The 57,268-nt window shown below is 63.6% G+C and carries 52 protein-coding genes and 2 tRNA genes; 34 read left to right on the top strand and 20 right to left on the bottom strand.

Annotation, left to right across the window (positions count from 1 at the left end):
* Positions 1-47: 47 nt before the first annotated feature.
* The 5 genes from ABWO90_RS09655 to ABWO90_RS09635 form a co-directional block, all read right to left on the bottom strand.
* On the bottom strand, positions 48-875 hold the full coding sequence (locus ABWO90_RS09655; protein WP_353191000.1) for a dioxygenase family protein: 828 nt from the start codon (positions 873-875) through the stop codon (positions 48-50).
* Between the two features lie 109 nt (positions 876-984).
* The gene (locus ABWO90_RS09650; protein ID WP_353190999.1) at positions 985-1,389 is read right to left on the bottom strand and encodes a DoxX family protein; all 405 of its coding nucleotides are present in this window, start codon (positions 1,387-1,389) and stop codon (positions 985-987) included.
* 216 nt (positions 1,390-1,605) lie between these two features.
* Positions 1,606-2,856 carry a glycolate oxidase subunit GlcF gene (gene glcF, locus ABWO90_RS09645; protein WP_353190998.1) on the bottom strand — a complete coding sequence of 417 codons (1,251 nt, stop codon included), beginning with the start codon at positions 2,854-2,856 and terminating at the stop codon, positions 1,606-1,608.
* 8 nt (positions 2,857-2,864) lie between these two features.
* Positions 2,865-3,959, bottom strand: coding sequence for a glycolate oxidase subunit GlcE (glcE, locus tag ABWO90_RS09640; protein ID WP_353191152.1), 1,095 nt, complete (start codon positions 3,957-3,959; stop codon positions 2,865-2,867).
* A 20-nt stretch (positions 3,960-3,979) separates the two neighbouring features.
* On the bottom strand, positions 3,980-5,476 hold the full coding sequence (locus tag ABWO90_RS09635) for an FAD-linked oxidase C-terminal domain-containing protein (protein WP_353191151.1): 1,497 nt from the start codon (positions 5,474-5,476) through the stop codon (positions 3,980-3,982).
* Between the two features lie 353 nt (positions 5,477-5,829).
* On the opposite strand from ABWO90_RS09635, the gene ABWO90_RS09630 reads away from it, so the two are divergent.
* Both ABWO90_RS09630 and oxlT read left to right on the top strand, forming a co-directional pair.
* Positions 5,830-6,621: a FadR/GntR family transcriptional regulator gene (locus ABWO90_RS09630; protein ID WP_353190997.1), complete on the top strand. Its 792-nt coding sequence runs from the start codon at positions 5,830-5,832 to the stop codon at positions 6,619-6,621.
* Positions 6,622-7,717: 1,096 nt separating this feature from the next.
* A complete protein-coding gene (oxlT, locus tag ABWO90_RS09625; protein WP_353190996.1) occupies positions 7,718-9,043 on the top strand; it encodes an oxalate/formate MFS antiporter in 1,326 nt (441 codons plus the stop codon).
* Between the two features lie 179 nt (positions 9,044-9,222).
* Here oxlT and ABWO90_RS09620 read toward each other — a convergent pair.
* From ABWO90_RS09620 to fdxA, 3 genes are all read right to left on the bottom strand, one after another.
* Positions 9,223-9,298 (bottom strand) — tRNA-Asn (locus ABWO90_RS09620).
* A gap of 86 nt (positions 9,299-9,384) precedes the next feature.
* Positions 9,385-9,460, bottom strand: a tRNA-Asn gene (locus tag ABWO90_RS09615).
* A 107-nt stretch (positions 9,461-9,567) separates the two neighbouring features.
* Positions 9,568-9,891 (bottom strand): ferredoxin FdxA, encoded by a 324-nt coding sequence (gene fdxA / locus ABWO90_RS09610; protein ID WP_353190995.1) that lies wholly within the window; start codon positions 9,889-9,891, stop codon positions 9,568-9,570.
* Between the two features lie 263 nt (positions 9,892-10,154).
* Here fdxA and pncB point away from each other — a divergent pair, with 263 nt between their 5' ends.
* From pncB to ABWO90_RS09585, 5 genes are all read left to right on the top strand, one after another.
* Complete coding sequence (pncB, locus tag ABWO90_RS09605) at positions 10,155-11,348, top strand: nicotinate phosphoribosyltransferase (RefSeq protein WP_353190994.1); 1,194 nt, start codon at positions 10,155-10,157, stop codon at positions 11,346-11,348.
* A gap of 241 nt (positions 11,349-11,589) precedes the next feature.
* Entirely contained in the window at positions 11,590-12,252 is a 663-nt protein-coding gene (locus ABWO90_RS09600; RefSeq protein ID WP_353190993.1) for a LutC/YkgG family protein, read from the top strand.
* 316 nt (positions 12,253-12,568) lie between these two features.
* On the top strand, positions 12,569-13,987 hold the full coding sequence (locus ABWO90_RS09595; protein ID WP_353190992.1) for a sodium:proton antiporter: 1,419 nt from the start codon (positions 12,569-12,571) through the stop codon (positions 13,985-13,987).
* A 38-nt stretch (positions 13,988-14,025) separates the two neighbouring features.
* The gene (locus ABWO90_RS09590; RefSeq protein ID WP_353191150.1) at positions 14,026-15,018 is read left to right on the top strand and encodes a 2-hydroxyacid dehydrogenase; all 993 of its coding nucleotides are present in this window, start codon (positions 14,026-14,028) and stop codon (positions 15,016-15,018) included.
* Positions 15,019-15,075: 57 nt separating this feature from the next.
* The gene (locus ABWO90_RS09585; protein ID WP_502922584.1) at positions 15,076-16,539 is read left to right on the top strand and encodes a DNA recombination protein RmuC; all 1,464 of its coding nucleotides are present in this window, start codon (positions 15,076-15,078) and stop codon (positions 16,537-16,539) included.
* A 98-nt stretch (positions 16,540-16,637) separates the two neighbouring features.
* Here ABWO90_RS09585 and ABWO90_RS09580 read toward each other — a convergent pair whose 3' ends face one another.
* The 7 genes from ABWO90_RS09580 to ABWO90_RS09550 form a co-directional block, all read right to left on the bottom strand.
* Positions 16,638-17,135 (bottom strand): GNAT family N-acetyltransferase, encoded by a 498-nt coding sequence (locus ABWO90_RS09580; RefSeq protein WP_353190991.1) that lies wholly within the window; start codon positions 17,133-17,135, stop codon positions 16,638-16,640.
* A gap of 101 nt (positions 17,136-17,236) precedes the next feature.
* Entirely contained in the window at positions 17,237-17,533 is a 297-nt protein-coding gene (locus ABWO90_RS09575; protein WP_353190990.1) for a hypothetical protein, read from the bottom strand.
* A 113-nt stretch (positions 17,534-17,646) separates the two neighbouring features.
* Positions 17,647-18,930, bottom strand: coding sequence for a molybdopterin molybdotransferase MoeA (gene moeA, locus ABWO90_RS09570; RefSeq protein WP_353190989.1), 1,284 nt, complete (start codon positions 18,928-18,930; stop codon positions 17,647-17,649).
* 98 nt (positions 18,931-19,028) lie between these two features.
* Positions 19,029-19,655, bottom strand: coding sequence for a molybdenum cofactor guanylyltransferase MobA (mobA, locus tag ABWO90_RS09565; RefSeq protein ID WP_353190988.1), 627 nt, complete (start codon positions 19,653-19,655; stop codon positions 19,029-19,031).
* Between the two features lie 28 nt (positions 19,656-19,683).
* Entirely contained in the window at positions 19,684-20,565 is an 882-nt protein-coding gene (locus ABWO90_RS09560) for a hypothetical protein (protein ID WP_353190987.1), read from the bottom strand.
* 67 nt (positions 20,566-20,632) lie between these two features.
* Positions 20,633-21,760, bottom strand: coding sequence for a GTP 3',8-cyclase MoaA (gene moaA / locus ABWO90_RS09555; protein WP_353190986.1), 1,128 nt, complete (start codon positions 21,758-21,760; stop codon positions 20,633-20,635).
* A 302-nt stretch (positions 21,761-22,062) separates the two neighbouring features.
* Positions 22,063-25,374 carry an Rne/Rng family ribonuclease gene (locus ABWO90_RS09550; RefSeq protein ID WP_353190985.1) on the bottom strand — a complete coding sequence of 1,104 codons (3,312 nt, stop codon included), beginning with the start codon at positions 25,372-25,374 and terminating at the stop codon, positions 22,063-22,065.
* A 623-nt stretch (positions 25,375-25,997) separates the two neighbouring features.
* Between ABWO90_RS09550 and ABWO90_RS09545 the strand changes: the two genes are divergently transcribed.
* From ABWO90_RS09545 to ABWO90_RS09530, 4 genes are all read left to right on the top strand, one after another.
* The gene (locus ABWO90_RS09545) at positions 25,998-27,002 is read left to right on the top strand and encodes an RluA family pseudouridine synthase (RefSeq protein WP_353191148.1); all 1,005 of its coding nucleotides are present in this window, start codon (positions 25,998-26,000) and stop codon (positions 27,000-27,002) included.
* Entirely contained in the window at positions 26,989-27,651 is a 663-nt protein-coding gene (locus ABWO90_RS09540; protein ID WP_353190984.1) for an HAD family hydrolase, read from the top strand. Before ABWO90_RS09545 ends, ABWO90_RS09540 begins: the two co-directional genes overlap by 14 nt.
* The gene (locus ABWO90_RS09535) at positions 27,648-28,109 is read left to right on the top strand and encodes a Rieske (2Fe-2S) protein (RefSeq protein WP_353190983.1); all 462 of its coding nucleotides are present in this window, start codon (positions 27,648-27,650) and stop codon (positions 28,107-28,109) included. The genes ABWO90_RS09540 and ABWO90_RS09535 overlap by 4 nt, the downstream gene beginning before the upstream one ends.
* Positions 28,110-28,205: 96 nt before the next feature.
* Positions 28,206-29,255, top strand: a complete 1,050-nt coding sequence (locus ABWO90_RS09530; RefSeq protein ID WP_353190982.1) for a S49 family peptidase — start codon at positions 28,206-28,208, stop codon at positions 29,253-29,255.
* An 83-nt stretch (positions 29,256-29,338) separates the two neighbouring features.
* On the opposite strand, the gene ABWO90_RS09525 is transcribed toward ABWO90_RS09530, so the two are convergent.
* Together ABWO90_RS09525 and ABWO90_RS09520 are read right to left on the bottom strand one after the other, a co-directional pair.
* Positions 29,339-30,055 carry an SAM-dependent methyltransferase gene (locus ABWO90_RS09525; protein ID WP_353190981.1) on the bottom strand — a complete coding sequence of 239 codons (717 nt, stop codon included), beginning with the start codon at positions 30,053-30,055 and terminating at the stop codon, positions 29,339-29,341.
* On the bottom strand, positions 30,052-30,681 hold the full coding sequence (locus ABWO90_RS09520) for a Maf-like protein (protein ID WP_353190980.1): 630 nt from the start codon (positions 30,679-30,681) through the stop codon (positions 30,052-30,054). The genes ABWO90_RS09525 and ABWO90_RS09520 overlap by 4 nt, the downstream gene beginning before the upstream one ends.
* Before the next feature lie 178 nt (positions 30,682-30,859).
* On the opposite strand from ABWO90_RS09520, the gene ABWO90_RS09515 reads away from it, so the two are divergent.
* The 21 genes from ABWO90_RS09515 to nagZ all read left to right on the top strand — a co-directional run bounded on the left by ABWO90_RS09515 (position 30,860) and on the right by nagZ (position 50,533).
* Positions 30,860-31,465, top strand: coding sequence for a YceD family protein (locus tag ABWO90_RS09515; protein WP_353190979.1), 606 nt, complete (start codon positions 30,860-30,862; stop codon positions 31,463-31,465).
* Between the two features lie 128 nt (positions 31,466-31,593).
* Entirely contained in the window at positions 31,594-31,773 is a 180-nt protein-coding gene (gene rpmF, locus ABWO90_RS09510) for a 50S ribosomal protein L32 (RefSeq protein WP_353190978.1), read from the top strand.
* Positions 31,774-31,891: 118 nt separating this feature from the next.
* Positions 31,892-32,944, top strand: a complete 1,053-nt coding sequence (gene plsX / locus ABWO90_RS09505) for a phosphate acyltransferase PlsX (protein WP_353190977.1) — start codon at positions 31,892-31,894, stop codon at positions 32,942-32,944.
* A gap of 39 nt (positions 32,945-32,983) precedes the next feature.
* Complete coding sequence (locus ABWO90_RS09500) at positions 32,984-33,973, top strand: beta-ketoacyl-ACP synthase III (RefSeq protein ID WP_353190976.1); 990 nt, start codon at positions 32,984-32,986, stop codon at positions 33,971-33,973.
* 148 nt (positions 33,974-34,121) lie between these two features.
* Positions 34,122-35,051, top strand: coding sequence for an ACP S-malonyltransferase (gene fabD, locus ABWO90_RS09495; RefSeq protein ID WP_353190975.1), 930 nt, complete (start codon positions 34,122-34,124; stop codon positions 35,049-35,051).
* 24 nt (positions 35,052-35,075) lie between these two features.
* Positions 35,076-35,825 (top strand): 3-oxoacyl-ACP reductase FabG, encoded by a 750-nt coding sequence (gene fabG, locus ABWO90_RS09490; protein ID WP_353190974.1) that lies wholly within the window; start codon positions 35,076-35,078, stop codon positions 35,823-35,825.
* 136 nt (positions 35,826-35,961) lie between these two features.
* Positions 35,962-36,201: an acyl carrier protein gene (gene acpP, locus ABWO90_RS09485; RefSeq protein WP_353190973.1), complete on the top strand. Its 240-nt coding sequence runs from the start codon at positions 35,962-35,964 to the stop codon at positions 36,199-36,201.
* A 144-nt stretch (positions 36,202-36,345) separates the two neighbouring features.
* Positions 36,346-37,584, top strand: coding sequence for a beta-ketoacyl-ACP synthase II (gene fabF, locus ABWO90_RS09480; protein ID WP_353190972.1), 1,239 nt, complete (start codon positions 36,346-36,348; stop codon positions 37,582-37,584).
* A 168-nt stretch (positions 37,585-37,752) separates the two neighbouring features.
* Positions 37,753-38,352 carry an RNA polymerase sigma factor RpoE gene (gene rpoE, locus ABWO90_RS09475; RefSeq protein ID WP_353190971.1) on the top strand — a complete coding sequence of 200 codons (600 nt, stop codon included), beginning with the start codon at positions 37,753-37,755 and terminating at the stop codon, positions 38,350-38,352.
* Positions 38,353-38,390: 38 nt separating this feature from the next.
* Positions 38,391-39,086: a sigma-E factor negative regulatory protein gene (locus tag ABWO90_RS09470; protein WP_353190970.1), complete on the top strand. Its 696-nt coding sequence runs from the start codon at positions 38,391-38,393 to the stop codon at positions 39,084-39,086.
* Positions 39,087-40,145, top strand: coding sequence for a MucB/RseB C-terminal domain-containing protein (locus tag ABWO90_RS09465; protein ID WP_353190969.1), 1,059 nt, complete (start codon positions 39,087-39,089; stop codon positions 40,143-40,145).
* 130 nt (positions 40,146-40,275) lie between these two features.
* Entirely contained in the window at positions 40,276-41,775 is a 1,500-nt protein-coding gene (locus ABWO90_RS09460) for a DegQ family serine endoprotease (RefSeq protein ID WP_353190968.1), read from the top strand.
* A gap of 16 nt (positions 41,776-41,791) precedes the next feature.
* Positions 41,792-42,037 carry a glutaredoxin family protein gene (locus ABWO90_RS09455; RefSeq protein ID WP_353190967.1) on the top strand — a complete coding sequence of 82 codons (246 nt, stop codon included), beginning with the start codon at positions 41,792-41,794 and terminating at the stop codon, positions 42,035-42,037.
* A 194-nt stretch (positions 42,038-42,231) separates the two neighbouring features.
* Positions 42,232-44,037, top strand: coding sequence for a translation elongation factor 4 (gene lepA / locus ABWO90_RS09450; protein ID WP_353190966.1), 1,806 nt, complete (start codon positions 42,232-42,234; stop codon positions 44,035-44,037).
* A gap of 18 nt (positions 44,038-44,055) precedes the next feature.
* Entirely contained in the window at positions 44,056-44,970 is a 915-nt protein-coding gene (gene lepB / locus ABWO90_RS09445) for a signal peptidase I (RefSeq protein ID WP_353190965.1), read from the top strand.
* 275 nt (positions 44,971-45,245) lie between these two features.
* On the top strand, positions 45,246-46,256 hold the full coding sequence (gene rnc, locus ABWO90_RS09440) for a ribonuclease III (protein ID WP_502922583.1): 1,011 nt from the start codon (positions 45,246-45,248) through the stop codon (positions 46,254-46,256).
* A gap of 57 nt (positions 46,257-46,313) precedes the next feature.
* A complete protein-coding gene (gene era, locus ABWO90_RS09435) occupies positions 46,314-47,207 on the top strand; it encodes a GTPase Era (RefSeq protein WP_353190964.1) in 894 nt (297 codons plus the stop codon).
* Complete coding sequence (recO, locus tag ABWO90_RS09430; protein WP_353190963.1) at positions 47,194-48,189, top strand: DNA repair protein RecO; 996 nt, start codon at positions 47,194-47,196, stop codon at positions 48,187-48,189. Before era ends, recO begins: the two co-directional genes overlap by 14 nt.
* A complete protein-coding gene (gene pdxJ / locus ABWO90_RS09425; protein WP_353190962.1) occupies positions 48,186-48,947 on the top strand; it encodes a pyridoxine 5'-phosphate synthase in 762 nt (253 codons plus the stop codon). Before recO ends, pdxJ begins: the two co-directional genes overlap by 4 nt.
* 18 nt (positions 48,948-48,965) lie before the next feature.
* Complete coding sequence (gene acpS, locus ABWO90_RS09420; RefSeq protein ID WP_353190961.1) at positions 48,966-49,502, top strand: holo-ACP synthase; 537 nt, start codon at positions 48,966-48,968, stop codon at positions 49,500-49,502.
* Complete coding sequence (gene nagZ, locus ABWO90_RS09415) at positions 49,499-50,533, top strand: beta-N-acetylhexosaminidase (RefSeq protein WP_353190960.1); 1,035 nt, start codon at positions 49,499-49,501, stop codon at positions 50,531-50,533. The genes acpS and nagZ overlap by 4 nt, the downstream gene beginning before the upstream one ends.
* Positions 50,534-50,657: 124 nt before the next feature.
* Here nagZ and efp read toward each other — a convergent pair whose 3' ends face one another.
* Positions 50,658-51,215 (bottom strand): elongation factor P, encoded by a 558-nt coding sequence (efp, locus tag ABWO90_RS09410; RefSeq protein ID WP_353190959.1) that lies wholly within the window; start codon positions 51,213-51,215, stop codon positions 50,658-50,660.
* Between the two features lie 137 nt (positions 51,216-51,352).
* Positions 51,353-52,579, bottom strand: coding sequence for an elongation factor P maturation arginine rhamnosyltransferase EarP (earP, locus tag ABWO90_RS09405; protein WP_502922591.1), 1,227 nt, complete (start codon positions 52,577-52,579; stop codon positions 51,353-51,355).
* A gap of 133 nt (positions 52,580-52,712) precedes the next feature.
* Here earP and uvrC point away from each other — a divergent pair, with 133 nt between their 5' ends.
* On the top strand, positions 52,713-54,956 hold the full coding sequence (gene uvrC / locus ABWO90_RS09400; protein ID WP_353190957.1) for an excinuclease ABC subunit UvrC: 2,244 nt from the start codon (positions 52,713-52,715) through the stop codon (positions 54,954-54,956).
* Positions 54,957-55,044: 88 nt separating this feature from the next.
* On the opposite strand, the gene kch is transcribed toward uvrC, so the two are convergent.
* Positions 55,045-56,271 carry a voltage-gated potassium channel protein gene (gene kch / locus ABWO90_RS09395; protein ID WP_353190956.1) on the bottom strand — a complete coding sequence of 409 codons (1,227 nt, stop codon included), beginning with the start codon at positions 56,269-56,271 and terminating at the stop codon, positions 55,045-55,047.
* 176 nt (positions 56,272-56,447) lie between these two features.
* Here kch and pgsA point away from each other — a divergent pair, with 176 nt between their 5' ends.
* Positions 56,448-57,041 (top strand): CDP-diacylglycerol--glycerol-3-phosphate 3-phosphatidyltransferase, encoded by a 594-nt coding sequence (gene pgsA, locus ABWO90_RS09390; protein ID WP_353190955.1) that lies wholly within the window; start codon positions 56,448-56,450, stop codon positions 57,039-57,041.
* Positions 57,042-57,268: the final 227 nt, after the last annotated feature.

The following is a 57,268-nucleotide window of genomic DNA, read 5'->3' as shown; positions in this document are numbered from 1 at the left end:
GATGGCGCAATGCGCGTTCCGTTACCCCGCCATCGGTGTCGATGCCGTTATTGTGCCAGCGCGCTCACCTCGGCGAGCGACGGGGCGGCGCTGCCGAATGCGAACGCGTCCATGCGCAGCGCGCCGTAGGTCGAGCCGGTGTCGAAGTGCGTCTGATGCGCCGCGTTGTCGGCCGCCCCCATCGCGACGTAGAGCGGCAACAGATGCTCGTCGGTCGGATGGGCGCGCACGGCGTGCGGGGCGCGGGCGCGGTAGTCGAACAGGGCGTCCAGATCCATTGCCGCCATGTGCTCGGTGAACCAGGCGACGAATTCCGCCAGATACGGTGCCTCGGCGCGATCTTCGGCCGGGGCACGGAACACTTCATGCAGGTTGTGCGTGAAGCTGCCCGACGCGATCACGAGTACGCCTTCCTGTGCGAGCGGCGCGAGGCATTGGCCGATCCGGTATTGGAATTCGGGACCCATTTGCCGTTGCAGCGACAACTGCGTGACTGGCACGTCCGCCCCCGGATACAGATAGCGCAGCGGCACCCAAGCGCCGTGATCGAGTCCCCACTGGTCATCGGTCGCGGCAGTCAGGCCGGCGTCCTTGAGCAATTGCACGGTGCGCTCGGCCAGCGCGGGCGCGCCGGGAGCCGGGTATTCCAGCGAATAGAGTTCGCGCGGAAAGCCGCCGAAGTCGTGAATCGTGCGCTGCTGCGCCAGACTGCCGGTGCGCGGCGTGGGCGTCGACCAGTGCGGGGAGATCACGAGAATCTCCTTCGGACGCGGCACCGCACGCCCCAGCGCCGTCAGCAACGGACCGGTGCGGCCCGGTTCCACCGCGAGCAGCGGCGAGCCGTGGGAGACGAAGAGGGTGGGTAGGGCAGACATGGCAATGACTCCGGCAGTGACAGCAATCTCGACAATGGACAACCGATGCACGCTCGCCGCGACGGAAACGGCCAGGCCGTTCCTGTCACGCGCTTACGTGCTCAATACCTCAGGCCGTTCGGGCGCGGCGCAGGGCAAACGCGCCGTCGCCCAGCAGCGCGACGACGAGCAGCGCCACGAGCCAGAACGCCGGAAATTCCCAGCCGCCGCCCTTGTTGGCGAACATCCAGCCGTTGTGGCCGTGCACCGAAACGATGGTGCCGAGCATCAGCGCGGCCAGCGGAAGCGCAGCCCAACGTGCGTAAAAACCGGTGATCAGCATCAGGCCGCCGACGAGTTCCACCGCCATCGTGACATAGGCCACGACCGGCGGCAGGCCAAGCGAGCCCATGAAGCCGACGAAGCCGGGAATCGTGAACACGAACACTTTGAGCGACAAGTGGGCGAGAAAGAGAATGCCCAGCGAGACGCGCAGCAGTAGCGCGGCGTACGGGGCGGTTTTGGTATCGATCATGACAGGCTCCGGTGAGGGAATCGGGGAAGGTCGGCACAGCGGTCCGCAAACGCGCTGACTCAACACCGATTCTAGGGAGTGCCATCGTTCTGATAAACGGGCTTACCGGGGATTGATTGTCCCTTCAGTGGGGATAATCCTGTGGAAAGCAAAAGCGGATGCCACCGGGGCATCCGCTTTTGTCCCTCGTCGACCGATTGACAGGTCGACGGCCGCCTACGCCGTGGCAATCATGCGGTCGATCAGCTCGATCCAGTGCTGGACCGGCGCGTGGTCACGGGCGTGCTCGCCCTTGGCCGTGGCCTGCAAATGGCAGATACAGCCGACGTTTGCCGAGACGACCAGCTCTGGCGCCAGCGCGTCGAGCGACTTCCACTTGGCGTCGCGCAACTGATGCGAGAGTTCCGGTTGCGTCACTGAATATGTGCCCGCCGAACCGCAGCAGATATGGCTGTCCTGCGGCAGCATCACGTTCACGCCAACGCCTGCGAGCACCTTCTCCACCACGCCCTTGAGTTGCTGGCCGTGTTGCAGCGTGCATGGCGGGTGGTAGGCGATCTTCCCCGTCTTGCGATTCGGCACGCGGCGCTGAAGGGCTTCGAGGTTATCGAGCATCACTTCCGACAGGTCGCGCGCGAGTTCGGACACGCGTTGCGCCTTACCGGCGTACTGCGGATCGTGACGCAGCAAGTGACCGTACTCCTTCACCGTCGCGCCGCAGCCGGACGCGTTGATCACGATCGCCTCGGTCCCCGCTTCGATCTCGGGCCACCACGCGTCGATATTGCGACGCGCGTCGTCGAGTCCGTCGTCGTGATAGTTCAGGTGCAAACGGATGGCCCCGCAGCAACCGGCGGCGGCCGGGCGGACCATCTCGATGCCGAGCGCGTCCATCACCCGTGCGGTGGCCTTGTTGACGTTGGGCAGCATGGCCGGTTGCACGCAGCCTTCGAGCATCAGCATGCGGCGTGCGTGCTTGCCCTGCGGCCAGCTACCGGAGCGCTGACGGTGCGGCACCTTCTCGCGCAGCGCGCGCGGGAGCAGCGTGCGGAATTGCTGCCCCAGGCGCAGCGCCGGCGAGAACAGCGTGCGATTGGGCAGCACGTGGGCGAGTGTCCAGCGCAGGGCGCGTTCGCCTGCGGGGCGTCCGACCTTGGCGTCGACGTGACGGCGGCCGATCTCGGCGAGACGGCCGTACTGCACGCCCGAGGGGCATGTCGTCTCACAGCTGCGGCATGTCAGGCAACGATCGAGGTGACGCTGCGTTTCGCGCGTCACGCTCTGGCCTTCGACCATCTGCTTGATGAGATAGATGCGCCCGCGCGGGCCGTCGAGTTCGTCGCCCAGCAACTGGTACGTCGGACACGTCGCGGTACAGAATCCGCAATGCACGCATTTGCGGAGAATGGCTTCGGCTTCGTCGCCGTCCGGGGTATGACGGAGGAATTCTGCGAGGTTCGTTTGCATCGTCTTTTTTAGCAGTACAGCCGATGGCGGTTGAAGATGCGGCTCGGGTCGAAAGCGTGCTGCAGTCGCTCGCCGATAGCGTGCAGCGCGGCCGGTTGCGGGGTGAAAACCCCGGCCGACTTATCGCCGTGGCGAAACAGCGTAGCATGACCGCCCACCGCTGCGGCAATCGCGCGCACTTCGGCGGTGCTGCGCGGCGTGATCCACCAGCGTTGCGCGCCGCCCCATTCGATCAGGTGATCGTCGCCGTGCGAGAGCGGCGGCGTGGTCGGCGGCACCGACAGACGCCACAGCGGCTGGCCGTCGCCGACGACCGGTGCGGCGGCGAAAAACGGGTGCGTCTGCTCGCGCAATGCCTGCCAGAAGGCATGCGCTTCGATGGCGTCGACGAGGTCGCCGCCCATTGTCTTGCGTGCCGCGTCGATGGCGGCAGCCGCACCGCCGAGACGCACGTGCAGCACGCCGTCATGCCATGCCGAGCCCATGAGCGGCAGCGGCTGTCCGCCCCATCGATTGAGTTGTTCGATGGCCTGGGCCTGCGACATGGGGAAGCGAAGCGTGGCCTCGGCGACGGCGCACGGCAGTACCTTGATCGAGAGCTCAAGCAGCAGCCCGAGCGTGCCAAGCGATCCCGCGAGGACGCGCGAGACGTCGTAACCGGCGACGTTCTTCATCACCTGTCCGCCGAAGTGCAGCACCTGCCCCTGACCGTTCATCACCACGGCGCCGAGCACGAAGTCGCGCGGTGCGCCGACATGCGGGCGGCGAGGGCCGGCCAGACCGGCGGCGATGCAGCCGCCGAGCGTGGCATCGGGGCCGAAGTGCGGCGGCTCGAACGGCAGCACCTGACCGCGCTCGGCAAGCGCCGCTTCGATCTCGGTGAGCGGAGTGCCCGCGCGTGCGGTAATCACGAGTTCGGCCGGATCGTAGGACACGATGCCGCGATAAGCGCGCATGTCGAGCGGCTCGCCGGCCGGGGCCTGACCGTACCAGCGCTTGGTATTGCCGCCGTGAACGTCGAGCGGCGTGCCGCTGGCGGTGGCGGCGAGCACGCGCTCGCGAATGGTGGCCAGCGCTTGCGCCGCCGCTTGCGCGTCGTGCATGTCGTGGGGGGCTTGCGACATCAGAACCTCGGCAAATCGGGATGGGGCAACAGACCGCCGCGCACGTGCAGCTTGCCGTACTCGGCGCAGCGTGCGCGCGTCGGGATGGCCTTGTCCGCGTTGAGCAGACCGGCCGGATCGAAGGCGCGCTTGACGCCGAAGAAGGCGTCGCGTTCCTCGGGCGAGAATTGCACGCACATGGAGTTGATCTTCTCGATGCCCACGCCGTGCTCGCCCGTCACCGTGCCGCCCAGTTCCACGCAAGCTTCGAGAATGTCGCTGCCGAACGCTTCGGCGCGGTGCCATTCGTCGAGATCGTTGCCGTTGAAGAGGATCAGCGGGTGCATGTTGCCGTCGCCCGCGTGGAAGACGTTGATGCAGCGCAGACCGTATTGCACTTCCATCGCTTCGATGCGCTTGAGCAGCGTGCCGATGGTCCGGCGCGGAATGGTGCCGTCCATGCAGTAGTAGTCCGGCGAGATGCGCCCGGCGGCAGGGAACGCGTTCTTGCGTCCCGACCAGAAACGCAGGCGCTCGGCTTCGGAAGTGGACACCTGGATGCGCGTGGCGCCCGAGGCGCGCAGCACGGCCGAGACGCGTGCGATTTCTTCGGCGACTTCCTCGGGCGTGCCGTCCGATTCGCACAGCAGGATGGCGGCAGCCTCGAGGTCGTAACCGGCGTGCACGAATTCCTCGACAGCCTGCGTCGCGGGTTTGTCCATCATCTCCAGTCCGGCCGGGATGATGCCCGCCGCGATGATCGCCGCAACGGCGTTGCCGCCGGCTTCCACGTCGTCGAAGCTCGCCATGATGACCTGCTGCACCTGCGGCTTCGGCACGAGTTTGACGGTGACTTCCGTGACGACACAGAACATCCCCTCGCTGCCGATGAAGACGGACAGCAGGTCGAGGCCCGGGGCGTCGAGCGCGTGTGAACCGAACTCGACGACGTCGCCGTCCATCGTGACCGCGCGCACGCGCAAGACGTTATGGACCGTCAGTCCGTACTTCAGGCAGTGCACGCCGCCGGAGTTCTCCGAGACGTTGCCCCCGATGGTGCAGGCGATTTGCGACGATGGATCGGGCGCGTAGTAGAGGCCGAACGGCGCCGCCGCTTCGGAAACGGCGAGATTGCGCACGCCTGGCTGCACGGTCGCCGTGCGCGCGTAGGCGTCGACGTTGAGAATGCGCTTGAACTTTGCCAGCGAGAGCACGATGCCGTCGGTGATCGGCATGGCGCCACCGGATAGCCCCGTGCCGGCACCGCGCGGGACGACCGGCACTTGGTGCGCGCGGCAGGCACGCAGAATGCGGCTTACCTGATCCTCGTCGGCGGGCAGTACTACGGCCAGCGGCAGTTTGCGGTAGGCCGCCAGCCCGTCGCACTCATACGGCGTGATCTGTTCGCGATCGGTCAGCCATTGTGCGTCGGGCACGGCCGCGCGCAGCGCCGCGAGGCGTGCGGCGCGCGTGCCGGCATCGAGCGATTCGAAGACGGGTTCGTCGGCCAGCGGCATCTGTGGCGGCTGGGCCAACGGCAGGGGCTGTGACAGACCCGGCGACGGCATGGGGGGCGGCGCATTCAATGCCATCAGGCTTGCTCCCGGACAATCGTTGACGTGTAATGTGCGTGATCGGATCGATGGTCTACTGGTAGACTGGTCGACCACCAATCGAGTGACGCCATCGTAAAGGGAATGATCCGATTTCGACTAGCGGGTTAACCCTTGGTTTGAGCGCAAACCTCTAGTCGTCCCCGGGTTGCGCCCCGGCCGTGGCCCTCAGCGAGGCCGCATCCTGTATCGTGGCGTCTGTGATTTTTCTGACGAGAGTCGAAGCCGACATGCCGTCCAACGAGTCTTCTCTGCCTATGTCATCTCTTCCCGCCAGCGACGCGTCAGGGCCTGTCGCGAGTTTTGCGCCGGTCACGCCGCCGCCGCGTCTGCGTCTGTCCGACATGGTCTACGAGCAATTGGAGACGATGGTCGTCGAGGGGCGCCTCGCGCCTGGTTCGGCGCTGCCGTCCGAGCGCGATCTGGCGCAACAGATGGGAGTGTCGCGCCCGTCGCTGCGCGAAGCCCTGCTGCGGCTGGAGTCGCGAGGCCTGATCGTCGGACGTGCCGGTGGTGGCTATCTGGTGGCAAATGCCAGCCAGCCGCTGCTCGCGGAGCCGTTGTCGCAACTGATGTCGCGCCACAGCAAGACGGTCGACGATGTGCTCGAGATGCGCGAGGTGCTCGAAGCCAAGGCCGTGGAGCTCGCGGCCGAACGCGCGACGCCCGAGGACCTCGCCCGGCTGGCGCAGGCGTTGGACGCGCTCGAGCAGGCCTTCGCCGTCGGACGCGACGGTCGGGATGGCGAGGGCGCTCTGCTTACCCGCGTGCCCGAGCTCGACGCCCACTTCCATCTGGCGCTCGCCGAAGCGACGCATAACCTCGTGCTGGTCCACCTGATGCATGCCATCTTCGAGTTGCTGCGCGGCTCGGTGGTCGACAACTATCGTGCGATCGTCGGTCACGGCGCCGATCTGGAAGAGCTGATCCGCCAACATCGCCGGATCTTCAATGCGGTGGCGTCGCATGACGCCGCCAACGCCCAACGTACGCTGCGCGAGCATCTGGCGTTCATTCGCAGCAACTCCGGTGACGCCGAACCGGCCTGATGGCTGCAGTGGGCAGTGGGCAGTGGGCGGTGAAAGGGGGGCTGCGCCCTGACGCGCCCGAAGGGCCCCCGAGCGATCCCGTGCGAGCCCATGTCTCGCAGGCGATCTTTACCATCGACAGTACCCTCGCGAGAGGGCGCATCAACCCGTCAAAAACCTCATCGTTTTCCCTGACCCTGTCCGGTGATCCATTGCGCCGGGCAGGGCATTGTGTCGTCGCTTCCGACGACACAATGCCGCGAAACGGCGCGAATTCCCTACATTTTCCGGTTATCGGGCGCTCACTTCCGAAGCGTCGGCATGCCAGCGTTCGACCGTCCGCTTCACCCGGGTCAGGGCGCTTTCGGGTTGACAGTCATTCGGGCATCGACTAATTTTGGAACCATAAAAAATACTTAATTCGATATATTGAATCTTGTATATCAGATTCAAAGTGTGGATCCGGCCCGATGAGACCTGTGCGTTTTCCAGGCGGGCGCCGAATCGACATGCGAGTCATCGGAGGCAACAGTTGGGCAAGCCACCCTATTCCTTCGGGCAGTTGTCATGCGACGCCGTATTCGCACTGACTGCCCGGTCGTATCCGCCGCGGGCCTCGGACGCAGTCATCCGGGAGTCGTGGTGTTTCTCATCTCCCTGCCGCCAGTTGCGGGCAGGCGATCCGGCGATCACGCGTCCGCGAGGCGCGCCCGCCTGAGTGAGTGGATTCGTCTGCGATGTGATCGAGCGGCATGACATGACCCTTCGACCACGCAGGCCGGATCCGCACTCGAACTGGTTTCAATCGTCACCCTTCGGCAGCCGGCAACTTGCCGGCGCGAGTCCTAAAAAGCTTGCGTCGCCGCGCCGAAGCGGGGGCCGGAAGTGTCCCTTGGCACTTCCGAGATTCAGTCAGCCGGGGCCCAAGCCCTGCGAGCGCGCCGCCAGGCAGCGTTCCGCGATCAAGCGGCCAAGCATGAGCCGCAAGTAACGCCAGGAGGCGTGCCGTATGCGCGACACCCCACGTCGGGACGCGCGACGGTGCGCGATGACGCCGGGCACTGCGCAGCGACGCGCGGGCCGCCGTCAATCGTCTGACAGGAACAGGAGGCAAGTCATGCAAGCAGCTGCACAACCGGAGGAGAAGACCTCTTTTCTGGGAGGACGCTGGTCACAACTGGTGATCGGCATCATCTGTATGGGCCTTGTGGCCAATTTGCAATATTCGTGGACGTTGTTCGTCGAGCCGATGCAAGCCAAACACCAATGGGGCATCGCCTCCATTCAGGTGGCTTTCTCGATCTTCATCGTCGTGGAAACGTGGCTCGTGCCGATCGAGGGCTGGCTGGTCGATCGCTTCGGTCCTCGGCCAGTGGTGGCGGGCGGCGCCATTTGCGTGGCCCTCTCGTGGATCATGTATTCGTATGCCCAGACGCTGACCGTGCTGTACACGGCTGCAGTCATCGCGGGTATCGGTGCAGGCTGCGTGTACGGCACCTGCGTAGGTAACGCACTGAAGTGGTTCCCGGACAAGCGCGGTCTCGCCGCCGGTCTGACGGCCGCCGGTTTCGGCGCCGGTGCGGCCATCACGGTGATTCCGATTGCGAACATGATTCGTGAGTCGGGCTACGAAGCCGCATTCTTCAACTTCGGCATCGTGCAGGGCGTGGCGATCTTCATCCTCGCGCTGTTGCTGGTCAAGCCGCGTGCACCGAAGGGGGTGACCGTGTCGCGCCGCAACCTGGCGACGAAGGTGGATTACACCTCGGGTCAGATGATCCGCACGCCGGTGTTCTGGGTGATCTACGTGTGCTTCGTTGCCGTGGCCGCGGGTGGTCTGATGGCGACGGCGCAGATCGGTCCGATCGCGAAGGACTACGGTATTGCGTCGATGCCGATGACGCTGTTCGGTGCCACGCTGCCGTTGCTGACGATGACGCTGTCGATCGACAACCTGTGCAATGGCTTCACGCGTCCGCTGTGCGGCTTCGTCTCGGACAAGATCGGTCGTGAGAACGCCATGTTCATCATCTTCCTCGGCGAAGGGGTGGCGATGCTCGGCCTGATGCACTTCGGTCAGAACCCGTACATGTTCGTGTTCTTCGCGGCCATGACGTTCCTGTGCTGGGGTGAAATCTTCTCGATCTTCCCGGCGCTGTGCGCAGACACGTTCGGCAGCAAGAACGCCGCATCGAACGCGGGCACGCTGTACACCGCCAAGGGCACGGCCGCATTGCTGGTGCCGCTGGCTTCGGTGCTGGCCGTCGGTGGTCACTGGGATCGTGTGTTCATCGCAGCGGCCGTGATCAGCATCACGGCGGCAGTGGCGGCGAAGTTCCTGCTGGCGCCGATGCGTCGCCGCTGGATCGAAAGCGTGAACAACGACACGCAGGTCGCAGCCAGCCCGTCGTCGGTCGTGATCGGTGCGCCGGCCAGCGAGTGAGTCTGAGTCAGCTGTGATTGTCGAGATGTGACAGAGCGGGGCGCCGGAGACGGCGCCCCGCTTTTTGTTTGATGCGCTCGATGCGATGGACGCGGGCGCGGCAAGCGGGCGTAGCGGAAAGCGGGAAACGGAAAACGGAAAACAAAAAAGGCCCGTCAAAGACGGGCCTTTCTGTGTTTTGGCTCCTCGACCTGGGCTCGAACCAGGGACCTACGGATTAACAGTCCGGCGCTCTACCGACTGAGCTATCGAGGATCAAACTCGTGTGTCATGCATCGCTGTCACGGTGCATCGACTAAAACAAAGGCCTCGCTTGAGCGAGGCCATCGCTTCGGTATTCTTGGCTCCCCGACCTGGGCTCGAACCAGGGACCTACGGATTAACAGTCCGGCGCTCTACCAACTGAGCTATCGGGGATCAAAAGAGAAAGCGATTATAGTGGCGGTTTTCGCACACTGTCAACACTCTGCGCGCATTTTTTCTACGCCAGACGCGTGACTTGCGCCAATTCCGCCGCTTCTCGCTTAGCGCTCGAGCAGGTGGAGCTTTTCGGTAACGTCCTTCCACTGATCGGCATCGGGCAACGACGGTTTCGTCTTCGTGATGCTCGGCCAGTTCGGCGAGAGTTCCGCGTTCAGCGCGATGAAGGCCTGCTGATCGCCCGGCACGTCCTCTTCGGCATAAATGGCATTCACCGGGCACTCGGCCACGCAGACGGCGCAGTCGATGCACTCGTCCGGATCGATGGACAGAAAGTTCGGGCCTTCGCGGAAACAATCCACGGGGCAAACGTCCACACAGTCGGTGTATTTACATTTGATGCAGTTTTCGGTGACAACGTGCGTCATGCCAACTCCAGAGTAGGGCGCGAAACGGCTTCGAGTGGCCGTTAAAACGCGTATTGTAACGCAGCCCGCCGCCGCAGGTGCGAGAGCCGAAAGGCAGACGGGTGCTGGCTGCCCGCGATACGGGATCTCCCCCTCGGCAACATGCGTAACAACGACGTCACGCCGCTTTGCGGTACGATATTCGATGTTCCTGCACGCAGCCGGTCGACTGGTCGGATGCGTGCGCCGCCCTCACGTGCCTGCACCGTCCGGTGCCCGTCGTCATGATCATCACGTCGCTGCTCGATACCGATCTCTACAAGTTCACGATGATGCAGGTTGTCCTGCATCACTTTCCCGCCGCGCAGGTCGAATATCGCTTCAAGTGCCGCACTGAAGGCGTCGACCTCACGCCCTACGTCGACGAGATTCGCGACGAGATTCGCTTGCTGTGCGGGTTGCGCTTCACCGAGTCGGAGCTGCGCTATCTGGCCGGCATGCGCTTCATCAAGAGCGACTTCGTCGACTTCCTCGACCTGTTCCATCTGAACGAGAAGTACATCACCGTGCAACCCTCGCCGAAGGGCAACGGTGAAATCGACATCACGATCCAGGGGCCGTGGCTGCATACGATCCTCTTCGAGATCCCGGTGCTCGCCATCGTGAATGAAGTGTATTTCCGCAACACGCAGCGGGCGCCGGCGTATCAGGAAGGACGTCAGCGACTCAAGGACAAGATTTGCATGCTCGCGGGTCGCGAGGATTATCGCGAATGCAAGATTGCCGACTACGGCACGCGCCGTCGCTTCTCGAAGGAGTGGCACGAGGAAGTGATTCTCACGCTGCGCGACGAGCTTGGCGAGCAATTCGCGGGCACGAGCAACGTGTATTACGCGCTCAAGCACGGTCTCACGCCGCTCGGCACGATGGCCCACGAATATCTGCAGGCCTGTCAGGCGCTGGGTCCGCGTTTGCGCGATTCGCAGATCTTCGGCTTCGAGACCTGGGCGAAGGAGTATCGCGGCGACCTGGGCATCGCCCTGTCCGACGTGTACGGCATGTCGGCCTTCCTGCGCGACTTCGACATGTACTTCTGCAAGCTCTTCGACGGCGCGCGTCACGATTCCGGTGATCCGTTCGCTTGGGGCGAGCGGTTGCTGGAACACTACGCGCAGAATCGCGTCGATGCGCATACCAAGACCATGATCTTCTCGGACGGCCTCGATATTCCGAAGGTCCTCCAGTTGTTCGAGCGTTTCCGGGACCGCTGCAAGCTGGCATTCGGCGTGGGCACGAACCTCACGAACGATCTCGGCTATCAGCCGTTGCAGATCGTCATCAAGATGGTCCGCTGCAACGGGCAACCGGTGGCAAAGCTCTCCGATTCGCCGGGCAAGAACATGTGCGACGACGACGCCTACCTGGCGTATTTGCGCCAGGTATTCGAGATCGCGCCCGAACCTGCCGCCGGCGCGTGACGGCTGGCGCTGTGGACGTGATCCGGAGGTGATCCGGATGTGATTCCGGATGTGATCCCGGACGTGATCCGACTCGCGGCACAGACCATTCCGATAGTGCGCGAACGCCCGTCGCGCGGCCGGGGGCAACCGCTATAATTGCGCATCGCCCGCCGGACTTGCTTCGGCGGCTTCGAGATTCACGAGACGATCGGCGACGACGACGGCTGCAGACCGGCGCGTGCGCCTCACAGGACAGACCATGGATACCTCCGACGCCCGCAACCGCATCTTTGCCCGAATTCGCAACGCCCAGCATCGTCCCGATGTCGCCCGCGCGAACGAGCAGGCGGCGGCCGAGGACTATCTCGCGCGGCATCCGCAAGGACCGCGCCCGGCCATGTCGGCAGATCTGATCGCGACCTTCATCGGCAAGGCCGAGGCGCTTTCGACCACCATCGCCCGCGTGCCGGGCATGCAGGATGTCCCGGCCGCCGCCGCGACTTATCTGCAAGCCAATGGCCTCTCGACGCAGGCGGTCGCATGGCCGACGTTGCGCGAGCTTGACTGGGTGGGTGCGGGATGCCAGGTCGAATTCCGCAAGCCGCATGGCGACGATATGGTCGGTATCACCGGCTGCTTCTGCGCCATTGCGGAGACCGGTGCGCTGATGATGATGTCCGGCCCGGAGACGTTTGCGTCGGCCACACTGCTGCCGGAAACGCACATTGCCATCGTGCCGGCGTCGCGCATTGTGGCAGGGCACGAAGACGGCTTCGCGCTGATGCGCAGCGAACGCGGTCAGCTCTCGCGTGCGACCAACTTCATTGCCGGACCCTCGCGGACTGCCGATATCGAACAGACGCTGGTGCTGGGCGCGCACGGCCCCTACCGCGTTCATCTCATCATCGTCGACGGCGCCTGAGTCGCGCCGGTCGTTCCGGGTACCCGAGCGAGCCGCCAAGGGTAAGGCCGTCAGAGGCGCCAACGCCCTGGCGTGCTGAAACCGTCGCGCCGCAATGACGGTGCCGGACGTCCCCCGATCGCTTCACCAGCTCGCACGCGTGTCGCGGACGGTAGCGGTGTGTCGCACAACGCCACGAGACAGATTCGATTGCTGCGCTGAAGTCGTCCGCGCCGACTGATTGGGGGATATTTCCCAAGCTGGTGGCGTGTCGGGCACTTCGGTGCCGGAGGCGACTCGTATGCTGTCGACCATTAATGAACAGGAACCAGACACAATGCATAAGGGGATTTTCGGGGCAGCGCTCGTGGCCGGGCTGGCGCTGATGAGCCCTGCGGCATTTGCCGCCGGTCCGGACGGCGCGCAGCTCGTGGCGTGGTGGGGCGTGCCGTTTGCCGGAATGCTGCTTTCGATTGCACTCGGACCACTGCTCGCGCCCGCTTTCTGGCATCACCATTTCGGCAAAATCACGGCGTTCTGGGGCGCTGCGTTTCTGCTGCCGTTCGCACTCGTCTTCGGGATCGGCGCGGCATGGTACGGCGCGGTGCATGCGCTTGTTGCCGAGTACATCCCGTTCGTCGTGCTGCTCACGGCGCTCTTCACCACCGCTGGCGGCATTTGCGTGCGCGGTAACCTGCGTGGCGGGCCGTGGCTCAACACGGGCTTGCTCGCCTTGGGCACCGTGCTGGCCAGCATCATGGGAACGACAGGCGCGGCAATGCTGTTGATTCGTCCGCTGATCCGGGCGAACGACAACCGCAAGCACAACGTGCATGTGGTCGTGTTCTTCATCTTCCTGGTGGCCAATGCCGGCGGCTCGCTCACGCCGCTGGGCGATCCGCCGCTCTTCCTGGGCTTCCTGCAGGGCATCAGTTTCTTCTGGACAACCGCGCACATCTGGCCGGAAACACTGTTCATCTGCGCGGTGTTGCTGGTACTGTTCCTCCTCATCGACATGTATTACTTCCGCCAGAAGGGCGAGCGCGAAATCGACGAACTGGATCCGACGCCACACGCTGCCCCGCTGCGACTCGAAGGCAAGCGCAACTTCGTGCTGCTGGCGGCGGCCGTCGGGCTGGTGCTGATGAGTGGCGTCTGGAAACCGGGGGTTGAGTTCGACGTCTTCGGCACGCATGTCTCGTTGCAGAACTTCGCGCGCGACGCCGGACTGATCGTCATCACGCTGATTTCCCTGATCATCACGCCGCGCACGGCGCGCGAGGGTAACGATTTCAACTGGGAGCCGATGAAGGAAGTGGCCAAGCTGTTCGCCGGCATCTTCCTGACGATCATTCCCGTAGTGGCGATTCTGCGTGCCGGGGAAGCCGGGGCACTCGGCTGGGTGATCCGTCTGGTGACCGGCGCGAACGGCGCGCCGGACAACGCCATGTATTTCTGGGCAACCGGTCTGCTGTCGTCGTTCCTCGACAACGCCCCGACCTATCTCGTGTTCTTCAATACCGCGGGGGGCGACGCGTCCACGCTGATGACGACCGGTGCGGGCACGCTTGCCGCGATTTCGGCGGGCGCGGTGTTCATGGGTGCCAACACCTACATCGGAAACGCACCGAACTTCATGGTGAAAGCCATCGCCGAGCAACGCGGGATTCGCATGCCGAGCTTCTTTGGCTATATGCTGTGGTCGGGCGCGATTCTGACGCCGTTATTCGTCCTGATGACCCTGATATTCTTCTGAGCCGCGACATTGCCACGCGGCCAATCTCTGCGAGACAACTGGTGAAACCGAAGATCCTGGTAGCCCGAGCCATTTTCCCCGACGTGATCGAGCGTCTGGCGCAGTATTTCGACGTTGAGCGCAACGACGCCGACACGGTGTACTCGAGCGACGAATTGCGCGCACGTCTGGCAGACAAGGTCGGCGCGATCACGACGGCGAGCGAGCGCATCGATGCGTCGGTGCTCGAAGGCGCGCCGGATCTGCGCGTGGTGGCGAACATGGCCGTGGGTTATAACAACTTCGACATCGAGGCGATGACCGCCGCTGGCGTGATGGCCACGAACACGCCCGACGTGCTCAATGAGACAACGGCCGACTTCGGCTGGGCCTTGTTGATGTCGACGGCGCGACGTGTGACCGAGTCCGAGCGCTGGCTGCGCGAAGGGCACTGGGACAAGTGGGCCTACGACATGTTCCTTGGCGCTGACATTCATGGCAGCACGCTGGGCATCATCGGCATGGGGCGCATCGGGCAGGCGATTGCGCGTCGCGCGATGGGTTTCAACATGCGGGTGGTGTATCACAATCGTTCGCGGCTCGACGCCGACACGGAAGCTGCGTGCAAGGCGAGCTACGTCGACAAGGACACGCTGCTGCGCACGGCCGATCACGTCATTCTCGTGCTGCCGTATTCGGCCGCGACGCATCACACGATTGGCGCGGCGGAACTCGCCGCCATGAAGCCGACGGCCACGCTGGTGAATCTCGCGCGAGGCGGTATCGTCGATGACGCGGCACTGGCGGCGGCGTTGGCCGACAGGCAGATTGCGGCGGCAGGGCTCGATGTCTTCGAGGGCGAGCCGAAGGTGCATCCCGATTTGCTGAAGGTGTCGAATGTCGTGCTGACGCCGCATATCGCGAGTGCCTCGGCAGCAACGCGTCGCGGCATGGCGAGTCTGGCCGCCGACAATCTGATCGCCGCACTGGGCTTCGGTGCGGCAGCCGGCAAGCCGCCGTGCTTGCTCAATCCCGCAGCGCGCAAGGCGTAAGCCTGCGGGCGGGTTTCATTTGCAGGACATCAAGCGTCAACGGGAGTTGCAACGACGATGGTCGAGATGGTGTTAGTGGCGCTGGCGGCGCTGAATCTGTTGGTGATGATCGCGATTGCGATGAAGGTCTGGCAACGCGGTGGCGATGCGTCGCTGCGGGCAACGCTCGTCGATTCGCTGACCAATGTGCGCGATGACCTGCTTCAGGCGGCCGATCGCAGCGAGCGCGGACTGCGTCAGGAGTTTGCGGAAACGGCGCGCGCCGGACGCGGCGAGCAGAGCGCGCAAATGGCGCAGTTCCAGCAGACGCTGGCAGCGCAGATGACGAGCGTCGCCACGGTGCAGAACAACCAGATCGACGGTTTCGCACAGCAACTGGCAAAACTCACGGAATCGAATGCCGCGCAGATCGAGGCGGTGCGCCAGAGTCTCGTGCTCAACGGGCAGCAAATGCGCGAAGAGCAGGCATCCGCGTTGCGTCGCTTCGGCGAAGCGCAACACCAGCAGCTGACGCAACTCGCCGAGGGCAACGAACGCCGCCTGGCGGAAGTGCGCGCCACGCTCGAGCAGAAGCTCAAGGACATCGAGGTCAACAACGCCACGAAGCTCGAAGAGATGCGTCGTACCGTCGACGAGAAACTCCACGCCACGCTCGAACAACGGCTCGGTGAGTCGTTCAAGCTCGTGTCGGACCGTCTCGAGCAGGTGCACCGCGGTCTGGGCGAGATGCAGACGCTGGCAGCCGGCGTCGGTGATCTCAAGCGCGTGCTGACCAACGTCAAGACGCGGGGCATCTGGGGCGAAGTGCAGCTGCAGGCGCTGCTCGAGCAATTGCTCACGCCCGACCAGTTCGCCAAGAACGTGGCGACGCGTCCGGGGAGCGCCGAGCGCGTGGAATTCGCGATTGCCTTGCCGGGGCAGAACGGCGACAGCAGCACGCCGGTCTGGCTGCCCATCGACGCCAAGTTCCCGCGTGAGGACTACGAGCGGTTGCTCGACGCGCAGGAACGCGCCGACCCCGTCGCCGTGGAAGAGGCTTCGAAGGCGCTGGAAACGCGTATCCGTCTGGAAGCGAAGACCATCGCCGACAAGTATCTTGCGCCGCCACACACGACCGACTTCGCGCTGTTGTTCCTGCCGACCGAGGGGCTGTATGCCGAGGTGCTACGGCGTCCGGGGCTCTCGGATCTGCTGCAACGCGAGTATCGCGTGACGGTGGCGGGGCCGACGACGCTGACCGCACTGCTCAATAGCCTGCAAATGGGCTTCCGCACGCTGGCGATTGAACGTCGTTCCAGCGAGGTCTGGCAGGTGTTGGGCGCAGTGAAGACCGAGTTCACCAAGTTCGGCGATGTGCTGGCCAAGACCAAGTCGCAACTGGAAACGGTGACCCGCTCCATCGACAAGGCCGAAGTGCGCACGCGGGCGATGGCGCGTCAGCTCAAGGCCGTGGAAGCGCTGCCCGGCGAGCAGGCCGTCGAATTGCTTGGCGTGGAGATGGACCCCGACGACGAGGCCTGAACGGCAGTGCGTTCAGGCTGTCGGGAAGTGCCCTGGGGCATCTCCCGGCAGCGCGTTCTCAGGTCGTCGGGATGTGTCTTGAGGCGTCGGGCGATGCCTCAGGACGTTTGCGTACCGCCGCCGTTGGCGAAGTTTTCGAGCGCGTCGCCCGTCATGCGGACCACACGCCATTCGGGCAGCACCGTCGCGCCCTGCGACGCATAGAAGTCGATGGCCGGCTGATTCCAGTCGAGCACCGTCCACTCGAAACGAGCGCAGTCGCGTTGGATGGCGATACGCGCCAGCTCGCGCAACAGCGCTTGTCCCACCCCCTTGCCGCGCATCGTCGGCTGCACGTAGACGTCTTCCAGATAGAGTCCCCGGCGTCCGAGGAACGTCGAGAAGTTGTGGAAGTACAGCGCGTAGCCGACCACATTGCCGTCCCACGTCGCGACCAGGCATTCGGCCGCAGGTGCATTGCCGAACAGGGCATCGTGCACGCTTTGCGGCGTCGATTCGAAGATGTCCAGCAGGTTTTCAAAGACGGCCAGCTCTCGCATCAGGCCATGGATGGCGCCGACGTCGTCGGCCGTTGCAGTACGCAGGATCAGGGACATGGGGGGCAAGAAGGGTGTTGAAGCGTCGGAACGCGGGCGGCGGCGATCGGGGCGCGCGCCTTCCGCTGGACGCCGGATACCTGATGCCGCCGATCGATGGGTCAATACTCGTCGTCGGGCGCGTCGCTCAACGCGACCTCGATACCACCGAAGCGCTCCGCCACCCAGTTGTACGCGTGGCACGCGATCCAGAGCAGCACGAAGCCGACGATGGCGTTCAGCACCAGTGCCGAGATGAACGCGAGGCCCGGCAGTTCGCCGTAACGGAAGAATGCCGCCAGGAACGCGAGCAACACCAGCGGAATACTGAACGTAAGGTAGACCAGCACCAGCGCCTTGGCCGTTTGGCCGGGGCTGATGTACGTGATCTGCTTTCTTGTTGTCGTTGTGGTTGTCATTGACGTGGGCTTTGTGTGTGTTGCCGGCGTTGTCGAAGCGCCAACACCGGCTGTCGATTGCTGTTTGGTTGCTTCGCTGTTGGGGGAATCCTGGGGCCTGCGCGCCGAATCGGTCAAACCAGCCCGTCGAACGCAATGACGTCGACCAGCTCGCCCGCCGCGACATCGCCGCGCGCGGTGCCGAGCGTAACGAAGCAATTGGCTTCGCTCATCGTGCGCAGAATGCCGGCGCTTTGTGCGTCGGCAACGGTGACCTGCCATCGGCCGTGTTCGTCGGCCGCGAGCACGCCGCGCAGGAATTCGGTGCGACCCGGTCGTTTCGCGATGGCCGTGGCTGTGGGCACCGGCAGACTCGGGGTGATTTGCGGCTCGGCCCCCATCAGCGCGAACAGGCCGTCGCGCACGAGGTGGTAGAACGATGCCATGACTGCCGCCGGGTTGCCGGGCAGGCCGAAGAGCAGGGCACGATGGCCATCGCTCTCGAGTTCGCCGAATGCGAACGGTCGGCCCGGGCGCATCGCCATCTTCCAGAACACGACGTTGCCCAGGCGCGTCATCATCTCGCGCGTGAAATCCGCTTCCCCGACCGACACGCCACCAGACGTGATGACGGCATCGGCGTCACGGCATGCCACGCGCAACGTGTCTTCGATCGCTTGCGGGTCGTCGCGCACCACGCCCAGGTCGAGGACTTCGACGCCCAGGCGCGTGAGCATGCCGAAAAGCGTGTAACGGTTGCTGTCATACAAATTGCCGGGTGCGAGCGGCTCACCGACCGAACGCAGTTCGTCGCCGGTCGAGAAAAATGCCACGCGAATTCGGCGGCGTACCGGCACTTCGGCGATGCCGAGCGACGCCAGCAGACCCAATGCCGCCGGGCGCAGGCGCTTGCCCGCATGCAGCGCGGGGTGACCGGCAGCCAGATCTTCCCCGACATGGCGGACATGACGTCCTGCGGCAACGGCATTTGCCGCGAAGGTGACGATTTCCGTGTCGCCCTCGCGTTGCACTTGTTCCTGCGGGATGACGGTGTCGCAACCGGCGGGCAGCAGGGCCCCGGTCATGATGCGCACGCATTCGCCGCTGGCGGTCACGCCATTGAACGGATGTCCCGCGAACGAACGCCCGGCCACGCGCAGGCGCACGTCGCCGTTGGCCGTCAACGCCTGGCTGTGGAAGGCGTAGCCATCCATCGCGGCATTTTCGAAAGCGGGGACATCGAGCGGAGAAATGACGTCGCGGCCAAGCACGCGGCCCAGGGCGCTGCGCACGGCAACCTGCTCGATGGCCGGCACCGCACTCGCGGTGCGCGCAATGATGGCGCGCGCCAATTCGACCGTCATGTGATTGGGGTCGTAGTCCGGCAAGCCGGCCAGGGCTTCGTCAAGTGTTGTCATCGGTTTGGCGTCGTCATCCGGCTCGTATCGCACATGAGTCCGGCATGAATCCCGTAAAAGCGGTGGCGACGGATCGAACCGCATCGGTACCGGGAATGTCAGGGCACGCGCGGCGTATCGGTATGGAGGTCGTCCAGCGTATTGATATTGTAAAACGGACGCTCGTCACCGAAGTGAACTTGTACGGCCTTGTGGCGCGCCAGCCACGCTCTCACCCGGTGTTCCCCGGCCGCCAGCGTAGCGGCGAGATCTTCGGCCAGCGACCGGTGCAACAGGGCGAAAACCGGATGCGGGCCTTGCGCCGTTGCGGCATAGGCGGCCAGTCGCGGCGGCTGCGTGGTGTCGTCGCCGGGCGCGCAAGTCAGCGAGATGGCAAGACGCTCGCCGAGGTCGTCCGGCAGGTACGGCGAATCGCATGGCACGGTGAGTACATAGTCCGTACATGCGGCGCGCAAGCCCGCGAGCATGCCGGCGAGCGGTCCGGCGAAATCCTGCGTTTCGTCGCTCACGACTTCAGCACCCAACGCCGCATAGGCATCACGATTCCGATTGGCACTAATGAGCAACGCGGCGACCTGTGGTCGCAGGCGCTCGACCACATGCGCCGAAAGCGGCCGTCCGGCAAACGATTGCAGTCCCTTGTCGCGCCCCCCCATGCGTTGCCCGCGCCCGCCCGCAAGGACCAGTCCGGTGATGGCAGTGCGGGGGATGAGGGTGGCGGTCATGGGCGTCGACGCGTGAATGAAAGGCGCGTCAGGAGCGGTTCAGCGCGATCACGCGGCCGTTGGCGTCGAACCACACGGCACCGTCGCCGAGCATCACGCCCTGATCGCGTGCGAACATCAGACGCGGCACCGCAGCGCCGATCGTACGGATATACCCGTCGGTAAAGATCTCGTTGTAACGTGCAAGCAGCGACTTCGGGTTCCGAAGGATCAGTGTTTTGCCGCGCAGCGACACGTGTAGTGGGTAGCGGATCGACTGTGCGACCACGTCGCGGCGATCGTCGAGCACGCCCTTGCGGAATTGCGTGGCGGCGCGATTGATGGTTTCGTCATCACTCACGCCGGCAACGCCGTACAAATGGTCGATCTTGCCGCTCTGAACGTTCGCGAGCGCCAGTTCGAACGGGATGGAACGTCCGCTGCGCAGATCTTTCCACTGACCCGAAATCACTTCGCAGCTCGACGACGCGCCGCGCTGGCGATTGACGTCGTCGTTTGCCGCAAACTCGCCGTCGAAGGTGCCACGCGGCATGCCGCCTGCGTCGAACTCGGTCAGATGCAGGCGTGACTTGTTTTCCAGCTTGCCGGTGAGGTAGGTGTCGCTTTGCGACGACGCGTTGGCATAGCGCCCCTCGAGCTTGCCGCCCGAGGTCGGGCGCAGCACGAGGCGCAGCGGGTTGCGCTCGCCCAATTGACCGCTGTACGTCATGAGGCGGTTGGCAACGTCGCGGCTCGACGGATCGCAATCGGCGTGTGCCGTCACGGGAGCGGATGCCGCGAGCGCAGCGAACCAGAGCGCGAAGGCGCTCAGGCCAGTTGCGGCAATACGACGCGGGCGCGATGTGGCGGCGTGTCGGGCAATAGTCAGAGAGTCTCGAACGCGACTGGCGTCCGGGGCAACAGGGATCATGAGTCGAGAAAAGAATTCGATAGGTCGAAAGCGTGCAAATGGGCGGGCGGGCAGGGCCCCCCTGCCTTCATCCGCCGATGTATGACATCTCCACTTTCGGGGGTGCATCTTCGGGCAGTCCGGTGGCCGCCGTGCGCAGGGCGGAATATCGGTCGGTGCGGCCGTGCCAGATGTCGCCGATGACGGTCGAGAGCTGGGCATCGCTCGCGCCGTTACGCAAGAGCGTACGCAAGTCATGGCCGGAACTCGCGAACAGACAGAGATACAACTTGCCTTCCGTAGACAGGCGTGCGCGGGAACAAGTGCCACAAAAGGCGCGCGTCACCGAAGAAATGACGCCAACTTCGCCGCCACCGTCACGATATTGCCAGCGTTGCGCCGTCTCGCCGGGATAGTTCGGATCGATCGGCTCCACGGGCAGTGCGTCGTTCAGGCGTGCAATCACGTCGGCCGAGGGCAGTACCTCGTCCATCCGCCAGCCGTTCGACGTACCCACGTCCATGTATTCGATGAAGCGCAACACGACGCCGCTGCCATGGAAATGCCGCGCCATCGGCACGATATCGGTGTCGTTGGTGCCGCGTTTGACGACCATGTTCACCTTCACCGGGCCGAGGCCGACGTGCTGGGCTTCGGCAATGCCTTCGAGCACCTTGGTGACGGGAAAGTCCACATCGTTCATGCGACGGAAGATCGCGTCGTCGAGACTGTCGAGGCTGACGGTCACGCGTGTGAGGCCGGCGTCCTTGAGCGACTGCGCGCGACGCGCGAGCAGCGATCCGTTCGTCGTCAGCGTGATATCGACCGGCTTGCCCGAGGGCGTGCGCAACCGGGCGAGCATCTCGATCAGACGCTCGATGTGCTTTCGCAGTAGCGGTTCGCCGCCCGTCAGACGCAGCTTCTCCACACCATGTTCGACGAACAGGCGTGCAGCACGCTCGATCTCTTCGAATGACAGCAGGGAGGATTGCGGCAGGAAGGCGTAGTCCTTGTCGAACACGTCCTTCGGCATGCAGTAGACGCAGCGGAAGTTGCAACGATCGGTCACCGAGATTCGCAGGTCGTGCAACGGCCGCGCCAGCGCATCTTCGAGATGGCCGGTGGCAGCGCGCACTTGTGCGGGAATCTGCGGCGAATGCGTCGTATAGCGCGCGTCGGTACGCAGATCGGTGAGTCGGATGATCGTTTCAGTCATGGTGGGGCCTTGGCTTGCGTCTCCATTCTAACGAATTGGCCTGTTGGCCGCCGACGACAGCAAAACGCACATTGCGTTGGCATCGCGGGCGCCGGAAATCGGTACCGAGGCATTCGTTGCAAGACGTCAAACCCGTACTCATGCCCACGATACGGGGGCGATGCGTCACGCACAAGTCGGGACAACGCGGGGTTGCGGCGGCGCGCCAATGAAAAAAGGAGGCCGAAGCCTCCTTTTTTCGAGTCACTTCACGTCACGTTGCGCGGCAGCTGGTGCCGCCTGCGCATCGTGCCCGAGTCGCCTCAGGCGCCGTGGTTCGACGAAGCGTGCGTTTCCACTTGCTCCATCGGACCGCTGTTGAGCGGCGTGACCGGACGGCGTTCGCGCTGAACACGCGGGGCCGGCGCGACCTGCGCAGCGGCTTCCTTGGCGGCACGGTGCTTGTCGGCGTCCGTATGGACCCAGACCAGACCCACGCTCGCGAGCGTCGATTCCAGTGCGCCGCGCTCGAGCGTCGGTGCGACGGGGGCCGGAGCCGCACGTTGCGTAACGACTTCCGTGGCTGCTGCGGCAGCTTCCGGCGCGACCGGGGTCACTTGCACCGGCGCTTGTGCCGGCTTGGCAGCCTCAACCGCCGGTTCGGCGGATTGCGCTGCGGGTTGCGCGACCTGCGCGACTTCCACAGCTTCCACTGCCTTGACCGGTGCCGGAGCGACTTGCACCGGTGCCGGGCTGGCGGTGGCTGCCGTGGCGGCGATTTCCGTCAGGGCTTCGGCCGGTACGGCCGGTTGTGCCGGTGCCGGGGTGGCTGCGGGCAGCGGTGCGCTGACCGGCGGGACCACCGGAGCGGCCACTTCGGCCGCAGGCAGCGGCGCCACGTTGACCGGAGCGACCGGCTCGGCGATCACCGGTGCTTGCACGGCCGGTGCCGCCACCGGGGCGACTTCGGTCACCGGCGCTGCCACGGCGGCCGGTGCTTCGACCGGTTCGACGCGCGTCGGGGCCGGGGTCGACTCAACGTGCGAGACAACTGCAGGTGCGGCAGCGACGGCCGGCGCTGCCGGGGCTTGCGCCGCACGTGCCAGCGCTTCGGTCGCGGCCTTTTCCACGCCTTCGTCCGTCAGCACCGGGGCGCGCGTGCTTTGCGTGCCCTCTGCATGTTCGACGTCGTCTGTCAGTGCGCCTTCCGCGTGTTCGCCTTCGGTGCCCAATTGCTGTTCACCGGCTTCACGCTCACGACGGCCACCGCGACGGCCGCGACGGCGGCTGCGGCGGCGCTCTTCGCCCGCCTGTTCGCCGTCTTCGCCGGCGTTGATCGGTGCACCTTCGACCTGGGCGGTCAGGTGATCCTGCTCAAGCGCGTCTTGCTCGTCAGCGAGCGGTGCGGCGACTTGCGCCACGCGTTGCGGTGCGGCCGGTTGACCCTCGGCGCCTTCCGTCTGACGACGTTCACGACGCTCGTTGCGGTCACGGCGACCACCGCGTTCGCGGCCTTCGCGCGGCTCGCGGCCTTCCTCGGCGCGCACGTCCTGAGCCGGTTGACGCTGGGCGTCGTCGCGCTCACGCTTGTCACGGCCTTCCTGACGCTCGTTACGTTCGCCACGTTCGCCACGTTCGCCACGTTCGTTGCGCTCGCTACGCTCGTTACGTTCACCGCGTTCGGCACGCTCCGCGCGTTCCGGACGAGCGCCGCGACCATCGCGACCTTCACGGGCCGGTTGGCCGGCGTTGTCCTTGCCCGACTTGTTGTCGTCGCGGGCATTGCCGCGGCGATTGCGGTTCTGCTGATGCGGGCGCTCATGGCGCTCGCGCGGCGGACGTGCCGTCGGCTTGGCCGGTTCTTCGGCCTTGACCGGTGCCGGTGCGGCGGGTTCGAGACCCAGCAGGCGCTTCACGAAGCCGATGAAACCACCGCTGCGTGCGGGCGCTGCGGCAGCCGGTGCCGTGGTGGCCACCGGTTCCGGACGCGGCTGTGCGGCCGGCGCGGGCTGTTCCGGGGTGATCCCCTTGACGGCCGCTTCCTGACGCGGACGCACGTCTTCCTTCTTCTTGCTGTAGCCCGCCGGATCGTCTTCCAGCGCACGGGCGGCTTCTTCGGCGAGCGCGTAGCTGGCCTTGGGCGCATCGAGACGCGGATCGTCGAAGCGCAGGCGCTCGAGCTTGTAATGCGGCGTTTCCAGATGCTTGTTCGGGATCAGCAGCACGCCGACCTTGAAGCGCGCTTCGATCTTGTTGATTTCCTGGCGCTTTTCGTTGAGCAGGAACGCGGAGACTTCGACCGGCACCTGGCAGTGGATCGCTGCCGTGTGCTCCTTCATCGCCTCTTCCTGGATGATGCGCAGGACTTGCAGGGCCGACGATTCGGCGTCGCGGATGTGGCCGGTGCCGTTGCATCGCGGGCACGTCACGTGCGTACCTTCCGACAGCGACGGACGCAGGCGTTGACGCGACAGTTCCATCAGGCCGAAACGCGAGATCTTGCCCATCTGGACACGGGCGCGGTCGTGCTTGAGTGCGTCCTTCACACGTTGTTCGACTTCACGCTGGCTCTTGGCCGACTCCATGTCGATGAAGTCGATCACGATCAGACCGCCGAGGTCGCGCAGACGCAACTGGCGCGCGACTTCGTCGGCGGCTTCCAGGTTGGTGCGCAGGGCGGTTTCCTCGATGTCGGCGCCCTTGGTGGCGCGTGCCGAGTTGACGTCGATCGAGACGAGTGCTTCGGTGTGGTCGATCACGATCGCGCCGCCCGAGGGCAGCGGCACCTGACGCGAGTACGCCGTTTCGATCTGGTGTTCGATCTGGAAGCGCGAGAACAGCGGCACGTCGTCGCGGTATTGCTTCACGCGGTTGAGGTGATCGGGCATGACCACCTGCATGAAGTTGCGTGCCTGTTCGGAAATTTCTTCCGTATCGATGAGGATTTCACCGATATCCGGCTGGAAATAGTCACGGATGGCGCGGATGACCAGGCTCGATTCGAGATAGATCAGGGCCGAATCGCGCGGCAGTTCGATGTTGTGGGCGGCGCCTTCGATGGCGTGCCAGAGTTGCAGCAGGTAGTTCAGGTCCCACTGGAGTTCTTCTGCCGAGCGGCCGATACCGGCGGTGCGGGCGATGATGCTCATGCCTTCCGGCAGTTCGAGCTGACCCATCGTCTCGCGCAGTTCCTGACGGTCTTCGCCCTCGATACGGCGCGAAACGCCACCGCCACGCGGGTTGTTCGGCATCAGCACGAGGTAGCGGCCGGCCAGCGAGATGAACGTCGTCAGTGCGGCGCCCTTGTTGCCGCGTTCTTCCTTTTCGACCTGAACGATGAGTTCCTGGCCTTCGGAGAGGGCGTCCTGGATGCGCGCATTGCGCACATCGGCACCTTCGCGGAAGTACGCGCGGGCGACTTCCTTGAACGGCAGGAAGCCGTGGCGGCCTTCGCCGTAGTTGACGAAGCAAGCTTCGAGAGAGGGCTCGATACGGGTGATGATGCCCTTGTAGATATTGCCTTTACGCTGTTCGCGTCCGGCCGTCTCGATATCGATGTCGATGAGTTTCTGCCCATCGACGATTGCCACGCGCAGTTCTTCCTGCTGCGTGGCGTTGAACAACATGCGTTTCATGAAAACGACTCCCACCCGCCGCAGTTGCTGATGCGCAGTGCGTCGGGCACGTATCACTCGAGTTATCCAACACGCGAGGTTCGAGCTGGGAGTGGAAGAATTGCCGGGGGGTCCGGGCGAATGAGGCCGACGGACGCTATGGCGCCAGGAATACGTTTTCGCGCTCACCCGGAACCGCCGAGGCACCGGAAAATTCCGGCCCGGCGCGGATCACTTCGGGCTTGCAGTCCATACCAAGAGACACTGGACGAGAAACTTCATCAGCATTTTCTCGGGGCGCCTGCCGACACTTATTCTTCTTGTGACGGCGCCTCACTTCGACTTTTTTGCGCGAACGATATTCACAAAGCGATCAGCGCAGGCAATGGCGCCTGCCCTGATCGCGAAAAAATTCTATAACCACCAACTCTATCCGCGTCCCGCGCGCTGCGACCGAAGCGGCCTATGGGCCAACTTCCTGCCGACGCTGCGTGACGTGCGTGCGCTCGCTGCTCAAGGGTCACCGAACGAGCAGCCGGTCCGGGGTGCAAGTAAAATACCGTTTTGGGGTATGCACCGACAGAGGTGGCGGATTTGGCATGATTCCCGCTACCACCATCCCTGTTGGGCAAATTATATTCATAATGAATGAGTTAGGCAAAAGTCGGCAGAAAATGGTTTCGCCGGCATCCGCACCGCAGGTCCGTCTCGTCGAGGTCGACGACGGTTCCGCCGGTCAGCGTATCGATAATTTCCTCTTGCGCGAGTGCAAAGGGGTACCGAAAAGTCACGTATATCGCATCCTGCGTAGCGGCGAAGTCCGCGTGAACAAAGGGCGAGTAGACGCAGCCTATCGACTTGTCCTTGGCGATATCGTCCGGATTCCACCGGTGCGCATGGCGTCGTCGGCCGGTGAGGCGCCCGCCCACGTCCCGGCGGCCACGTTCCCCGTGTTGTTCGAAGACGACTATCTCCTGGCGATCGACAAGCCGGCCGGGGTTGCCGTGCATGGCGGCAGTGGCGTGTCCTTCGGGGTGATCGAGCAGTTGCGCCGTGCCCTGCCGCATCTGAAATTCCTCGAATTGGTGCATCGGCTGGACCGCGAGACCTCCGGGATCCTGCTGTTGGCGAAAAAGCGTGCAGCGCTCGTGGGCATGCATGAGCAGATCCGCCATAACCGGATGGACAAGCGCTATCTGGCTTGTGTCACGGGCGAATGGCGGGACCGTCAACGTGCTGTCAAGGCGCCGCTGTATAAATATGTCACGGCCGAGGGCGAGCGCCGCGTGCGCGTGCAGGAAGACGGGCAGGCATCCCATACGGTATTCCGCATGGTGGAATCTCTGCCGCCCTACACCTTGTTGGAAGCGGAACTGAAAACGGGACGCACCCATCAGATTCGGGTTCATCTGGCGCATTGCGGCACGCCCATCGTCGGCGACGACAAGTACGGTGACTTCACGCTGAACAAGTCGTTGGCGCGCCCCGGGGTCAAGCCAGGTATCAAGCGGATGTTCCTGCACGCGTGGCGGCTCAAATTCGCCCACCCGGTGCTCGATACGCCGATTGCGCTGGAAGCAGCGTTGCCGCCAGAATGTGAAAAATTCCTGAATCAACTTCGAGGCACTCCCGCCGATGCCAAGCCCTGAATTCGACCTGGTCGTTTTCGACTGGGACGGGACGTTGATGGACTCAACGCCCACCATTACCCGTTGCATCCAGGCCGCCTGCCGCGATCTGGGGCTGCCTGTGCCGTCCGACGAGGTGGCCAACCACGTGATCGGTCTCGGTTTGCGCGACGCACTCCAGATGGCCGTGCCGTCGCTCGATCCTGCGCACTATCCGCGTCTCTCGGAACGCTATCGATTTCACTATCTGATAGGCGACAAGGAGACGGTGCTGTTCACCGGCGTGCGTGAACTGCTGGAGGAGCTGCGTTCGCGCGGGCGTTTTCTGGCGGTGGCGACGGGCAAGTCGCGCGTTGGCCTGAACCGGGCGCTTGAATCCGCCGGTTTGATGCGCATGTTCGACGCAACCCGTTGCGCGGATGAGACATTCTCGAAGCCGCACCCGGCCATGTTGCAGGAGCTCACGCGTGAGCTCGGTCAGGATTTGCGCCGCACCGTGATGATCGGCGACACGACCCACGATCTCCAGATGGCGCGTAGCGCCGGCACGGCGGGCGTGGCGGTTGCCTACGGCGGTGCGCATCCGCGCGATCAACTCGTCGCCCTCGCCCCCACGTATTGCGCCGGAAGCGTGACCGAACTGCGCGACTGGCTGCTGGAGCGCGTGTGACCGACATCGTCGCGCCGCAATCGATCTGCCCGGGCGAGGTGCTCGAGGACGGCGGGCGCGGCGTTCGCTTCGACGTGCTCGTCGCCGGTCGTCTCACGCCGGCCTTCGTGATTCGCTTTGACGGGCGGGTCTACGGCTACCTCAACCAGTGCGCGCATGTGCCAATGGAGCTCGACTGGTCGGAGGGGCAGTTCTTCGAGACGTCCGGCTTATACTTGGTGTGCGCGACGCACGGCGCCATGTACGAGCCCGATACCGGGCATTGCGTGGGCGGTCCGTGTCGCGGTGGCGCGTTGCAGCCCGTGCGTGTCGAAGAGCGTGCGTCAGGTGCGTCAGGTGCGTCGGATGCGGGCGGGCCGGGGGGCGATGCCTCGGGCCGAGTGGCCGACGATAGCGGGACGACCGTCGTCTGGTGGCCCGACGCGTACATCGGCGTGCCCGAGCCGTCGGCAAACTGAAGCCCGGCGTTGCCGCGCATATTGAATCTGCCGCAGCCCTTACCGCTTTTGCCTGTTCTGTCCTCTACTCAATCTACTCAAGCTTCCGGATAACGTATGGCCGACACCCTGCCGCCCGACTCGTCCCGCACCGAACCCGGCTTTCCGCCGCCGGGTGGGCTTCCGCCGCTGAGCGGTAGCGGTGCCAGTCGCGATCCCCACGAGGTAAAGCCGTGGGAGCGCGAGATGCTGGAGCGTGTGCTGATGGCCGGGATCAAGGAGCAACGCGCCTCGCGCCGCTGGAAGATCTTCTTTCGGTTGTTGATCGTGGCGATCCTCGCGCTCATCGTGTGGTCGGTGTTCGATTTCGACGGCGGTACGTCGACGGGCGCGACGTCCGGCAAGCACACGGCGCTGGTCACGCTCAGCGGCGAAATCGGGCCGGACGGCCAGGCCAGCGCGCAGAAGATCAATTCGGCGCTGGAGTCGGCATTCGAGGATGCCTCCGCCGCGGGCGTCATTCTGCGAATCAACAGCCCGGGCGGCAGCCCCGTTCAGGCGGGCATGATTTACGACGACATTGCGCGTTTGCGGGCCAAATACCCGAAGAAGCCGCTTTATGTCGTGGTCGAAGAGATTTGCGCCTCGGGCGGGTACTACGTGGCGGCGGCCGCCGACAAGATTTACGTGGACAAGGCGAGTATCGTCGGCTCCATCGGCGTCTTGATGGATGGTTTCGGCTTTACCGGCCTGATGGACAAGCTCGGTGTCGAGCGGCGTCTGCTCACGGCCGGGCGTAACAAGGGCTTCCTCGACCCGTTCTCGCCGCAGACCGAGCAGCAGAAGACCTATGCCCTCGACATGCTCGAGCAGGTCCATCAACAGTTCATCGGTGCGGTCAAGAAAGGGCGCGGCAATCGCCTGAAGGACGATCCGGACCTGTTCAGTGGCTTGTTCTGGGCCGGCCAGCGCTCGATCGAGCTGGGGCTCGCGGACGGGCTCGGCACGGTGGATTCGGTGGCCCGAGACGTGCTCAAGGCGCCGGATCTTGTCGATTACACCGTCAAGGAAAACCTGCCCGAGCGCGTGGCAAGGCGCTTCGGTGCGGCCGTCGGTGCGGCGGCGATGAAAACGATGATGATGGGCTCGTCGCTGTCACTGAAGTAAGTCGGCGGACGCATCGAAAGACAAAACCCCATGGAAACGCCGGTTTCCGTGGGGTTTTTTTGTGCTGACGCGAAATTCGGAAGTTACTGGGCGAGGAACAGGAAGATCGCGGGCCGCTTGTGGAGTTCGATGCTTGCCTGGGGCCATCCCTTCACGCGATGCGTGACGATTTGCTCGCCGTCCTGCGTCACGTCGACGGCGACGCACAGGCGCGTGGCGGCGTCGCAGTTCTGCAGCAGGGCATCGAGCATGGCCTTGTTGCGGTAGGGCGTCTCGATGAAGATCTGTGTCTGCTGCTCCTTGCGGGAGCGTTGTTCGAGTTCGCGCAGCCGCTTGGCACGCTCGCCGGGGTCGGTCGGCAGGTAGCCGTGAAAGGCAAAGCTCTGGCCGTTCAGGCCGCTTGCCATCAAGGCCAGAAGAATCGAGCTCGGGCCGACGAACGGCACCACACGTACCCCTTTTTCATGCGCACGCCGCACCAGCAAGGCGCCGGGATCGGCCACTGCCGGACAACCGGCTTCAGACACGAGTCCGCCATCCGCGCCTGCGAGAATTGGGGCAAGCAGCGCATCCACAGCCGCTTCGGGCGTGTTGACGTTCAGTTCGCGGATCTCGATTTCCTGAATTGGCGTGGTGGTGCCGACCAGCTTCAGGAACGCACGGGTGCTTTTCGCCTGTTCGCCGACGAAGTACTTCAGGCTTGCCGTCACGGCGCGAACCTCTTCGGGGAGCACCGCAGGCAGGCCGCCGCGCGTTTGGGTGCCCAGCGTGTTCGGGATCAGATACAGCGTGCCGCTCATGCCGTGACTCCTGTCGTTGCCGCGATGCCGGGGCCGGGCAGGGCAATCCCCGTGTGCATCAGCATGGTGACCAGTGCAATCAACGGCAGGCCGATGAGCGCGGTGGGATCGTCGTTTTCGATGGTTTCGAGCAGCATGATGCCCAAGCCTTCGGATTTGGCGCTGCCGGCGCAGTCGTAAGGGGTTTCGGCGTGAAGGTAGGCGGTGAGCACGTCGTCGGGCAGATCGCGGAACTTCACGCGTGTGACGACGTCTTTTGCCTGGCTCCCGCCGTTGCGGGCGTCATAAACGCAAAGGGCGGAGTGGAATTCGACAACCTTGCCGCGCATATCGCGCAGTTGGGTCATGGCGTTCTCGAAATTGCCGGGTTTGCCGATCTGGCGGCCTTCGAAGGTGGCCACCTGATCGGAGCCGATGATCACGGCGCCGGGATGGCGGGCAGCCACGGCCTGCGCCTTCTGGCGGGCGAGGCGCAGCGATGTTTCATGCGGCGTTTCACCGGGGGCGGGGGTTTCGTCGATGTCCGGGGTGTCGACCGAAAACGGCACGCGCAGGCGCTCGAGCAGTTCGCGGCGATAGCGTGATCCTGAAGCCAGGATCAGCGGTGGCAGGGGCTGTACGGTCATCGGGTTTAAGTGTTTGACGAGAAACGAAAAACTATTTAGAATTCACGGCTTTTGCAATCTGGCGCTCGGTCCCGCCAACCTGCGCGACACCTGTTCGAATGCCCGGAAGTGGCGTCGAATCAAGGCGCTGCAAGTGGCTGGGGACAGGAAAACGCGCTCAGATGCGCCAACGGCAAGGATGAGCGTGATGAACGAATATATCGTCGATCTGTTCGAATTCGCGCGTACCGGCCGGGTGGCGGAAGGTGACGTGCAGCTTGCGGCGTTGCCGCGCATGGTAACCGAAGTGCCTGCCGAAGTCTCGGCGTCCGGGCGCGCGAAGGATGTGGTGTTCCACTGGCGTGCGGAAGGTGCCGAGAAGCAGGTGTTGCGTGCGGATGGCAAGCCCACCGTGGCGCAGTTTCTGACGCTCGCGGTCACCGGGCCGATGTGGCTCGAATGCCAGCGCTGCCTCACGCCGTATCAGGAGCCGCTCGATTCGGAGACGACCTTCGAGATCGTGCGCGACGAGGCGGCGGCGGAAGAGCGTCCCCTCGATGAGGACGAACTCGAGGCGCTGGTCGGCTCGAAACATTTCGATCTGCGCGAGCTGATCGAGGAAGAATTGCTGTTGGCCTTGCCCATCGTGCCCAAACATGACGTTTGCCCGTCGGTGCACGAAAGCCTGGCCACGGGCAGCGACGGGTTGGCAGAGCCGGCCCCGGAGCCCGAAGAAGAGGATAAGCCGTCTCCGTTCGCGGCGCTGGCAGCGCTCAAGCGCTCGCCGGACAAGGACGGAAAGTAATGTGCGGCCGGATTTCCGGCTCACCAAAGTACATGTTTGCGTTAGTCGCACAGGTCGGGCCGACAGGCCGACACCGTAGGGCGGCGCTCGAACTGTGTTAAAATTTCGCGATATTTTGAGGAGTTATCATGGCCGTTCAACAGAACAAGAAGTCGCCGTCGAAGCGCGGCATGCACCGTTCGCACGATTTCCTGACCGCACCGTCGACCGCCGTCGAGCCGTCGACGGGTGAGACGCACCTGCGTCACCACATCTCGCCGAACGGTTTCTACCGTGGTCGCAAGGTCATCAAGACCAAGAACGACTAACTCGGCCCCCCAGACGATACGCGCCCATCATGGCGCTGTTTGATCGTTTGATGTGGCAAAAGCGGCACTCATCCTGCCGCTTTTTTTGTTACTTGTACCGCAAGCCAATCACGTCGACATGACAGTCACCCTGACGATCGATTGTATGGGCGGGGATCACGGCCCATCGGTGACGGTGCCGGCCGCGGTTCGCTTCGTGCAATCCACCGACGATGTCGAACTTGTGCTGGTCGGACAGCAGGAGGTCATCAACGCGCAGCTCGCAAAGTTGCGTGTGACGGATCACCCGCGCCTGTCCGTGGTCAACGCCACCGAAGTCGTCGCCATGGACGACTCCGTCGAGACCGCCCTGCGCAGGAAAAAAGACTCCTCGATGCGAGTGGCGCTCAATCTGGTCAAGGAAGCGCGCGCGCAGGCTTGCGTCTCCGCCGGCAATACCGGCGCGCTGATGGCCGTCTCGCGCTACGTGCTCAAGACGCTGCCGGGCATTGAGCGCCCCGCGATTGCCACCGTGTTGCCGAATCAGAAGGGCGGCTACACCACGATGCTCGATCTGGGCGCAAACGTGGATTGCGAGCCGACGCACCTGCTGCAATTCGCCGAAATGGGCCACGCGCTGGTCGCGGCGGTCGACGGGAAGGATCGTCCGTCGATCGGCCTGCTCAATATCGGCGAAGAAGTCATCAAGGGCAACGATGTCATCAAGCAGGCGGGCGAGCTGCTGCGCGGCTCCACGCTGAACTTCTACGGTAACGTGGAAGGCAACGACATCTATCGCGGTACGACGGACATCGTCGTGTGCGACGGATTCGTCGGCAACGTTGCTCTCAAAACCTCCGAAGGCCTGGCGCAAATGCTTGGCGACATGATCCGCGAGGAATTCACCCGCACGTGGTGGACCAAGGTGATCGCTGTCGTCGCGCTACCGATTCTCACCCGCTTCAAGAACCGCGTCGACCATCGCCGTTATAACGGTGCTGCGTTGCTCGGCCTGCGTGCGCTTGTCATCAAGAGCCACGGTTCGGCCGATGCCTACTCGTTTGAATGGGCTATCAAACGCGGCTATGATGCAGTTCGCAACGGTGTGCTCGACCGACTGTCGCACGCCATGCAAGAGAATCAGACCCAGCTCCAGGACAACAAGCCGGTGAGCGCCATTCCGGCGCTCTGACGCCGGCGGCCCCGCCCCGGCGCGCTACCCGATCATAAGATGACCCAGTCCGCGATTTATTCCCGTGTCGTCGGTACCGGCAGCTACCTGCCGGCACGACGCGTGACCAATCAGCAGTTGGCCGAAGAGCTGGCCACCCGTGGCATCGAGACGAGCGACGAGTGGATCGTTGCCCGTACCGGTATCAAGGCCCGTCATTTCGCCGCGCCCGATCAGACGAGCAGCGACATGGCCGTGGAAGCGGCCAAGCGCGCGCTCGACATGGCCGGGCTGAGCGCCGACCAGCTCGACCTGATCATGGTCGCCACGTCGACGCCCGACTTCGTGTTCCCGAGCACCGCTTGCCTGGTGCAGCACAAGCTCGGCGTGACCAACGGTTGTGCCGCATTCGACATTCAGGCGGTCTGCTCGGGCTTTGCCTACGCAATGGCAACGGCCGACAACTTCATCCGCTCGGGCGCGTACCGCAACGTGCTCGTGATCGGCGCCGAGACGTTCTCGCGCATTCTCGATTTCAACGATCGCACCACGTGCGTGCTGTTCGGCGACGGCGCCGGCGCCGTCGTGCTGCAGGCGTCGAACGAGCCGGGCATTCTGTCGAGCGCCTTGCATGCGGACGGCAGCCACTCGAATATCCTGTGCGTGCCGGGTAACGTCAACGCCGGCGCGGTGCAGGGCGAAGCATTCCTTTATATGGATGGCCAGGCAGTGTTCAAGCTGGCGGTCCGCGTGCTCGAAAAAGTGGCCCACGAGGCCCTCGAAAAGGCCGGTATGGATCAGTCGTCGATCGACTGGCTGATTCCTCACCAGGCCAACCTGCGCATCATGACGAGCACGGCTCGCAAACTGGGGCTCGCGGACGAGAAGATGGTCGTGACCGTCGACCAGCACGGCAATACGTCTGCTGCTTCGATTCCGCTCGCCCTGGACGTCGCCGTTCGCGACGGGCGCATCAAGCCGGGCCATAACGTCATGATCGAAGGCGTTGGCGGTGGCTTCACGTGGGGTGCGGTGCTGTTCCGCATGTAAATGCCCCGGCGCGCAGGCGCCACGCGGGTAAGCGGCGCGCCCACCGGTGCGCCGCGCGTGGTAACGCCTTCTCGTGCGTCGTCACCTTCACTTCGGCGCGCGAGACCGCGCCGTAATGTTTCTGAATCTGACTGCAAAACCAGGCGCTATGACATTCGCTTTCGTTTTCCCGGGACAAGGATCCCAATCGGTGGGTATGCTCGACGCGTTCGCGGATAACGCCGCAGTGCGCGAGACCCTTGCCGAAGCTTCGGACGCCCTCGGGCTGGACATGGCCAAGCTGATCGCCGCTGGCCCCGCCGAAGAGCTCAACCTCACCACGAACACCCAGCCGGTGATGCTCACCGCCGCCTACGCGATGTACCGTGCGTGGTTGGCCGAGGGCGGCGCCAAGCCCGCATTTGTGGCGGGCCACAGCCTGGGTGAATACACGGCGCTCGTCGCTGCCGGCGTGATTGCGTTCAAGGACGCCGTGCCGCTCGTGCGTTTCCGTGCGCAAGCCATGCAGGAAGCCGTGCCTGTCGGGCAAGGCGGCATGGCCGCCATTCTTGGCCTCGACGACGACACCGTGCGCAGCGTCTGCGCCGAAGCGTCGGCTGCCGGCGTGGTCGAAGCCGTCAACTTCAACGCGCCGGCACAGATCGTGATCGCGGGTGCCAAGGCGGGCGTGGAAAAGGCATGTGAACTGGCCAAGGCCGCCGGCGCCAAGCGTGCGCTCGTGCTGCCGGTGTCGGCACCGTTCCATTCGTCGCTGCTCAAGCCGGCATCGGATCGTCTGCGTGAGTATCTGTCGAACGTGACGTTCAACGCGCCGCAGATCCCGCTCGTCAACAACGTCGACGTGGCCGTCGAAACCGACGTGAGCCGCATCAAGGACGCGCTGGTGCGTCAGGCTGCCGCCCCGGTGCGCTGGGTCGAGTCGGTGAAGTGGCTGGCATCGCAAGGTGTGACGCAAGTGGTCGAGTGCGGTCCGGGCAAGGTGCTCACCGGCCTGACCAAGCGTATCGACGGCAATCTCACGGGGTTGGCCATCACGGATCCGGCGTCGCTTGCCGACGTGCGCGCCCAACTCTCGTAAGCAACAGGCAGAGGTCATTCTCTTATGAGCAAGCAACTCGACAATCACGTGGCGCTGGTAACCGGCGCTTCGCGCGGCATTGGTCGTGCCATCGCCCTGGAACTCGCGCGTCAGGGCGCGACGGTCATCGGGACCGCCACCAGCGAAGGCGGTGCGAAGGGTATCGATGCCTATTTCGCCGAGGCCGGTGTTTCGGGCAAGGGCATTGTCCTGAATGTGACCGACGCCGAAGGCGTGGCCGCAGCGCTCGACGACATCCTGAAGCAGCACGGCAAGCTCGACATCCTCGTCAATAACGCCGGCATCACGCGCGACAACCTGGCCATGCGGATGAAGGACGACGAGTGGGACGACGTGATCGACACGAACCTCAAGGCGATCTTCCGTTTGTCGCGCGCCGTGATCAAGCCGATGATGAAGGCGCGCAGCGGTCGCATCATCAACGTGACCTCGGTGGTCGGCTCGGCCGGCAACCCGGGGCAGGCGAACTACGCGGCGGCCAAGGCGGGCGTGGCCGGCATGGCACGTTCGTTGGCCGCCGAGATCGGCAGCCGAAACATCACGGTCAACTGCGTTGCGCCGGGTTTCATCGATACCGACATGACCAAGGCGCTGGGCGAAGCACAGCATGAAGCGCTCAAGGCGCGTATTCCGCTGGGCCGCCTCGGTGCGCCGGAAGATATCGCCAATGCGGTGGCGTTCCTCGCGTCTCCGCAGGCCGGTTACATCACCGGCACCACGCTTCACGTGAACGGTGGCATGTTCATGAATTGAGGGAAGATCGCGTGAGTTATGATGAAAATCAATAAATTTGCGCGACATTGAACATTATTTGGCGCAGGCTAACTTTGCTTGGCAAACCTGTTAAAATGCGCGCACTTGTCTGAACTAACTACCCCGGAGGGTTTGCATGGATAACATTGAGCAACGCGTCAAGAAGATCGTCGCGGAACAACTTGGCGTGGCTGAAGCTGAAGTCAAGAACGAATCCAGCTTTGTTAACGATCTCGGCGCTGACTCGCTCGACACGGTTGAGCTGGTGATGGCTCTCGAAGAAGAATTCGAAACGGAAATTCCGGACGAAGAAGCCGAGAAGATCACCACCGTGCAGCAGGCTATCGACTACGTGTCGTCGCACTCGGGCAAGTAATAGGCCTATGGTTCGCCTGGCTGGCCGGGGTGCCGACCGGTTCCTGGCACCAGGCACGCCTGTCAGCCGCAGGGAGCGCGGGGTCGAACCCTGTCGCCTCTGTGGCTTTTGTTTTGTATGACCCAGCAGAAGAAGGGGAGTATCGTGAGTCGTCGTCGCGTCGTCATTACCGGTCTGGGCCTGATCTCGCCGGTCGGCAACACTGTTGCCGAAGGTTGGGAGAATCTCGTCGCAGGCCGTTCGGGCATCGCCAACATCACGAAGTTCGATGCGAGTGCGCATAAGGTGCGCTTCGCAGGCGAAGTCAAAAACTTCGAAGTTACGAAATATCTTGCCGAGAAGGATGCGCGCCGGATGGATACGTTTATCCATTACGGCCTCGCTGCCGGTATTCAGGCGTTCGAAGACAGCGGCCTGCAAGTCACCGGGGAAAATGCAGAGCGTATCGGCGTGCTGGTCGGCTCGGGTATTGGTGGTCTGCCGATGATCGAAGATACGCAGACTGTCCTACTCAATCGCGGTCCGGGCAAGATCACCCCATTCTTCGTGCCGGGCTCGATCATCAACATGATCTCGGGGCACTTGTCGATCAAGTACGGTCTGAAAGGGCCGAACCTCGCGATCGTCACCGCCTGCACGACCGGTCTGCACTGTATTGGTCAGGCCGCGCGCATGATTCAGTATGGCGATGCCGATGCCGTGCTCGCCGGGGGCGCCGAAGCCACGGTGTCGCCGCTGGGTATTGGCGGTTTCGCGGCGATGCGCGCGCTGTCGGAGCGCAACGACGATCCGGCAACGGCCAGCCGTCCGTGGGACAAGGATCGCGACGGTTTCGTGCTGGGTGAAGGTGCCGGCGTGATGATGGTCGAAGAGTACGAGCATGCCAAGGCACGCGGCGCGAAGATCTATGCCGAGCTTACGGGCTTCGGCATGAGCGCCGACGCGTACCACATGACCGCACCGTGCGAAGACGGCGACGGCGCGCTGCGTGCCATGAAGAATGCGCTGCGCGACGCTGGCGTCAACGCCGACGCCGTCAACTACGTCAATGCACACGGCACCTCGACGCCGCTGGGCGACATTGCCGAGACGGTCGCCGTCAAGCGCCTGATGGGTGACGCTGCCAAGCAAGTCGTGGTGAACTCGACCAAGTCGATGACGGGCCACCTGCTGGGTGGCGCGGGCGGCCTGGAGTCGGTGTTTACCGTGCTGGCCGTGCATCACCAGAAGTCGCCGCCGACGATCAACATCTTCAATCAAGACCCCGCTTGCGACCTCGATTACTGCGCAAACGAGGCCCGTGACGTGAAAATTGACGTCGCGTTGAAGAACTCTTTCGGATTTGGCGGGACTAACGGCTCGCTGGTCTTCCAGCGCGTCTAATGTTCGCGGGACGCCGCGCAGGCGTCCCGTCCCGCTGACCCACGCTCCGGTGAGTGTGCCCGGGCGTGCGGCGTCAAAGACACTTCCAGCCGCGACAGCGAGTGCTGCCGCGGTGCAATCGGGCCCGACTGGGGCCTGTCAGCCAGAGAAAATACGGATCCATATCAGGTGAGTGAACGAGAAATCGACCAGGCGCTCGTCGAGCGCGTGCAAAAGGGCGACAAAGCCGCCTTCGAGCTGTTGGTCGCGAAATATCACCGCAAGATCATCCGCCTCGTATCGCGGCTCGTGCGCGACGCCGCCGAGGTCGAGGATGTGACGCAGGAGGCCTTCATCAAGGCCTACCGTGCCTTGCCGCAGTTTCGCGGTGAGTCGGCGTTCTATACCTGGCTGTATCGTATTGCAGTTAACACGGCGAAAAACCACCTCGCAACGCAGGGGCGCCGTGCACCGACTTCGACTGAAGCGAACGCTGAAGAAGCGGAAACTTTTGCCGAGGCCGATCAACTAAGGGATATCAACACGCCTGAGTCGATGCTGATGAGCAAGCAGATTGCTCAAACGGTCAATCTGGCGATGGAGGCTTTGCCCGAGGAACTTCGAACGGCAATTACCCTGCGAGAAATCGAGGGTCTGAGCTACGAGGAAATCGCCGAAGCCATGGGGTGCCCGATCGGAACGGTCCGTTCGCGAATTTTCCGGGCGCGTGAAGCGATTGCCAGCCGGTTGAGGCCGCTGCTGGACACGCCTGACGGTAAGCGCTGGTAAGCGCACCGCCGGGAAAGTTATTTTCGTTGGGGGATATCATGGGATCAGCGACGGTGCAAACGCAGCGGGGGCTGCAAGCCGAGCGGATTTCCGCGTTGATGGACGGGGAATTCGATCCGGACGAACTGGCCGCTCTGCTGGATGAGGCTGACACCTCCGGCCGGCCGCTTTGGGACGACTACCATCTGATCGGAGACGCATTGCGTTCCGACGATCTGGCGCTGCCGCGTTCGGAGTCGGCCTTCATGGCCTCCTTCGCCGCGCGCCTCGAGGCCGAGCCTCACCTGCTTGCGCCGGCTGCTCTGGCCGACACGCAGGCCGGCGCCGCGCAAGTCGCGAAGGCCGCAGGCTCGCGTGTGACCCGTATCAATCCTTTCCTGCGCGTGCGCCGGGTGCTGCCGACGGCTGCTGCCGCCGCTGCCGTGGCCGCATTGTCGTGGGTCGTGGTGCCGCGTCTGCAAGATCATCCGGCGGGCGGTAGCCAGCCGCAGGTGCTTGCCCAGGCCGCCGCGCCGGGCGCTGCCGGTTCGAACGTCACGCGTGTGGCGCTTGCCCAGCAGCCGCAGGGTACCGTCGCTGCCAACGGCGCGAGCGCCGATGCGCCGAACGATCTGATCGTGTTGCGCGATGCGCGTCTCGACCAGTATCTGGCGGCACACCAGCAATACGCACCGGCCCCGATCGGCCAGAGCGTTTCCCCCTACATGCGAGCCTCGGCGCAAGCGGACGAATAAATGCAGCGCCTGAGTATCGAATCCTTGCCGCGTGCGCCCATCGGGCGCACTTTCTTCCTGTTCGCTTTCCTGCTGGCGACCACGCTGCAATCGCAGTCGTGGGCCCAGGCTTCCGCGCCGTCGACCGATCCTTTGGTCGAGCGACGCGAAGTCGGCGCGTGGCTCAACAAGATCCATCGCGCGGCGCAGACGCAGAACTACATCGGTACCTTCGTTTATCAGCGTGGTTCGACCATGCGTTCGTCGAAGATCAGTCACTTCGCCGAAAAGGGTAACGAGTACGAAGAACTCGAGACGCTCGACGGTCGCCAGCGCCGCATTCTTCGTCAGAACGAAGACGTCTACACGCTGATTCCCGAGCAGAAGACTGTCTTCCAGGAAAAGCGCGAAAGCAAGGACTCGTTCCCTGCATTGCTCGCTACGCCCAATCGCGATGTGCTCGACTATTACGCGCCGAAGCTGCTGCCCAATGAGCGGATGGCGGGCTTCGACTGCATGGTGATCGAGCTTACGCCGCGCGACGAATTCCGTTTTGGCTATCGCCTGTGGGCCGATCGCAACACTGGCCTGCTTCTGCGTGCCCAGACCATCGACGCCGAAGGGCATCTGCTCGAACAGGCTGCCTTCTCGCAGATCGCGATCGGGGTGCCGAGTGAGCGGGCGCGTATCGTGCACGCCATTCAGGCAACGCACGGGTGGCACGTGATCAAGCCGCAGATCGTGCCGACGCGTGTGGCGGACGCCGGCTGGAGCATCAACACCGACAAGAAGGTGCCGGGCTTCAAGGCTGTGCGTGAAGTGCGTCGCACCATGAACTCGACGACCGACGGCAAACCGCTGGAAGTCCAGCAGGTGGTATATTCCGACGGCATGGCCGGACTTTCGGTATTTATCGAGCCGGCCACGCGCGAACGCAAGGAAGGCCACGGTAACGCCGGCGCGACGAACATCCTCATCAAGCGCTACGGCGATTACTGGCTGACCTTGCTGGGCGAAGTGCCGCAAGCGACGCTGCAGCAGTTCGCCGCCAGCATCGAGTACAAGCAGCCGGCAAAGTGACCGGCTGTCGGGTGGGCCGCGGCCGGTAACGGCGCGGTCCGGGCAGCGAGGCGCAGATGAGACGCGATGCCGTGTCGGGCGCCGGACTGCTCTCAGGGATTCCGAGACTTTCGCGCACCACGATCTTCCAATGAAGAAGACTCTCCTGCTTCGTGTCATCCTCGGCGGCGCCGTTGCCGCTCAATTGGCGGGAGTCCCCGCCGCTTTTGCTGCTCCGGCCAGCGGATCCACGGCGTCGAACGCCCCGCTCGTCACCAATCTTCCCGATTTCACCCAACTCGTCGATCGCGTCGGCCCTGCCGTCGTGAACATTCGCACGACCGAGAAGGTCAGCCGCAGCCAACGCGGTCTACCGCCCGGTATGGACGACGACATGGCCGAGCTGTTCCGCCGCTTCTTCGGCGTGCCGATGCCGCAGCAGCCGGGGCCGAAGGGGGGTACACCCAAGCGCGGCCAGCCGCAGCCGGATGAGGAACAGAACAGCGGTGTCGGTTCGGGCTTCATCGTCTCGAACGACGGTTACATCCTGACCAACGCGCACGTCGTCGACGGTGCCGACAGCATCTACGTCACCCTGACCGACAAGCGTGAGTTCAAGGCCAAGCTGATTGGCGCCGACAAGCGTACCGACGTTGCGGTGGTCAAGGTCGAAGCCAAGGATCTGCCGCTGGTGCCGGTGGGCGATTCGAACAAGCTGCGTGTCGGCGAATGGGTGGTGGCCATCGGCTCGCCGTTCGGCCTCGAAAATACGGTAACGGCGGGGATCGTGTCGGCCAAGGGCCGCGATACCGGCGATTACCTGCCGTTCATCCAGACCGACGTCGCCGTGAATCCGGGCAACTCGGGCGGTCCGCTCATCAACATGCGCGGCGAGGTGGTCGGTATCAACTCGATGATTTACAGCCAGACCGGCGGTTTCATGGGCATTTCGTTCGCGATTCCGATCGACGAAGTCATGCGCGTGGTCGACCAGCTCAAGAAGACGGGCAAGGTCGTGCGTGGGCGTATCGGCGTGGCGATCAGCGAAGTCAGCAAGGATGTGGCCGATTCACTCGGTCTGCCGCGCGCGCAGGGTGCCCTCGTGCGCAGCATCGAGCCGGGCAGTCCGGCCGAGAAGGCGGGCGTGCAGCCGGGCGACATCATCATGAAGTTCGAGGGCCGTCCGGTGGATCACGCCACCGATCTGCCGCGCATGGTCGGCGAGACCAAGCCGGGGTCGACGGCAACGCTGCAGGTGCTGCGCAAGGGCAAGAACCAGGATCTGCGCATCACCATTGCCGAGGCCGATGCCGACACGCCGAAGGCGTCGAAGGCGCAAAGCGGCAGCGCCGACACGCCGCATCCGAACGCGCTGGGTCTGGTGGTTTCCGACCTGACCGACGCGCAGAAGAAGGATCTGAAACTGCGTGGCGGCGTGGCCGTCGAGCTGGCCGAAGGGCCGGCGGGACGGGCCGGTCTGCAGCAGGGCGACATCATCCTGCGTGTGGGCGACTCGGATATCACGAGTGCGAAGCAGTTCGAGGAAGTGGTCAAGGCGCTCGATCCGAAGCGTCTGGTGCCGATCCTCGTGCGTCGCGGCGACGCCACGCAGTTCGTGCCGCTGCGCCCGCGCGCGCCGCAAGGCAAGTAAGCGGCGCGACCGTAATATGACCGCGCCGGCGTTCACCCTTTACGGTCGCAAGTGGTGTCATCTGTGCGATGACATGCTTGCGGCACTTGAGGCGATGCGCCCGGCGTGGGATTTTTCGGTGACGGTTGTCGACGTCGACAGCGACCCGTTGCTCGAAGCCAAATATGACGAAATCGTGCCGGTACTGGCCCTCGGGGAGCGAGAGCTGTGCCGGTACCGCTTCGACCCCGCGGCCGTTGCCGCCGCCTTTCGCGCCGACTGACACGCCGACTGACACGATTCGTGCGTTTCACGAACCGCACCACGACCTTCCCGTCATTGCCGATGAAACGCCGCGATGCATGCGATTCCGGACGGAATCGGCGCGGTTTCGGCTAAAATATCGTGTTTGCCGATTCTCTCGAAAGCGGCTGCCGAGCCGAATCCGATGGCACCGACTTTTCTATAGCCCGCCTCATGGACCATATTCGCAATTTTTCGATCATCGCCCACATCGACCACGGGAAATCGACCCTGGCCGATCGCATCATTCAGCTGAGCGGCGGTTTGTCCGATCGTGAAATGGAATCCCGGGTGCTCGACTCGATGGATCTCGAGCGCGAGCGCGGCATTACCATCAAGGCCCAGACGGCTGCGCTGCAATACAAGGCGCGCGACGGCAAGATCTACAACCTGAACCTCATCGACACGCCCGGGCACGTCGACTTCTCGTACGAAGTGAGCCGCTCGCTGTCCGCCTGCGAAGGCGCGCTGCTGGTGGTCGACGCCTCGCAGGGCGTGGAAGCCCAGACGGTTGCGAACTGCTACACGGCCATCGAACTCGGTGTGGAAGTGGTGCCGGTGCTCAACAAGATCGACCTGCCGTCTGCCGAGCCGGAAAACGCGATCCAGGAGATCGAAGACGTCATCGGTATCGAGGCGACGGACGCCGTGCGCTGCTCCGCCAAGACCGGTCTCGGCGTGGAAGAGGTGCTCGAAGCCCTGATCGCCAAGGTGCCGCCGCCCAAGGGCGATGCGAACGCACCGCTGCAGGCGCTGATCATCGACTCGTGGTTCGACAGCTACGTGGGCGTCGTGATGCTCGTGCGTGTCGTAAACGGCACGCTCAAGCCGAAGGACAAGATCCACCTGATGGCCACGGGCTCGAGCCATCTGGTCGAGCAGGTGGGCGTGTTCACGCCGAAGTCGCAACAGCGCACGTCGCTGTCGGCCGGCCAGGTGGGCTTCATCATCTCGGGTATCAAGGAACTGGGCGCTGCCAAGGTGGGCGATACCGTCACCCATGCATTGACGACCACGACCAAGCCCGCACCGGAACCGCTGCCCGGCTTCAAGGAAGTCAAGCCGCAGGTGTTCGCCGGCCTGTACCCGGTCGAGGCGAACCAATACGATGCCCTGCGCGAATCGCTCGAAAAGCTCAAGCTCAACGACGCCTCGCTGCAATACGAACCGGAAGTGTCGCAAGCCCTCGGCTTCGGTTTCCGTTGCGGCTTCCTCGGCCTGCTGCACATGGAGATCGTGCAGGAGCGTCTGGAGCGCGAGTTCGACATGGACCTCATCACCACGGCACCGACCGTGATCTATGAGGTGACGGAGCGCGACGGTACGATCGTCTCGGTGGAAAACCCGTCGAAGATGCCCGATCCGGGTCGTATCGAGGAAGTGCGCGAGCCGATCGTGACCGTGAATCTGTACATGCCGCAAGAGTACGTCGGCGCGGTCGTCACGCTGTGTCAGCAAAAGCGCGGTATTCAGATCGACATGCAGTACCACGGCCGTCAGGTACGTCTGATCTATGAAATTCCGATGGCGGAAATCGTGCTCGATTTCTTCGATCGCCTGAAGTCCGTGTCGCGCGGTTATGCGTCGATGGACTACGAGTTCAAGGAGTATCGTGCCTCGGACGTCGTCAAGGTCGACATGCTCATCAACAGCGACAAGGTGGATGCACTGTCGATCATCGTTCACCGTTCGGAGAGCCGTCGCCGTGGTGCGCAGGTCGCTTCGAAGATGCGCGAGATCATTCCGCGTCAGATGTACGACGTGGCGATCCAGGCGGCCATCGGTGCGAACATCATTGCCCGTGAAAATATCAAGGCATTGCGCAAGAACGTGCTGGCGAAGTGCTATGGTGGCGACATCACGCGTAAGAAGAAGCTGCTCGAGAAACAGAAGGAAGGTAAGAAGCGCATGAAGCAGGTGGGGAGCGTCGAGATTCCTCAGGAAGCGTTCCTTGCCATTTTGCAAGTCGAAGACAAATAACGTAGCGACAGGTCCCGCATGAATTTCGCCCTGATTCTTTTGATCCTGGTGCTGGTGACCGGGGTGGCCTGGGTGGCCGACAAGTTGGTGTTTCAACCGGCGCGCCGCCGGGCAGCGCAGGAGGCCGTGGCGCAATTCGACCAGCAGCAACTCGCGTTACAGGGTTCCGGCATTCAGGGCTCTGGCGCGCAGGAAGGCAACGCGCTGGCCAGCGCGCGCGCCAAGCTGCACGACGACAAGCTGCGTCAGCCGTGGTGGCTCGAATATTCGGCGAGCTTCTTTCCGGTGATTCTGGCGGTGTTCGTGCTGCGCTCGTTCGTGGTCGAGCCGTTCAAGATTCCGTCGGGCTCGATGATCCCGACGTTGCTCGTGGGCGACTTCATTCTCGTGAACAAGTTCGACTACGGGATCCGTCTGCCGGTGATCAACAAGAAGGTGATCGAAATCGGCGAGCCGAAGCGTGGCGACGTGGTGGTGTTCCGTTATCCGAAAGATGAGTCGATGGACTACATCAAGCGCGTGATCGGCGTGCCGGGCGACGTGGTGGCCTACGAGAACAAGAAGCTGACGGTGAATGGCGAGGTCGTGCCGGAAGTCGCCATGCCGGACTACTTCGACGACGAACACATCGCTTATTTCAAGCAGTTCGAAGAGACCGTTGGTGGCGTGAAGCACCGGATTCTGAACGATCCGAACGTGCCGCCGTACATCATGGGCGCCGACGACTTCCCGAACAAGCAGAACTGCCAGTACAACAGCCAGGGCGTGATCTGCAAGGTACCGCCGGGTAACTACTTCATGATGGGCGACAACCGCGACAACAGCGCGGACAGCCGCTACTGGGGCTTCGTGCCCGAGCAGAACATCGTGGGCCGTGCGTTCTTCATCTGGATGAACTTCTCGAACCTCCGTCGCATCGGCAGCTTCCAGTAAGCGATGCGGGCGTCCGGGGAGCTGGCTTCCCGGTCACGAATTCGATTAATGCGGAAATTGACGGTAAATCGTCGATTTCCGCATTATTGTTTTAAAAATAGAATTAATTGAAGCGACGGGTGAGGGCCACCGGGGGAATTCGTCTGGCGACGCTCCGGAATTGTCCGATCCATCGCCCTCACGCGAGTCTGAAAAGCCCGTCCGACGGCGGTTAAGCCCGTCGTTTCTTGGCGACGGCGCGCGCCGGGGCGGGAGCGTCGCGCTATACTTGCGCCATGCCTCAATCTCTGAATCAACTGGAAGAACGTCTCCAGTACCGTTTCCACGATGCGGAATTGCTTTGCCAAGCATTGACGCACCGTAGCCATAGTGCCGCCAACAATGAGCGGCTGGAGTTTCTCGGCGATTCCATTCTCAACTGTTCGGTCGCGGCGATTCTGTTCCGTCGCTATGGCAAGCTCGACGAAGGCGACCTCTCGCGTGTGCGCGCCAATCTCGTCAAGCAGCAGTCACTGTACGAAATCGCGCAGACGCTGGGGGTTTCCGATTTCCTGCGTCTGGGTGAAGGCGAGCTGAAGAGCGGCGGATTCCGACGTCCGTCGATCCTGGCCGACACGCTCGAAGCGCTGTTCGGCGCGATGTATCTGGATGGCGGTTTCGAGAAGGCTTACGCCGTGATCGAGCGGCTGTACACGCCGGTACTCGAGCACGTCGACCCGAAGACGCTTGGCAAGGACGCGAAGACGCTGCTTCAGGAATACCTGCAGGGGCACAAGATCGCACTGCCTCAATACACGGTGATCGCCACGCACGGCGCCGCACACAACCAGCAGTTCGAGGTGGAGTGTACGGTTCCGAAGCTCGACATCAAGGTTGGCGGGTCGGGTGCCAGCCGCCGCGCGGCTGAACAGGCGGCGGCCAAGAAGGCGCTCGAGGAAGTGCAGAAGATGCCGGCGCTCGCCAAGCCGAAGGCCGAGAAGAGTGCCAAGGCGGCGAAGAAGCGTGCGGCGAAGGCTGCGGCATCCGAGGCGAAGAAGGCCGAGAAGGCGGGGCAGGCTGGTGCGCTGCCGAACGGGGAGTCTCGCGAGACCAAGGACGTGAAAGATGCCAGAGAGCCGAAGGACGGTGCGACCAGCGCCCCGGCCATGACCGCATCCGGCAACGGCACCACGGCACGCACTGCGGCGACCTCGCCGGAAAAAACCGCCGAAAAATCTGCGGATAAGTCTGCGGACAAGGCATCGGAAAAGACCGAAGCCGCCAAGCTACCCCCGGCAGCCGCCTGAGTTCCATTCAAGGGGAGCGCGCACAGCGCCAGCCCCCTATCGAGAGAGTTACCCACCATGAACGATAAGACGGATTTTCGCTGCGGGACCGTGGCGATCGTCGGGCGTCCGAACGTCGGCAAGTCGACGCTGCTCAACGCCCTCGTCGGTCAGAAGATCAGCATCACGTCGCGCAAGGCGCAGACCACGCGCCATCGCATTACCGGCATTTGCACCACGGACGACGCGCAGTACATCTTCGTCGACACCCCCGGGTTCCAGACGCGTCACGCAACCGCGCTGAACCGCTCGCTGAACCGCGCGGTGACGTCCACGCTCTCGAGCGTCGATGTCGTGCTCTTCGTGATCGAAGCGGGCAACTTCGGCGCGGACGACGAGAAGGTGCTCAAGCTGCTGCCGGAAACCACGCCGGTCCTGCTGATCGTCAACAAGCTCGATCGCATTGCCGACAAGGCCGAGATGCTGCCGTTCCTGCGCAAGGTGGGCGAAGCCCGCGACTTCCGCGAGATCGTGCCCCTGTCGGCCAAGCGTCCCGACGACATCAAACGTCTGCTCGGCGTGTTGCGCCCGTATCTGCTGGAAGGCGAGCCGATCTACGGCGAAGACGACCTGACCGATCGCAGCGAACGCTTCATGGCCGCGGAAATCCTGCGCGAAAAGGTATTCCGCTGGACGGGCGACGAGCTTCCGTACACCAGCACGGTCATCATCGACAAATTCGAGCAGGAAGGGAATTTGCGGCGCATCTTCGCGACGATTCTGGTCGATCGAGACAGCCACAAGGCGATGATCATCGGCAATAAGGGCGCGAAGCTCAAGCAGATTTCGACCGACGCTCGCCTCGACATGGTGAAGCTGTTCGACGGACCGGTGTATCTGGAGGTCTGGATCAAGGTCAAGGGCGGCTGGGCCGACAACGAGGCCGGCCTGCGGGCGTATGGCTACGAGTGAGCTCGACACTTCCCGCGAAGCCGTTGCCACGCCGGACGACGTAACGCCCGCCGTCATACGGCGTGCGCCTCGGGCCGAGCCGTCGGCGACGGCCAGTAATACCCCCACGCGCCCGGCGCGTCAGCCACGTAGCGCGCGCTCGCGAGCCGTGGATGACGACGCCTCCGAAGCCTTCGCGCAAGCCGAAGCGAATACCGAGACGGTCAAACCCGAAACGCGTCGCGTGCGCCGCGCGCCGTCGCCCGCCCGGGCAGCCGAGCGTGAGCAGAGCCGTGTGGCGGAGCAACCCGGCTTCGTGCTTCACAGCTATCCCTATCGCGAAACGAGTCTGATCATCGACGTGCTTACGCGCGATCACGGCCGTATCGCTTTGGTCGCGAAGGGGGCAAAACGGCCTCACTCGGCGTTGCGTGGCGTACTCCAGACGTTCCAGCCGCTCTCGCTCGCGTGGCTCGGCAAGGGCGAATTGCGCACGCTGACGAAAGCCGAATGGGTCGGCGGGCTGCGTCCGCTCGAAGGCGACGCCTTGCTCTGCGGCTTCTATCTCAACGAACTGCTGGTGAAGTTCTGCGCGCGCGACGACCCGCATGACAAGCTGTTCCAGCACTACCTGACAACGTTGCATCATCTGGCGCACGGCGAACCCGCCGGCGTGATCCTGCGGGCGTTCGAGCGTGTGCTGCTGCGGGAGACGGGCTACGCCGTGGCGTTCGACCGATGCACACAAACGCGCGGCAAGGTCGTGCCCGAACGTCGCTACGTGTTTCATCCCGACTGGGGCGTGCGTCCGGCGGGTGGTGACGAACCCTCAGACTGGCCGGTCGTTAGCGGGCAGACATTGCTCGACATGGAGCAAGACGACTATTCGCGGGCGCAGACCGTGCAGCAAAGCAAGCTGCTCATGCGCTTTCTTCTCAACCACCACTTGGGCGGCGTGCCGCTCAACACCCGGCAGATCCTGCTCGACCTGCAAAAACTATGAGCCTCTTCTTCCAAGGCAACCTCATCGACCTGGGGGTGAACATCGATCACGTGGCCACGGTGCGTAACGCGCGCGGCACGACGTATCCCGATCCGATCAAGGCGGCGCTGTTGGCCGAAGCGGCGGGCGCAGACGTCATCACGCTGCACCTGCGCGAAGATCGCCGCCATATTCGCGACGACGACGTGACGAACCTGCGCGACAAGCTGATTACGCGCATGAATCTCGAGTGCGCGGTGACGGAAGAGATGCTGGCGATTGCCTGTCGCGTGAAGCCGCACGATGTCTGCCTGGTGCCCGAGCGTCGCCAGGAACTGACGACTGAGGGCGGGCTCGACGTGGTGGGACTTTACGATCGCGTTGCTGCGGCCACGCAGCAGTTAAGCGAAGCGGGCAGTCGCGTGTCGCTGTTCATCGATCCGGACGAGGCACCGATTCGTGCGGCCGCCCGTATGGGCGCGCCGGTCGTCGAACTGCATACCGGCCGCTATGCCGAGGCGCACGACGAGGCAACGCGCGAAGCCGAATTCGCGCGTATCGAGCGCGCAGTGGCACTGGGCGTGTCGCTCGGTCTGCGTGTCAATGCCGGGCATGGCCTGCACTATGAGAACGTGCAGCCGATCGCTGCCATCGAAGGTATCTCCGAGCTGAACATTGGGCACGCGATCGTGGGCCACGCCATCTTCACCGGCTGGGAGAATGCCGTGCGCGAGATGAAGGCCATCATGGTCGCGAGCCGCCTGGCAGCACGCAGTTAAGTCCTGACGCATCGAACCATGACTGACGCCCCGCTGCCGCCGTCAACGCCCGCCAGTACGCCCACCAGTACGCCCTCGTTGCCGAATGGCGGTAACGTCTCGACCCCGGCGACCGGGGCCACCACGATCTACGGCGTAGGAACGGACATCCTGCAAATCAGCCGGGTCATTGGCGTGATGGAGCGCACTCAGGGACGCTTCGCCGAGCGTGTGCTCGGCCCGGAGGAACTGAAGGTTTATTACGCCCGTCAGAAACGGTCGGAAGCGCGCGGGCTCGCTTACCTGTGCACGCGTTTCGCAGCGAAGGAAGCCGTGTCCAAAGCTATCGGACTCGGTATGCGCTCGCCAATGACGTGGCGTGCGGTGCAAACGCTCAATGCGCCGTCTGGCAAGCCAGTGGTCGTGGCGTCGGGCGACTTGGTCCAGTGGCTGGCCGAGCGGCAGATATCGATCGAGATTTCGATCACGGACGAGAAGGAATATGCGGTCGCCTTCGCGATCGCATCACGTAACTTAGGCAACATTGGCAATATTGCATCGGAGAAAACGCAATGACGAAGCGCAGGCCGGGCCCGGTGATGCTGGACGTCGTCGGGCTGACCCTCAGCGAGGACGACATCCGTCGCATCGAACATCCGTTGACCGGGGGCGTCATCCTGTTCGCCCGCAATTTCGATGATCGCGCGCAGCTGTGCTCGCTCACGAAGCAGATTCGCGACGTGCGCGACGACATTCTGATCGCTGTGGACCACGAGGGCGGGCGCGTACAGCGTTTCCGTACCGACGGCTTTACGCATCTGCCCGCGATGGGCAAGCTGGGCAAGCTCTGGCACGAAGATGTTTTCAAGGCCACGCGCGTGACAACGGCAGTGGGCTACGTGCTCGCGTCTGAGTTGCGGGCGTGCGACATCGACCTGAGCTTTACGCCGGTGCTGGATCTGGATTACGGCACGTCCGTCGTGATCGGCGACCGAGCGTTCGATGCCGACCCACGCGTGGTGGCCATGCTGGCCAAGAGCCTGAACCATGGGCTATTGCTCGCGGGTATGGCAAATTGCGGCAAGCACTTCCCTGGGCACGGGTTCGTGGCGGCCGATTCGCATCACGAGATTCCGGTCGACGAGCGTTCGCTCGACGAAATCCTGGCCGTGGATGCCCAGCCGTACGACTGGCTCGGGATGTCGCTCTCGGCGGTCATGCCGGCGCACGTCATTTATCCGCAGGTCGATCCGCATCCGGCCGGTTTCTCGGCGAAATGGCTCAAGGAAATCCTGCGTGGCAAATACGGGTTCGACGGCGTGATCTTCAGCGACGATCTGTCGATGCAAGGCGCGAGTGCGGCGGGCGACGTGGTCACGGCAGCGCATGCCGCGATGGATGCCGGTTGCGACATGGTGCTCATCTGCAATAGCCCGGAGAAGGCCGATCGCCTGTTGCGGGAGATGAAGGTGGCGCCAGATACGGTGTCGCAACGGCGAATCAAGCATCTGCAGGGCCGTGGCAAGTCGCACGGCTGGGAGAAGATGCTGGCGCAGCCGGAATATCAGGCCGCGAAGCGTCTGATCGCGGAGACGTTCGGCGGGTAACGCTCACGCATCAACGCCAGACATGAAAAAAGCGCTCGACCCCGAAGGGAAGAGCGCTTTTTTGTGGCCTGCGCGGTATTCGGCGCCGCGTCATCCGGAGATGGCGCGGGCAGTGCCGAATCGCTTATGCGCGGCTCTTGTACTCGTCGGTACGCGTATCGATTTCGATCTTGTCGCCGGTGTTCACGAACAGCGGCACCTGGATTTCCAGCAGATCGTTGATCTTTGCGTTCTTCAGCACCTTGCCCGACGACGTGTCGCCCTTGACGGCCGGTTCCGTGTACTCGACAACGCGCACGAGGGTCGTCGGCAGTTCGACCGAGATGGCCTTCTCGTTGTAGAACACGACTTCGCACGGCATATCCGGCTCGAGGTACTTGATCGCGTTGTCCATGTTCTCGGCTTCGACTTCGTACTGGTTGTACTCGGCGTCCATGAACACGTACATCGGGTCGGCGAAGTACGAGTACGTCACTTCCTTCTTGTCGAGGGTGACGGTCTCGAACTTGTCGTCGGCGCGATAGGTGAATTCGCCGCGGCCTTCCTTCAGCAGCTTCTTGTACTTCAGCTTGACCATGCTGGAGTTACGGCCCGACTTGACGAATTCGGTGCGGAGCACGACGTTCGGCTCATTCTCCAGAATGAAGACGTTACCGACGCGGAGTTCTTGAGCGGTTTTCATAAAAAACGAGATCCTGTGACGAAATAAGCGATTTGCCGCTTGTTGAGCGCTTCCATACGCCCATTCGCCGCTTGATTCCCGCGTCCGCCCGAAACATCCGGGGCAGCAGGTTCAGCAGCAAAGCGTTGAAAAACCAGCTATTTTACCTGATTTTCGACGAAACTTGCCAACTGTCGCGCGAGGTCCGGGAGGTGCGCCTGCGCGCTTGCCCACGCTTGCGCATGGCGTCTCAAGGCGGGCAGCGCCGTCGCCAGGGCGGCCCAGTCCGGCGCGGTGCTGGCATAACCGTTCCAGAGGTGCCAGAAGGTACGAAGCGCTTCGCGTTCCGCATGTCCCAGGGGGAGGGCGTCGGAAGGCAACTCTGCCAGATAGTGCTCGAGAAAGGCGTCGAGCTTCGCGTGGTGGGCGTTATCCGCTTGCGGATAGATGTGCCAGACGAACGGCTTCGCCGCCCATTGCGCACGTACGAACGAGTCTTCCCCTCGCACGAAATTCAGGTCGCACGCCCAGAGCAGGTGATCGAAATCGTGCTGTGGGACAAACGGCAGGCCGTATGCCGTCAGCGCCCCACGCGTCGCCGATTCGCGCGGCGCGAGGGTTTCCCGCCCGAACCACTCGCCGACGGCGGGGGCGATTCGACCTTGGGGAACGAGGCAGACGACCGGCGTTTCGTTTTCCGACCATTGCGTGAGCAACGCTGGCAGCGCGGCGTTCTCATACCCAAACAACGAGACAATCAGCGCTTCTTGCGGCGCGGCAGTCAGGCCAAGTGTTCGTTGCCACCAAACGTCACGCAGTTCGGGGGACGCCAGAAATGCATCGCGTCGGGAAAACAGCTCCCGTTCTCGGATCAGCCCACCGGCGCCAGGCGTGAACCCGGGCATGAAAATCGTTTTGACGAGTCCCAATTGCGGATGGACCGACTTCTGCATGTGGAACTCGTTGACCCAGGACTCGGCGCTCAGATACTCCAGGTTGATCCACACCGGCGCGTTGCCGGTTTGCTTGCGGGCGTGCATCGCCTGGAGATAGGCGTCCGGGAGATGGCAGGCGAACCCCTCGATGACGATGTCCCCTGGCGCGTTGCCATCGTTGATCGGGCCGAAATCCGCGTCCCAGCGGCGCACGTCGACGCCGTCGCAGCGTTGTGCGGCCAGCGTCGGATCGATGTCCGGGCGCAAGTGCCGGAAGCTGGCGAGATCGTCGACCCACAGGCGTACCGACCAGCCGTGTTCGCGCACGAGTTGACGGGCGAGCCGCCAGCACACGCCAATGTCGCCGAAGTTATCGACGACGGCACAAAACAGATCGCAACGCGGGATCAGGGGGCGGACGTTGGCGGTGGTGGGCGATGCGGTGGGCAGGGACATTGAGAAGCGGCGACGCGGATTGGTCTAAACTTCTGATTTTAGTCCCTGTGACGCGTGACGATGCCGGCGACGCCCCGATGACGATCACGCCAGCTCACCTGAAGGGACATCCCGACCGCCAGAGTTCATGACAGAAGACGCCAACGACGTCACTCCCCCGCGCAAGACCCGTAAAGCGAAATCTGCCGCCGGTGCGGACGTCGCGGCGTCGACCGGCGACACCAACGATGCCCCGGTGTTCGATGCCCGCAAGGTACTCGCGCAACTGCCGAACTTGCCGGGCGTCTATCGCTACTACGACGCGGCAGGCAATGTGCTGTACGTCGGTAAAGCACGCAATCTCAAGAAGCGCGTCTCCAGCTACTTCAACAAGACGCAGTTGTCGCCGCGAATCGCGTTGATGGTCGCGCGCATTGCGAAGCTGGAAACGACGGTCACGCGTTCGGAAACCGAGGCGCTGCTGCTTGAGAACAATCTGATCAAGGCGCTGCATCCGCGTTACAACATTCTGTTTCGCGACGACAAGTCGTATCCGTTCCTGAAGCTCACGCAGCACAAATATCCGCGCATGGCGTATTACCGCGGCTCGGTGGATCGTCGCGGCCAGTATTTCGGTCCGTTCCCCAGCGCGTGGGCGGTGCGGGAGAGCATCCAGATCCTGCAGAAGGTATTCCAGTTGCGGACTTGCGAGGATTCCGTGTTCGCGAATCGCACGCGTCCGTGCCTGTTGCATCAGATCGAGCGGTGCAGCGCGCCGTGCGTCGGCGCGATTCAGGACGAGGATTACGCGCGTGACGTGAACAACGCCGCCGCGTTCCTTTCCGGACGTCAGAACGAGGTGCTCGGCGCGTTGGAAAGCAAGATGATGGCCTATGCCGAAGCGCTCCAGTTCGAGCAGGCCGCGGTCGTGCGCAATCAGATGCAGGCGCTTTCCGGCGTGCTGCAGCAGCAATCCGTGGAGACGGCGGGCGACGTCGACGCCGACATCCTCGCGGTTGCGTATGCGGGCGGGCGCGCGTGCGTGAACCTCGCGATGGTGCGTGGCGGACGTCACCTTGGCGACAAGGCGTACTTCCCGGCGCACGTCGAGCGTGGCGTCGAGGGCGGTATTGCCGACGAGTTTGACGAAGACGGCGTGCTGACATCGGAATCGTCCGAAGTCGATTCGGACGGTGCCGGGTCAGCGGCGGGCAACAGCGCGGGCAATAGTGCGGGCATGGCGGGTGATATGGCAGGTGACGTGGCCGGCGAGATGCCATCGGACACGCCTTCAGCGTCGCTCGAATCGCGTCTGCTGGAAGCGTTCGTTGCGCAGCATTACCTCGGCCAGTCCGTGCCGCCGGTGCTGATCGTGAGTCATGCGTTGCCGAGCGACGAGTTGCTCGCCGCGCTGTCCGAGCAGGCCGGGCGTCGCATTGCGATGGTGCGGCAACCGCAGGGCCAGCGCCGGGCATGGCTCGACATGGCGTTGCAGGGCGCGCAGCTGGCGCTCACGCGTTTGCTCACGGAGCAGGGTAGCCAGCAAGCGCGCACACGCGAACTCGTGCAGACGATCGGGCTCGATATCGACGACCCGGCGCTGCTGCGCGTGGAGTGCTTCGACATCAGTCACACGCAGGGTGAGGCGACGCAGGCATCGTGTGTGGTGTTCCATCATCACAAGATGCAGACGAGCGAGTACCGGCGCTACAACATCACGGGCATTACGCCGGGCGACGACTACGCGGCCATGCGCCAGGTATTGACGCGCCGGTATGGTCGGTTGATGGAGGCGGCGGCTACGGCCGTGAGTGACGCGGCGGATCCATCGTCGGTGGCGGCCGATGTCGCGCGCGCCGAAGCCGAGACGATGGTCATGCCGGACAGCGGCGAGACACCGCAGGCCGAGACGTCGAGCAAGCCGGAAGCCTCCGACGTCGAGGCCAACCTGCCGCAGTTGGTGCTGATCGACGGTGGTAAAGGCCAGGTCGAGGTGGCTCGCCAGGTGTTCGTCGAGCTGGGAATCGACATTGGCAGGCTGGTCGGCGTGGCGAAAGGCGAGGGGCGCAAGGTCGGTCTCGAGACGCTGATCTTCGCCGACGGACGCGCGCCGCTGGAGCTGGGGCGCGAGAGCGCGGTGCTGATGCTGATCGCACAGATTCGCGACGAGGCACACCGTTTTGCGATCACCGGCATGCGCGCCAAGCGTGCGAAGGCGCGTCAGACGTCACGGCTCGAAGAGATCGAGGGCATTGGCGCGAAGCGGCGTCAGCGCTTGCTGATGCGATTCGGCGGCTTGCAGGGCGTGGCCTCCGCGAGCATCGACGAGCTGGCCAGCGTCGAGGGTATTTCGACGACGTTGGCCGAGCAGATCTATCGTCAACTGCACTGATCCGCTGATCCGCTGATCCGCTGATCCAGTGATCCAGTGATCCAGTGATCCAGTGATCCAGTGATCCGCGCGACGCGGCGATGGCGATTTACGTGTCGCCGTGAAACAGCAGCCGCATCACGGTATCGTTGTCGACGGTTTCTCCCGAGAGCGTGCGGGCCAGCAGTTCGCCGCCCACTACGGGCGGCGCGAAGATCATGTCCGGTTGCACGCGCTTGAGCTTGCTCAGGTGCTTGCTGTCGTTCACGGACGCGATGGTGCGTACGGCCGGCGCGATTTCCTTGGCGGCGAGCACGATGAACGCGTTCTCCGAGTCGTCGGCGCGCAGGGCGAGGACAGCCTTGGCGTGATCGATGCCGGCGTGTGTGAGCACGGTGTTGTCGCTGGCATCGCCGTGCATCACGTCCGCGTCTTCCGGATACGGATTGTCGACACCGTTGGCGATGATCACGGTTACCGGCCATCCGCGCTTCGTGAGTTCATGATGGACGTTGACCGCGAGCGGCGACGCGCCGGCCACGATGAAGTGGTTCTTTCGTATCACGTGAGTGAACCTCCCCGCGAGAATTTTCTTGAGATTGCCGCCGACGAGCGGGCCGATCACGACGGTCAGCGATGTGGCGAACACGCTGATCCCGAAGATGATGACCGAGGCGGTGAAAAGCCGCGCGTCGGTGGAGTGCGGCACGATGTCGCCGTAGCCGACGGTGGTCATCGTCACGATGGAAAAGTAGAACGCCGTGGCCAGATCGGTGACGGGCGGCTGGAACTCCTGGCCGAGATACATCGTGCCGAACGTCGCATAGACGATCAATGCGAAGACGGCCACCAGCGTGTACAGCGTGGCGGCCGCGAAGCTGGCCCGGTCGAATTCGCGCCAGTACCAGAGCAATAACCCGAAGCAGACGATCGAGAGCACGAACGTCACATCGAAGTGGATATTCAGATGGAAGTTGATCGCGGCGGCCAGCACGAGCATCACCAGCGTGAACGCCCAGGCCGTGCGTGCCCGGATGATGAGCCCGCACGCGAGCGCAACGAGGGCCAGGCCGACGAGCGCGCGGGGCAGATGCGAGAAGTCGATGCGCTCGATGGCGTTCAGGCCGAAGAGCAGCCGCGGCAGGTGCGTGGCTTCGATGCGTTCCAGTGCGGAGATGTCGCCGCGCACGAAGAGATCGATGAGCAGCGAGCCGGGCACGCGCAGCAGCACGGAGGCGACGAGCAGCAAGCCATCGATGCCGACGAGCGCCGCGATGATGACGTGCGGTGGCAGCAGGGGGCGTCGCAGAGCGTGCAGGGGCCAGGGCAGTTTCACGAGATCGGCGCTATTGGCGGGTTGTTGCGAGCAAGATAGGGTCACACTGGCGCACATGTCAACCGTCGTGCGGCGCTCCGGCCTTGTCGCTGCGGGGCATACACGGCACAATGCGGGTCTGGTACGGCTGCCGAGTGCGCCGTGTGTCGACTGCTGTTTGCCGAACTCATGCTGCCATGCCTTTCAACGTCCCCATCTTCCTGACCTGGCTTCGGATCGTGCTGATCCCGTTGGTGGTCGGCGTCTATTACTTGCCGACGACGTGGTTGTCGTCGGTCGAGATGAACTGGGTGGCGTGTGTCATCTTCGTGCTGGCGGCGCTGACCGACTGGTTCGACGGGTTTCTGGCGCGGCGCTGGAATCAGACGTCGGCGTTCGGGGCGTTTCTGGACCCGGTGGCTGACAAGCTGATGGTGGCGGCGGCGCTGTTGATGTTGCTGCAGATGGGGCGGATCAATGCGTTGGTGGCGTTGATCATCATTGGCCGCGAGATCACGATTTCGGCGTTGCGGGAGTGGATGGCGCAGATTGGGGCGTCGCGCAGCGTGGCGGTGCACCAGTTGGGCAAGATCAAGACGGCGGCGCAGATGGTGGCGATTCCGTTGTTGCTGTTCAACGGCACGGTGGCGTGGGGCGGATTGCGTTTCGACTCGCGTTTCTGGGGAACGTGGCTGATTTACGTGGCGGCGGTTCTCACGTTGTGGTCGATGCTGTATTATCTGCGCCGCGCGTGGCCGCAGATTCGAGAGCGCGGTGGCGGCAAGATGTGAGTGTAAGTCCCTGAAGACGCGGGATTTGCGCGGTGGAGGAGAAAAATCTTCACATTTTTTCGGTGCAGGTGCTTGACACTGAATCACTGTTTAGACATAATCTCCTTCTCGCTGCTACGGCGCCAGCCCGGCAGCGAAGTTTTAAGAAGTGGTTGGATTGGTAGTACGCATGACAATGCGGGAGTAGCTCAGTTGGTAGAGCGCAACCTTGCCAAGGTTGAGGTCGC

The organism is Pandoraea pnomenusa (genome assembly GCF_040391475.1).
GTDB lineage: Bacteria > Pseudomonadota > Gammaproteobacteria > Burkholderiales > Burkholderiaceae > Pandoraea > Pandoraea pnomenusa_C.
The sequence above is the reverse complement of the archived record's forward strand: the minus strand, read 5'-3'. Positions and strand labels throughout refer to the sequence as shown.

Bases quoted from the DNA above. Each gene is read 5' to 3' on its own strand.
- rpmF (WP_353190978.1), top strand. From the start codon at position 31,594: ATGGCCGTTCAACAGAACAAGAAGTCGCCGTCGAAGCGCGGCATGCAC.
- era (WP_353190964.1), top strand. From the start codon at position 46,314: ATGAACGATAAGACGGATTTTCGCTGCGGGACCGTGGCGATCGTCGGG.
- ABWO90_RS09630 (WP_353190997.1), top strand. From the start codon at position 5,830: ATGTCATCTCTTCCCGCCAGCGACGCGTCAGGGCCTGTCGCGAGTTTT.
- oxlT (WP_353190996.1), top strand. From the start codon at position 7,718: ATGCAAGCAGCTGCACAACCGGAGGAGAAGACCTCTTTTCTGGGAGGA.
- ABWO90_RS09465 (WP_353190969.1), top strand. From the start codon at position 39,087: ATGCAGCGCCTGAGTATCGAATCCTTGCCGCGTGCGCCCATCGGGCGC.
- ABWO90_RS09550 (WP_353190985.1), bottom strand. From the start codon at position 25,374: ATGAAACGCATGTTGTTCAACGCCACGCAGCAGGAAGAACTGCGCGTG.
- ABWO90_RS09635 (WP_353191151.1), bottom strand. From the start codon at position 5,476: ATGCCGCTGGCCGACGAACCCGTCTTCGAATCGCTCGATGCCGGCACG.
- uvrC (WP_353190957.1), top strand. From the start codon at position 52,713: ATGACAGAAGACGCCAACGACGTCACTCCCCCGCGCAAGACCCGTAAA.
- ABWO90_RS09580 (WP_353190991.1), bottom strand. From the start codon at position 17,135: ATGTCCCTGATCCTGCGTACTGCAACGGCCGACGACGTCGGCGCCATC.
- recO (WP_353190963.1), top strand. From the start codon at position 47,194: ATGGCTACGAGTGAGCTCGACACTTCCCGCGAAGCCGTTGCCACGCCG.
- ABWO90_RS09515 (WP_353190979.1), top strand. From the start codon at position 30,860: ATGAGCGTGATGAACGAATATATCGTCGATCTGTTCGAATTCGCGCGT.
- pgsA (WP_353190955.1), top strand. From the start codon at position 56,448: ATGCCTTTCAACGTCCCCATCTTCCTGACCTGGCTTCGGATCGTGCTG.
- ABWO90_RS09540 (WP_353190984.1), top strand. From the start codon at position 26,989: ATGCCAAGCCCTGAATTCGACCTGGTCGTTTTCGACTGGGACGGGACG.
- lepA (WP_353190966.1), top strand. From the start codon at position 42,232: ATGGACCATATTCGCAATTTTTCGATCATCGCCCACATCGACCACGGG.
- ABWO90_RS09545 (WP_353191148.1), top strand. From the start codon at position 25,998: ATGAATGAGTTAGGCAAAAGTCGGCAGAAAATGGTTTCGCCGGCATCC.
- ABWO90_RS09470 (WP_353190970.1), top strand. From the start codon at position 38,391: ATGGGATCAGCGACGGTGCAAACGCAGCGGGGGCTGCAAGCCGAGCGG.
- nagZ (WP_353190960.1), top strand. From the start codon at position 49,499: ATGACGAAGCGCAGGCCGGGCCCGGTGATGCTGGACGTCGTCGGGCTG.
- pncB (WP_353190994.1), top strand. From the start codon at position 10,155: ATGATCATCACGTCGCTGCTCGATACCGATCTCTACAAGTTCACGATG.
- ABWO90_RS09595 (WP_353190992.1), top strand. From the start codon at position 12,569: ATGCATAAGGGGATTTTCGGGGCAGCGCTCGTGGCCGGGCTGGCGCTG.
- efp (WP_353190959.1), bottom strand. From the start codon at position 51,215: ATGAAAACCGCTCAAGAACTCCGCGTCGGTAACGTCTTCATTCTGGAG.
- ABWO90_RS09500 (WP_353190976.1), top strand. From the start codon at position 32,984: ATGACCCAGTCCGCGATTTATTCCCGTGTCGTCGGTACCGGCAGCTAC.
- acpS (WP_353190961.1), top strand. From the start codon at position 48,966: ATGACTGACGCCCCGCTGCCGCCGTCAACGCCCGCCAGTACGCCCACC.
- mobA (WP_353190988.1), bottom strand. From the start codon at position 19,655: ATGACCGCCACCCTCATCCCCCGCACTGCCATCACCGGACTGGTCCTT.
- acpP (WP_353190973.1), top strand. From the start codon at position 35,962: ATGGATAACATTGAGCAACGCGTCAAGAAGATCGTCGCGGAACAACTT.
- ABWO90_RS09560 (WP_353190987.1), bottom strand. From the start codon at position 20,565: ATGATCCCTGTTGCCCCGGACGCCAGTCGCGTTCGAGACTCTCTGACT.
- ABWO90_RS09600 (WP_353190993.1), top strand. From the start codon at position 11,590: ATGGATACCTCCGACGCCCGCAACCGCATCTTTGCCCGAATTCGCAAC.
- ABWO90_RS09520 (WP_353190980.1), bottom strand. From the start codon at position 30,681: ATGACCGTACAGCCCCTGCCACCGCTGATCCTGGCTTCAGGATCACGC.
- lepB (WP_353190965.1), top strand. From the start codon at position 44,056: ATGAATTTCGCCCTGATTCTTTTGATCCTGGTGCTGGTGACCGGGGTG.
- fdxA (WP_353190995.1), bottom strand. From the start codon at position 9,891: ATGACGCACGTTGTCACCGAAAACTGCATCAAATGTAAATACACCGAC.
- rnc (WP_502922583.1), top strand. From the start codon at position 45,246: ATGCCTCAATCTCTGAATCAACTGGAAGAACGTCTCCAGTACCGTTTC.
- glcE (WP_353191152.1), bottom strand. From the start codon at position 3,959: ATGCACGACGCGCAAGCGGCGGCGCAAGCGCTGGCCACCATTCGCGAG.
- ABWO90_RS09455 (WP_353190967.1), top strand. From the start codon at position 41,792: ATGACCGCGCCGGCGTTCACCCTTTACGGTCGCAAGTGGTGTCATCTG.
- ABWO90_RS09525 (WP_353190981.1), bottom strand. From the start codon at position 30,055: ATGAGCGGCACGCTGTATCTGATCCCGAACACGCTGGGCACCCAAACG.
- moeA (WP_353190989.1), bottom strand. From the start codon at position 18,930: ATGACAACACTTGACGAAGCCCTGGCCGGCTTGCCGGACTACGACCCC.
- moaA (WP_353190986.1), bottom strand. From the start codon at position 21,760: ATGACTGAAACGATCATCCGACTCACCGATCTGCGTACCGACGCGCGC.
- pdxJ (WP_353190962.1), top strand. From the start codon at position 48,186: ATGAGCCTCTTCTTCCAAGGCAACCTCATCGACCTGGGGGTGAACATC.
- glcF (WP_353190998.1), bottom strand. From the start codon at position 2,856: ATGCAAACGAACCTCGCAGAATTCCTCCGTCATACCCCGGACGGCGAC.
- ABWO90_RS09585 (WP_502922584.1), top strand. From the start codon at position 15,076: ATGGTCGAGATGGTGTTAGTGGCGCTGGCGGCGCTGAATCTGTTGGTG.
- ABWO90_RS09655 (WP_353191000.1), bottom strand. From the start codon at position 875: ATGTCTGCCCTACCCACCCTCTTCGTCTCCCACGGCTCGCCGCTGCTC.
- fabD (WP_353190975.1), top strand. From the start codon at position 34,122: ATGACATTCGCTTTCGTTTTCCCGGGACAAGGATCCCAATCGGTGGGT.
- plsX (WP_353190977.1), top strand. From the start codon at position 31,892: ATGACAGTCACCCTGACGATCGATTGTATGGGCGGGGATCACGGCCCA.
- fabG (WP_353190974.1), top strand. From the start codon at position 35,076: ATGAGCAAGCAACTCGACAATCACGTGGCGCTGGTAACCGGCGCTTCG.
- ABWO90_RS09650 (WP_353190999.1), bottom strand. From the start codon at position 1,389: ATGATCGATACCAAAACCGCCCCGTACGCCGCGCTACTGCTGCGCGTC.
- ABWO90_RS09530 (WP_353190982.1), top strand. From the start codon at position 28,206: ATGGCCGACACCCTGCCGCCCGACTCGTCCCGCACCGAACCCGGCTTT.
- ABWO90_RS09575 (WP_353190990.1), bottom strand. From the start codon at position 17,533: ATGACAACCACAACGACAACAAGAAAGCAGATCACGTACATCAGCCCC.
- ABWO90_RS09460 (WP_353190968.1), top strand. From the start codon at position 40,276: ATGAAGAAGACTCTCCTGCTTCGTGTCATCCTCGGCGGCGCCGTTGCC.